The 55,187-nt window shown below is 69.5% G+C and carries 58 protein-coding genes and 2 pseudogenes (1 of these 60 running past the window's edge); 15 read left to right on the forward strand and 45 right to left on the reverse strand.

The window, feature by feature from the left end:
- Positions 1-142: 142 nt before the first annotated feature.
- From AB0K82_RS29190 to AB0K82_RS29200, 3 genes are all read right to left on the reverse strand, one after another.
- Positions 143-598 carry a DoxX family protein gene (locus tag AB0K82_RS29190; protein WP_364403056.1) on the reverse strand — a complete coding sequence of 152 codons (456 nt, stop codon included), beginning with the start codon at positions 596-598 and terminating at the stop codon, positions 143-145.
- Between the two features lie 240 nt (positions 599-838).
- A complete protein-coding gene (lysX, locus tag AB0K82_RS29195) occupies positions 839-2,326 on the reverse strand; it encodes a bifunctional lysylphosphatidylglycerol synthetase/lysine--tRNA ligase LysX (protein ID WP_364403059.1) in 1,488 nt (495 codons plus the stop codon).
- Positions 2,327-2,382: 56 nt separating this feature from the next.
- Entirely contained in the window at positions 2,383-2,814 is a 432-nt protein-coding gene (locus AB0K82_RS29200) for a MarR family transcriptional regulator (RefSeq protein ID WP_364403061.1), read from the reverse strand.
- A 60-nt stretch (positions 2,815-2,874) separates the two neighbouring features.
- Between AB0K82_RS29200 and AB0K82_RS29205 the strand changes: the two genes are divergently transcribed.
- Positions 2,875-3,234 (forward strand): VOC family protein, encoded by a 360-nt coding sequence (locus tag AB0K82_RS29205; protein ID WP_364403064.1) that lies wholly within the window; start codon positions 2,875-2,877, stop codon positions 3,232-3,234.
- 42 nt (positions 3,235-3,276) lie between these two features.
- On the opposite strand, the gene AB0K82_RS29210 is transcribed toward AB0K82_RS29205, so the two are convergent.
- Genes AB0K82_RS29210 through AB0K82_RS29220 form a run of 3 tightly spaced genes read right to left on the reverse strand, consistent with a single transcriptional unit; the run spans position 3,277 to position 6,610 of the window.
- Positions 3,277-4,068 carry a type III pantothenate kinase gene (locus tag AB0K82_RS29210; protein ID WP_364403067.1) on the reverse strand — a complete coding sequence of 264 codons (792 nt, stop codon included), beginning with the start codon at positions 4,066-4,068 and terminating at the stop codon, positions 3,277-3,279.
- Positions 4,068-4,958 (reverse strand): carboxylating nicotinate-nucleotide diphosphorylase, encoded by an 891-nt coding sequence (gene nadC / locus AB0K82_RS29215; RefSeq protein WP_364403069.1) that lies wholly within the window; start codon positions 4,956-4,958, stop codon positions 4,068-4,070. Before nadC ends, AB0K82_RS29210 begins: the two co-directional genes overlap by 1 nt.
- Positions 4,955-6,610: an L-aspartate oxidase gene (locus AB0K82_RS29220; protein WP_364403072.1), complete on the reverse strand. Its 1,656-nt coding sequence runs from the start codon at positions 6,608-6,610 to the stop codon at positions 4,955-4,957. Before AB0K82_RS29220 ends, nadC begins: the two co-directional genes overlap by 4 nt.
- 205 nt (positions 6,611-6,815) lie before the next feature.
- Here AB0K82_RS29220 and AB0K82_RS29225 point away from each other — a divergent pair, with 205 nt between their 5' ends.
- Complete coding sequence (locus AB0K82_RS29225) at positions 6,816-7,796, forward strand: LLM class flavin-dependent oxidoreductase (RefSeq protein ID WP_364403252.1); 981 nt, start codon at positions 6,816-6,818, stop codon at positions 7,794-7,796.
- On the opposite strand, the gene AB0K82_RS29230 is transcribed toward AB0K82_RS29225, so the two are convergent.
- On the reverse strand, positions 7,775-8,353 hold the full coding sequence (locus AB0K82_RS29230; protein ID WP_364403075.1) for a TetR family transcriptional regulator: 579 nt from the start codon (positions 8,351-8,353) through the stop codon (positions 7,775-7,777). The genes AB0K82_RS29225 and AB0K82_RS29230 overlap by 22 nt on opposite strands.
- Before the next feature lie 88 nt (positions 8,354-8,441).
- Between AB0K82_RS29230 and AB0K82_RS29235 the strand changes: the two genes are divergently transcribed.
- Entirely contained in the window at positions 8,442-9,497 is a 1,056-nt protein-coding gene (locus AB0K82_RS29235) for a nuclear transport factor 2 family protein (protein ID WP_364403077.1), read from the forward strand.
- A gap of 533 nt (positions 9,498-10,030) precedes the next feature.
- On the opposite strand, the gene panD is transcribed toward AB0K82_RS29235, so the two are convergent.
- From panD to AB0K82_RS29265, 6 genes are all read right to left on the reverse strand, one after another.
- Positions 10,031-10,456, reverse strand: a complete 426-nt coding sequence (gene panD / locus AB0K82_RS29240) for an aspartate 1-decarboxylase (protein WP_364403080.1) — start codon at positions 10,454-10,456, stop codon at positions 10,031-10,033.
- 5 nt (positions 10,457-10,461) lie between these two features.
- Entirely contained in the window at positions 10,462-11,328 is an 867-nt protein-coding gene (gene panC, locus AB0K82_RS29245; protein ID WP_364403083.1) for a pantoate--beta-alanine ligase, read from the reverse strand.
- Positions 11,328-12,245 (reverse strand): DUF2520 domain-containing protein, encoded by a 918-nt coding sequence (locus AB0K82_RS29250; RefSeq protein ID WP_364403085.1) that lies wholly within the window; start codon positions 12,243-12,245, stop codon positions 11,328-11,330. The genes panC and AB0K82_RS29250 overlap by 1 nt, the downstream gene beginning before the upstream one ends.
- 184 nt (positions 12,246-12,429) lie before the next feature.
- Positions 12,430-12,732: a chaplin gene (locus tag AB0K82_RS29255; RefSeq protein WP_345351904.1), complete on the reverse strand. Its 303-nt coding sequence runs from the start codon at positions 12,730-12,732 to the stop codon at positions 12,430-12,432.
- Positions 12,733-12,897: 165 nt separating this feature from the next.
- Positions 12,898-15,399: an FtsX-like permease family protein gene (locus AB0K82_RS29260; protein WP_364403088.1), complete on the reverse strand. Its 2,502-nt coding sequence runs from the start codon at positions 15,397-15,399 to the stop codon at positions 12,898-12,900.
- A 2-nt stretch (positions 15,400-15,401) separates the two neighbouring features.
- A complete protein-coding gene (locus AB0K82_RS29265; RefSeq protein ID WP_364403091.1) occupies positions 15,402-16,148 on the reverse strand; it encodes an ABC transporter ATP-binding protein in 747 nt (248 codons plus the stop codon).
- 413 nt (positions 16,149-16,561) lie between these two features.
- Between AB0K82_RS29265 and AB0K82_RS29270 the strand changes: the two genes are divergently transcribed.
- Complete coding sequence (locus AB0K82_RS29270) at positions 16,562-16,978, forward strand: hypothetical protein (protein WP_364403094.1); 417 nt, start codon at positions 16,562-16,564, stop codon at positions 16,976-16,978.
- Between the two features lie 9 nt (positions 16,979-16,987).
- On the opposite strand, the gene AB0K82_RS29275 is transcribed toward AB0K82_RS29270, so the two are convergent.
- From AB0K82_RS29275 to AB0K82_RS29315, 9 genes are all read right to left on the reverse strand, one after another.
- Positions 16,988-17,281: a helix-turn-helix transcriptional regulator gene (locus AB0K82_RS29275; RefSeq protein ID WP_364403097.1), complete on the reverse strand. Its 294-nt coding sequence runs from the start codon at positions 17,279-17,281 to the stop codon at positions 16,988-16,990.
- 746 nt (positions 17,282-18,027) lie between these two features.
- Positions 18,028-19,308, reverse strand: a complete 1,281-nt coding sequence (locus AB0K82_RS29280) for a hypothetical protein (RefSeq protein ID WP_364403100.1) — start codon at positions 19,306-19,308, stop codon at positions 18,028-18,030.
- Between the two features lie 1,479 nt (positions 19,309-20,787).
- Positions 20,788-21,477: a S26 family signal peptidase gene (locus AB0K82_RS29285; RefSeq protein ID WP_364403103.1), complete on the reverse strand. Its 690-nt coding sequence runs from the start codon at positions 21,475-21,477 to the stop codon at positions 20,788-20,790.
- Complete coding sequence (locus AB0K82_RS29290) at positions 21,474-23,354, reverse strand: ABC transporter ATP-binding protein (protein ID WP_364403106.1); 1,881 nt, start codon at positions 23,352-23,354, stop codon at positions 21,474-21,476. The genes AB0K82_RS29285 and AB0K82_RS29290 overlap by 4 nt, the downstream gene beginning before the upstream one ends.
- The gene (locus AB0K82_RS29295) at positions 23,354-23,899 is read right to left on the reverse strand and encodes a TlpA disulfide reductase family protein (RefSeq protein ID WP_364403109.1); all 546 of its coding nucleotides are present in this window, start codon (positions 23,897-23,899) and stop codon (positions 23,354-23,356) included. Before AB0K82_RS29295 ends, AB0K82_RS29290 begins: the two co-directional genes overlap by 1 nt.
- Positions 23,900-23,917: 18 nt before the next feature.
- Positions 23,918-24,475 (reverse strand): MauE/DoxX family redox-associated membrane protein, encoded by a 558-nt coding sequence (locus AB0K82_RS29300; protein ID WP_364403112.1) that lies wholly within the window; start codon positions 24,473-24,475, stop codon positions 23,918-23,920.
- 902 nt (positions 24,476-25,377) lie between these two features.
- Positions 25,378-26,187, reverse strand: a complete 810-nt coding sequence (locus tag AB0K82_RS29305) for a class I SAM-dependent methyltransferase (RefSeq protein ID WP_364403115.1) — start codon at positions 26,185-26,187, stop codon at positions 25,378-25,380.
- 93 nt (positions 26,188-26,280) lie between these two features.
- The gene (locus AB0K82_RS29310) at positions 26,281-26,601 is read right to left on the reverse strand and encodes a type I restriction-modification enzyme R subunit C-terminal domain-containing protein (RefSeq protein ID WP_364403254.1); all 321 of its coding nucleotides are present in this window, start codon (positions 26,599-26,601) and stop codon (positions 26,281-26,283) included.
- A gap of 146 nt (positions 26,602-26,747) precedes the next feature.
- The gene (locus AB0K82_RS29315; RefSeq protein ID WP_364403118.1) at positions 26,748-27,659 is read right to left on the reverse strand and encodes a helix-turn-helix transcriptional regulator; all 912 of its coding nucleotides are present in this window, start codon (positions 27,657-27,659) and stop codon (positions 26,748-26,750) included.
- A 129-nt stretch (positions 27,660-27,788) separates the two neighbouring features.
- On the opposite strand from AB0K82_RS29315, the gene AB0K82_RS29320 reads away from it, so the two are divergent.
- From AB0K82_RS29320 to AB0K82_RS29330, 3 genes are read left to right on the forward strand one after another with little or no spacing between them, the layout of a single operon-like run.
- Positions 27,789-28,286, forward strand: a complete 498-nt coding sequence (locus tag AB0K82_RS29320; RefSeq protein WP_364403121.1) for an ATP-binding protein — start codon at positions 27,789-27,791, stop codon at positions 28,284-28,286.
- Positions 28,283-28,567: a hypothetical protein gene (locus AB0K82_RS29325; RefSeq protein WP_364403124.1), complete on the forward strand. Its 285-nt coding sequence runs from the start codon at positions 28,283-28,285 to the stop codon at positions 28,565-28,567. The genes AB0K82_RS29320 and AB0K82_RS29325 overlap by 4 nt, the downstream gene beginning before the upstream one ends.
- Positions 28,564-28,782 (forward strand): hypothetical protein, encoded by a 219-nt coding sequence (locus AB0K82_RS29330; RefSeq protein ID WP_364403126.1) that lies wholly within the window; start codon positions 28,564-28,566, stop codon positions 28,780-28,782. The genes AB0K82_RS29325 and AB0K82_RS29330 overlap by 4 nt, the downstream gene beginning before the upstream one ends.
- A gap of 549 nt (positions 28,783-29,331) precedes the next feature.
- Here AB0K82_RS29330 and AB0K82_RS29335 read toward each other — a convergent pair.
- Positions 29,332-30,012, reverse strand: coding sequence for a response regulator transcription factor (locus AB0K82_RS29335; protein WP_364403129.1), 681 nt, complete (start codon positions 30,010-30,012; stop codon positions 29,332-29,334).
- Positions 30,013-30,104: 92 nt separating this feature from the next.
- On the opposite strand from AB0K82_RS29335, the gene AB0K82_RS29340 reads away from it, so the two are divergent.
- The gene (locus AB0K82_RS29340) at positions 30,105-31,295 is read left to right on the forward strand and encodes a transposase (RefSeq protein ID WP_364403132.1); all 1,191 of its coding nucleotides are present in this window, start codon (positions 30,105-30,107) and stop codon (positions 31,293-31,295) included.
- Positions 31,296-31,334: 39 nt separating this feature from the next.
- On the opposite strand, the gene AB0K82_RS29345 is transcribed toward AB0K82_RS29340, so the two are convergent.
- The gene (locus AB0K82_RS29345; protein ID WP_364403135.1) at positions 31,335-32,546 is read right to left on the reverse strand and encodes a sensor histidine kinase; all 1,212 of its coding nucleotides are present in this window, start codon (positions 32,544-32,546) and stop codon (positions 31,335-31,337) included.
- A gap of 89 nt (positions 32,547-32,635) precedes the next feature.
- Here AB0K82_RS29345 and AB0K82_RS29350 point away from each other — a divergent pair, with 89 nt between their 5' ends.
- Positions 32,636-33,643, forward strand: coding sequence for an SAM-dependent methyltransferase (locus AB0K82_RS29350; protein WP_364403138.1), 1,008 nt, complete (start codon positions 32,636-32,638; stop codon positions 33,641-33,643).
- Here the strand turns inward: AB0K82_RS29350 and AB0K82_RS29355 are convergent.
- Genes AB0K82_RS29355 through AB0K82_RS29365 form a run of 3 tightly spaced genes read right to left on the reverse strand, consistent with a single transcriptional unit; the run spans position 33,628 to position 36,760 of the window.
- Positions 33,628-34,818, reverse strand: coding sequence for a cytochrome P450 (locus tag AB0K82_RS29355; RefSeq protein WP_364403141.1), 1,191 nt, complete (start codon positions 34,816-34,818; stop codon positions 33,628-33,630). The genes AB0K82_RS29350 and AB0K82_RS29355 overlap by 16 nt on opposite strands.
- Positions 34,815-36,254, reverse strand: coding sequence for a PH domain-containing protein (locus AB0K82_RS29360; RefSeq protein ID WP_364403144.1), 1,440 nt, complete (start codon positions 36,252-36,254; stop codon positions 34,815-34,817). The genes AB0K82_RS29355 and AB0K82_RS29360 overlap by 4 nt, the downstream gene beginning before the upstream one ends.
- Entirely contained in the window at positions 36,251-36,760 is a 510-nt protein-coding gene (locus tag AB0K82_RS29365) for a PH domain-containing protein (RefSeq protein WP_364403147.1), read from the reverse strand. Before AB0K82_RS29365 ends, AB0K82_RS29360 begins: the two co-directional genes overlap by 4 nt.
- Before the next feature lie 250 nt (positions 36,761-37,010).
- Between AB0K82_RS29365 and AB0K82_RS29370 the strand changes: the two genes are divergently transcribed.
- Entirely contained in the window at positions 37,011-38,165 is a 1,155-nt protein-coding gene (locus tag AB0K82_RS29370; RefSeq protein ID WP_252802900.1) for an NADH-quinone oxidoreductase subunit D, read from the forward strand.
- Between the two features lie 7 nt (positions 38,166-38,172).
- On the opposite strand, the gene AB0K82_RS29375 is transcribed toward AB0K82_RS29370, so the two are convergent.
- The 7 genes from AB0K82_RS29375 to AB0K82_RS29405 form a co-directional block, all read right to left on the reverse strand.
- Complete coding sequence (locus AB0K82_RS29375; protein WP_364403150.1) at positions 38,173-38,496, reverse strand: helix-turn-helix transcriptional regulator; 324 nt, start codon at positions 38,494-38,496, stop codon at positions 38,173-38,175.
- On the reverse strand, positions 38,493-38,870 hold the full coding sequence (locus AB0K82_RS29380) for a type II toxin-antitoxin system RelE/ParE family toxin (RefSeq protein WP_364403153.1): 378 nt from the start codon (positions 38,868-38,870) through the stop codon (positions 38,493-38,495). The genes AB0K82_RS29375 and AB0K82_RS29380 overlap by 4 nt, the downstream gene beginning before the upstream one ends.
- A 293-nt stretch (positions 38,871-39,163) precedes the next feature.
- Complete coding sequence (locus AB0K82_RS29385; protein WP_364403156.1) at positions 39,164-39,577, reverse strand: hypothetical protein; 414 nt, start codon at positions 39,575-39,577, stop codon at positions 39,164-39,166.
- 38 nt (positions 39,578-39,615) lie between these two features.
- Positions 39,616-40,209: a DUF5666 domain-containing protein gene (locus AB0K82_RS29390; protein WP_364403159.1), complete on the reverse strand. Its 594-nt coding sequence runs from the start codon at positions 40,207-40,209 to the stop codon at positions 39,616-39,618.
- A complete protein-coding gene (locus AB0K82_RS29395; protein WP_364403162.1) occupies positions 40,202-41,464 on the reverse strand; it encodes an ABC transporter permease in 1,263 nt (420 codons plus the stop codon). Before AB0K82_RS29395 ends, AB0K82_RS29390 begins: the two co-directional genes overlap by 8 nt.
- Positions 41,461-42,207 (reverse strand): ABC transporter ATP-binding protein, encoded by a 747-nt coding sequence (locus AB0K82_RS29400; protein ID WP_364403165.1) that lies wholly within the window; start codon positions 42,205-42,207, stop codon positions 41,461-41,463. The genes AB0K82_RS29395 and AB0K82_RS29400 overlap by 4 nt, the downstream gene beginning before the upstream one ends.
- On the reverse strand, positions 42,204-43,418 hold the full coding sequence (locus AB0K82_RS29405) for an HlyD family efflux transporter periplasmic adaptor subunit (protein WP_364403168.1): 1,215 nt from the start codon (positions 43,416-43,418) through the stop codon (positions 42,204-42,206). The genes AB0K82_RS29400 and AB0K82_RS29405 overlap by 4 nt, the downstream gene beginning before the upstream one ends.
- A 179-nt stretch (positions 43,419-43,597) precedes the next feature.
- On the opposite strand from AB0K82_RS29405, the gene AB0K82_RS29410 reads away from it, so the two are divergent.
- Positions 43,598-44,770 carry an efflux RND transporter periplasmic adaptor subunit gene (locus AB0K82_RS29410; protein ID WP_364403171.1) on the forward strand — a complete coding sequence of 391 codons (1,173 nt, stop codon included), beginning with the start codon at positions 43,598-43,600 and terminating at the stop codon, positions 44,768-44,770.
- 47 nt (positions 44,771-44,817) lie between these two features.
- On the opposite strand, the gene AB0K82_RS29415 is transcribed toward AB0K82_RS29410, so the two are convergent.
- Positions 44,818-46,305 (reverse strand): hypothetical protein, encoded by a 1,488-nt coding sequence (locus AB0K82_RS29415; protein WP_364403174.1) that lies wholly within the window; start codon positions 46,303-46,305, stop codon positions 44,818-44,820.
- A gap of 487 nt (positions 46,306-46,792) precedes the next feature.
- Between AB0K82_RS29415 and AB0K82_RS29420 the strand changes: the two genes are divergently transcribed.
- Positions 46,793-47,266 carry a hypothetical protein gene (locus tag AB0K82_RS29420; RefSeq protein WP_364403177.1) on the forward strand — a complete coding sequence of 158 codons (474 nt, stop codon included), beginning with the start codon at positions 46,793-46,795 and terminating at the stop codon, positions 47,264-47,266.
- A gap of 16 nt (positions 47,267-47,282) precedes the next feature.
- Here the strand turns inward: AB0K82_RS29420 and AB0K82_RS29425 are convergent, their stop codons facing one another.
- From AB0K82_RS29425 to AB0K82_RS29435, 3 genes are all read right to left on the reverse strand, one after another.
- The gene (locus AB0K82_RS29425) at positions 47,283-47,456 is read right to left on the reverse strand and encodes a hypothetical protein (RefSeq protein WP_364403180.1); all 174 of its coding nucleotides are present in this window, start codon (positions 47,454-47,456) and stop codon (positions 47,283-47,285) included.
- Positions 47,457-47,518: 62 nt separating this feature from the next.
- On the reverse strand, positions 47,519-48,175 hold the full coding sequence (locus tag AB0K82_RS29430; RefSeq protein ID WP_364403182.1) for a MerR family transcriptional regulator: 657 nt from the start codon (positions 48,173-48,175) through the stop codon (positions 47,519-47,521).
- Positions 48,176-48,608: 433 nt separating this feature from the next.
- The gene (locus AB0K82_RS29435) at positions 48,609-48,656 is read right to left on the reverse strand and encodes a hypothetical protein (RefSeq protein WP_364403257.1); all 48 of its coding nucleotides are present in this window, start codon (positions 48,654-48,656) and stop codon (positions 48,609-48,611) included.
- Between the two features lie 154 nt (positions 48,657-48,810).
- Here AB0K82_RS29435 and AB0K82_RS29440 point away from each other — a divergent pair, with 154 nt between their 5' ends.
- On the forward strand, positions 48,811-49,227 hold the full coding sequence (locus tag AB0K82_RS29440) for a hypothetical protein (RefSeq protein WP_364403185.1): 417 nt from the start codon (positions 48,811-48,813) through the stop codon (positions 49,225-49,227).
- Positions 49,228-49,294: 67 nt separating this feature from the next.
- Here AB0K82_RS29440 and AB0K82_RS29445 read toward each other — a convergent pair.
- From AB0K82_RS29445 to AB0K82_RS29460, 4 genes and pseudogenes are all read right to left on the reverse strand, one after another.
- Positions 49,295-49,873: pseudogene (locus AB0K82_RS29445) on the reverse strand (response regulator transcription factor).
- Between the two features lie 9 nt (positions 49,874-49,882).
- Positions 49,883-50,245 (reverse strand): annotated as a pseudogene (locus AB0K82_RS29450) (histidine kinase); the annotation flags it as partial.
- A 212-nt stretch (positions 50,246-50,457) separates the two neighbouring features.
- On the reverse strand, positions 50,458-51,438 hold the full coding sequence (locus AB0K82_RS29455; RefSeq protein WP_364403188.1) for a hypothetical protein: 981 nt from the start codon (positions 51,436-51,438) through the stop codon (positions 50,458-50,460).
- The gene (locus AB0K82_RS29460) at positions 51,435-52,028 is read right to left on the reverse strand and encodes a PadR family transcriptional regulator (protein WP_364403191.1); all 594 of its coding nucleotides are present in this window, start codon (positions 52,026-52,028) and stop codon (positions 51,435-51,437) included. The genes AB0K82_RS29455 and AB0K82_RS29460 overlap by 4 nt, the downstream gene beginning before the upstream one ends.
- A gap of 30 nt (positions 52,029-52,058) precedes the next feature.
- Here AB0K82_RS29460 and AB0K82_RS29465 point away from each other — a divergent pair, with 30 nt between their 5' ends.
- On the forward strand, positions 52,059-52,397 hold the full coding sequence (locus AB0K82_RS29465; protein WP_364403194.1) for an ASCH domain-containing protein: 339 nt from the start codon (positions 52,059-52,061) through the stop codon (positions 52,395-52,397).
- 7 nt (positions 52,398-52,404) lie between these two features.
- On the opposite strand, the gene AB0K82_RS29470 is transcribed toward AB0K82_RS29465, so the two are convergent.
- Both AB0K82_RS29470 and AB0K82_RS29475 read right to left on the reverse strand, forming a co-directional pair.
- Positions 52,405-53,265 (reverse strand): haloalkane dehalogenase, encoded by an 861-nt coding sequence (locus AB0K82_RS29470; RefSeq protein ID WP_364403197.1) that lies wholly within the window; start codon positions 53,263-53,265, stop codon positions 52,405-52,407.
- 1 nt (position 53,266) lies between these two features.
- Positions 53,267-53,737, reverse strand: coding sequence for a MarR family transcriptional regulator (locus AB0K82_RS29475; RefSeq protein ID WP_364403200.1), 471 nt, complete (start codon positions 53,735-53,737; stop codon positions 53,267-53,269).
- Between AB0K82_RS29475 and AB0K82_RS29480 the strand changes: the two genes are divergently transcribed.
- On the forward strand, positions 53,736-54,770 hold the full coding sequence (locus AB0K82_RS29480) for a serine hydrolase domain-containing protein (protein ID WP_364403203.1): 1,035 nt from the start codon (positions 53,736-53,738) through the stop codon (positions 54,768-54,770). The two genes, AB0K82_RS29475 and AB0K82_RS29480, sit on opposite strands and share 2 nt — an antisense overlap.
- A 55-nt stretch (positions 54,771-54,825) precedes the next feature.
- Here the strand turns inward: AB0K82_RS29480 and AB0K82_RS29485 are convergent, their stop codons facing one another.
- Positions 54,826-55,187, reverse strand: partial view of an MFS transporter gene (locus AB0K82_RS29485; protein ID WP_364403206.1) — the final stretch only. The gene runs 1,198 nt beyond the window's last position; only the last 362 of its 1,560 coding nucleotides appear in the window; the start codon falls outside the window, past its right edge; the stop codon is at positions 54,826-54,828.

Here is a 55,187-nt window from a genome sequence, read left to right on the forward strand (position 1 = left end):
CCGGCGTCTCCTTCGGATAGACGCCCTGCCGCTCGTACACGTCCCTGAAGTTGACCCCCGCGGCGGCGAGCTCGATGACGACCTCGCCCGGGCTCCCCTCCGCACGGAGGGGAGACCGGCCACGGCCGTCGTCGATCGGTCCTCACGCCCTCGCGGCGACGTCGGGCTGGGAGTCGGCGGGACGGGCGGCGACCGCCCGGTTCGGGCGGCGGAGCACCGAGTCCAGGGCCCACACGCCGGGGCCGAAGACGGCGATCAGCAGGAACGCCCAGCTGAACATCGCGGCCGGCTCGCCGCCGTTCTGCAGCGGGATGATCCCGTTCTTGATGTGGACGGTGAAGTAGGCGTACGCCATGGAGCCGGAGGCGAGGGTCGCGGCGGGACGGGTCAGCAGCCCGACGAGGACGAGCCCGCCGCAGACCAGTTGGATCAGGGCGGCGTACCAGCCCGGCCAGGTGCCGGCCGCGATGGCGTGACCGGTGCCGCGGTTGCCGCCGAACACCCCGAAGATCGACGCTGCGCCGTGGAACACGAACAGCAGCCCGATCACGACCCGGTACAGGGACAGGACCGGACCGTGGAGCCGACGCGTACTCATGGGTGACCTCCCGGTTGACCTGAGCGCGGCCCGCGGTCGCGAAGCCGCCCGCCATTCGGTCACCGGCCCGCGGGATCGGCGGTCGAGCCGCCGATGGATGAGCACAGAATCGGCCCCGACTCACCACCTGTCAACGAGTCATCACCCTGGATAGGGTTACCCCTGCGCCGACGTGCGGATCCGTCGGTGAAATGACGCGAAAGGCAGAGCGAGCCCCCGCACGACGGGGGCTCGCGCGGGTCACTCCGGCTTGACCAGCGGGAACAGGATCGTCTCGCGGATGTTCTTGCCGGTGAAGGCCATGATCATGCGGTCGATGCCGATGCCGACACCGCCCGTGGGGGGCATGGCGTACTCCAGGGCGCGGAGGAAGTCCTCGTCGAGCTGCATGGCCTCCGCGTCACCGCCGGCGGCCAGCAGGGACTGCTCGGTCAGCCGGCGGCGCTGCTCGATCGGGTCGATGAGCTCGGAGTAGCCGGTGCCCAGCTCGGTGCCGAAGCCGATGAGGTCCCACTTCTCGGTGAGCAGCGGGTCGTCGCGGTGGGTACGGGCGAGCGGCGAGGTCTCGAGGGGGTAGTCGCGCACGAACGTCGGCTGGACGAGGGTGTGCTCCACCAGCGCCTCGAACAGCTCCTGGACCAGCTTGCCCTGCCCCCACTTGGGGTCGAACTCCAGGTCGCGCTGCTCGAAGATCTTCCGGACGTCCTCGATCGGCGTCCCGGTGGTGATCTCCTCGCCGACCGCCTCGGAGACCGCGCCGTACAGGGTGACCTGCGGCCACTCGTCGCCGGCGAGGTCGATCTCCTGGTCCTTGTGGACGACGACCGTTGTGCCGAGCGCGGCGACCACCGCGGCCTGGTACAGCTCACGGGTAAGGGTGGCGATCGTGTCGTAGTCGCCGTACGCCTCGTACGCCTCGAGCATCGTGAACTCGGGGTTGTGCGTGGAGTCCGCGCCCTCGTTGCGGAAGTTGCGGTTGATCTCGAAGACCTTCTCGATGCCCCCGACGACGAGCCGCTTGAGGTACAGCTCGATGGCGATCCGCAGGTAGAGGTCCATGTCGTACGCGTTGATGTGCGTGGCGAACGGACGTGCGGCCGCGCCGCCGTGGATCGGCTGCAGCATCGGCGTCTCGACCTCGAGGAACTCACGGCCGGTGAGGTACTCGCGGATCGCGCGGACCGTGTCGCTGCGCAGGCGGGCCATGCGCCGCGCCTCGTCGTTGACGATCAGGTCGACGTAGCGCATGCGGACCCGCTGCTCGGGGTCGGTCAGGCCGGCGTGCTTCTCCGGGAGCGGGCGCAGCGACTTGGAGGTCAGCGCGTACCGGTCGGCCATGATCGACAGCTCGCCGCGCCGGGAGGTGATCACCTCACCCTCGACGCCGACGTGGTCGCCGAGGTCGATGTCGCGCTTCCAGGACTCCAGGGCCTCCGGGCCGACGTTGGCCAGCGAGAGCATGACCTGGATGTCGCCGCTGCCGTCGCGGATCGTGGCGAAGCAGAGCTTGCCGGTGTTGCGGGCCAGGATGACGCGGCCGGTCACGCCGACCTTGTCCCCGGTCGACGCGCCCGGCTCGAGGTCGGGGTACTTCGCGCGGACCTCCGCGATCGTCGCGGTGCGCGGGAACCCCAGGGGGTAGGGGTCCACGCCCTGCTCGCGCAACCGGTCCACCTTCTCACGGCGGACCCGCATCTGCTCCGGAAGATCGTCGTACGACTCGCTCACGATGAAAAAGGCTACCGGCCCGGCGAGCCCTCCTCGGCCGTCGGGCCGCCGTGCGTTCAGCCGCCAAGGCCTTCGGCCATGCGGGTCAGGTCCGCGAGAAGCGGCTCCACGCGTTCGGGGCCGAGGACGCCGACCATGCGCCGCTCGATCTCGAAGACGTCGGCGTGGGCGCGACGAAGCCGCTCCCTGCCCTCGGCGGTCAGGCGGACGGGCAGCGCCCGCCCGTGAGCCGCCTGCGCCGGACGCTCGACGAGCCCGCCTTCCTCCAGGCCGCGCAGGACGACGTTCATCGACTGACGGCTCACGAAGGCACCTCGGGCGAGCTCGGCGTTGGACAGACCCGGTCGCTGGTCGAGCAGTTCGAGGCAGACGTACTGCGGGGTGGTCAGCCCATGCTCGCGCAGGGCGGCGTCCATGGCGCCGCGCAGCGCGGCCTGCGCCCGTTTGAGCACGTAACCCACGCTGGCGTCGAGTTCGTCTTGCGTCATGTCAACATCCTGACATACGCTCCCCATGTCAAAACTCTGACATACACCCGGGAGTCGAACATGACAGTGAGCGGACCCGACTTCGTCGCTCTTCAGGTGCGCGATGTCGCCGCGGCGGCCGCCTTCTACGAGAAGCACCTCGGCCTCCGGCGGGCGCCGGCGTCACCGCCGGGCGCGGTGGTCTTCGCCACGGAGCCGATCAGCTTCGCCGTGCGCGAGCCGCTGCCCGGCCTGGACCTGGACGCCGGGCCGGCCGGGCTCGGCGTGGCACTGTGGCTGAAGACCGACGACGCCGACAAGGCGCACGACGACCTCGCCGCGGCCGGAGTCGCGATCGTCCGGCCGCCCTCCGACAGCCCGTTCGGCCGGATGTTCGCCTTCCGCGACCTCGACGGGTACGTCGTCACGCTGCACGGCTGACCGGCCGGGCCGACCGGTCGGCGGAGGCGTGCGGCCGCCGGCTCAGCCGGAGACGCCGACGTTGCGCTCGTAGACCAGGCGCAGGCCGATGAGCGTCAGCCACGGCTCGTACACGTCGATGCTGCGGGCCTCCTCCAGGACGAGCGGGGCGAGGCCGCCGGTCGCGACGACGGTGACCTCCTCCGGGTCGTCGGCCAGTTCCTCCGACATGCGGCGTACGACGCCGTCCACCTGGCCGGCGAAGCCGTAGATGATGCCGGACTGCAGCGCCTCGACGGTGTTCTTGCCGATGACGCTGCGGGGCCGTACGAGCTCGACCTTGTGGAGCTGCGCGCCGCGCGCGGACAGCGCGTCGACCGAGATCTCGATGCCGGGGGCGATGGCGCCGCCGACGTACTCGCCCTTGGAGGAGACGGCGTCGAACGTCGTCGCGGTGCCGAAGTCGACGACGATCGCGGGGCCGCCGTGGAGGTGGCCGGCCGCCAGGCTGTTGATGATCCGGTCGGAGCCGACCTCCTTGGGGTTGTCCATCCGGATCGGCACGCCGGTCTTGACGCCGGGTTCGACGATGACGGCGGTGACGTCGCCGTAGTAGCGGCGGCACATCTCCCGCATCTCGTGCAGGACCGAGGGGACGGTGGAGCACAGCGCGATGCCGCTGATGTCGGTGTCGGCCAGCAGCGGGCTCTGCTGGACGAGGCCCTGCAGGACGACCGCGATCTCGTCCGCGGTACGCCGGGAGTCGGTGTTGATGCGCCAGTGCTCGATGACCTCCTCCCCTTCGAAGAGGCCCAGCACCGTGTGGGTGTTACCGACGTCGATCGTGAGCAGCATCAGGTCCCCGCTGTCGAGAGGTCAAGGCCGATGTCGAGCGCGCCTGCCGAATGGGTCAGCGCCCCCACCGCAAGGTAGTCGACTCCGGTCTCGGCCACAGCGCGGGCCCCGTCAATGGTGAGCCCGCCGCTGGCCTCCAGCTCGGCCCGGCCGTCGGTCAGGCGTACGGCCTCGGTCAGCTCGGCGACGCCCATGTTGTCCAGCAGGATCGAGCGCGCCCCGGCGGCCAGCGCCTCGCGCACCTGGTCGAGGGTGTCGCACTCGACCTGGACGTGCAGGCCCGGCCTGGTCACGGCGGTGAACGCGGCGGTCACCGACCCGGCGGCGGCCACGTGGTTGTCCTTGATCAGCGCGGCGTCGGCGAGGGACATGCGGTGGTTCACACCGCCGCCGAGGCGGACGGCGTACTTCTGCAGCGCGCGCAGCCCCGGCAGCGTCTTACGGGTGTCCCGGACGCGGGCCTTCGTGTGCGCGATCTCGTCCGCCCAGCGGCGGGTGAGGCTCGCGACGCCGGACAGGTGGGTGAGGAAGTTCAGCGCGGTGCGCTCCGCGCGCAGCAGCGGCACCAGCGGGCCTTCGACGGTGAGCAGGACGTCGCCGGGCGCGATCCGGGACCCGTCCTCGACGCGGATGACGACCTTCAGGTCCTCGCGGACCCGCGGGGAGTGGTCGAGGACCGCGGCGAAGACGAGCTCGGCGACGGGGAGGCCGGCGACCACTCCGGGCTGCCGGGCCACCATGTCGGCGCGGCCGGTGGCGGTCGGCGGGAAGATCGGCTCGCTGGTGACGTCCGTCTCGCCGTCCTCGGCCAGCGCCGTACGGACGAGGCCGTCCACAGCCTGGGGATCCAGTCCGGCGGCGCGCAGCCTCGTCTCGAGTTCGGTGTTCAAGAAAGCTCCCGGGGCTCGTAGGTCGTCGTGATGGTTCCGTCGGCGGCGAGGGTCGAGACCAGGTGACCGCGCCAGGTCCGGTCGGCGTCGGGGAAGTCCTCCCGCCAGTGGCTGCCCCGGGTCTCCTCACGGCGCCGGGCCGCCGCCACGATCAGGGACGCGACGGTGTGCAGGTTGGTCGCCTCCCACGCCTCGGTGCACGGCTCGTCGGTCGTACGGTCCGCGAGCGCGGCGAGCTCCCGTGCCGCACGTTCCAGTCCTGGACCGTTCCGCAGAACGCCGGCACAGGAGGTCATGATCTGCTGCACCTCCGCGCGCACGCCGGGATCCAGCAGCGCCGGCTCCCCGGCGGCCCGAGAGGCTTCCCCTGCGGCCCGAGGGGCCTCCTCGGCGGTCCGGGGGGCTTGGGCGGCGAGGTCGGCGGACAGCGCCTCGGCGATCCGCCGGCCGAAGACCAGGCCCTCGAGGAGGGAGTTCGAGGCGAGCCGGTTCGCGCCGTGCACGCCGGTGCAGGCGACCTCGCCGCAGGCGTACAGGCCCGGGACGGACGTGCGGCCCCACAGGTCCGTACGGACGCCGCCGCTGGCGTAGTGCGCGGCCGGCAGCACCGGGATCGGCTCGTTCACCGGGTCGATTCCGTGCTCCTCGCAGGCCGCGAGGATCGTCGGGAAGCGGTTCGCCCAGGTCCGCGGCCCGAGGTTCCGGCCGTCGAGGTACGCGCAGGAGGCTCCGGTCTCCCGCATCATCGTCGTGATCGCCTTGGCGACGACGTCCCGTGGGGCGAGGTCGGCCAGCGGGTGCCGCCCGGCCATGAACCGGTCGCCCCGCTCGTCGATGAGGTACGCCCCCTCGCCGCGTACGGCCTCGGAGATCAGTGGCTGCCGTCCCTTGGCGTCCGGGCCCAGCCACATGACAGTGGGGTGGAACTGCACGAACTCCAGGTCCGCCACGGCCGCCCCGGCGCGCAGCGCGAGCGCGACGCCGTCGCCGGTCGACACCTCCGGGTTCGTGGTGGCCTGGAAGACCTGGCCCAGGCCGCCGGTCGCGAGGATCACCGCGCGGGCACGGACGGCCCCGACGCCGTCCCGGCGGCCCTCCCCCATGACGTGCAGGGTCACCCCGGCGACCCGCCCCTGCTCCATCAGCAGGTCGAGCACCAGGGCGTGCTCGATGACCTCGATGCCGGAGTCCTTGAGCCTGGCCAGCAGCGCCCGGCTGACCTCGGCGCCGGTCGCGTCGCCGCCCGCGTGCGCGATGCGGCGCTTGAGGTGGCCGCCCTCGCGGGTCAGCGCGACCTGCCCGTCCTCGCTCCGGTCGAACTCGGCGCCGAGCTCGATCAGCTCGCGTACGGCGTCGGGGCCCTCGGTCACGAGCACACGTACGGCCTCGTCGTCGCAGAGGTCGACGCCGGCGGTGAGAGTGTCGCGGAGGTGCTCCTCCGGGGAGTCGTCCGGGTGCAGGGCCGCCGCGATGCCGCCCTGGGCCCACCGGGTGGACCCGTCGTCGAGCAGCGCCTTGGTGACCAGCAGCACGCGTCCGGCCGTTCGGGCCCGCAGGGCCGTCACGAGTCCGGCGACGCCGGAGCCGATCACGATGATGTCGGTGTCGATCGTCCAGCCTGGATCGGGAGCGGTGAGGCGTCGGGGGACCATGGACCCTCCTCTGGAGGCGTTCTCGTCAGATTGACTATAACTGGTCGCCCGAACTGTTCCATTCCGCCGGGGTCGTCCCTATTCGTCGCTGTTGCCGCGCTCCGCCGACGCCGCCCCATTCCCGGCAGGGAATTGTCCGGCCGCCGTCGCCGCCCGCAGGATCTGCGGTGTCCCCGAACCACGACAAGGAGACTCCGTGACCGAGATGAGCGGCGGTATGGACGTCGGCGTGCTGCTGCCGACCGGGAGCGCCCAGTGGGGCCCGGACGGCGACCCGCGCGACCTGGTCGCGTTCGGCCGCCACGCCGAACGCTCGGGCTTCTCCTCCCTCTTCGTCAACGACTCGCTGATCAGCCCCCGCGTCGAGGCGCTGACGATGCTCGCCGCGCTGGCCCCGGCGACCGACCGCGTGACGCTCGGGACCGGGGCGCTGCTGCCGTTCCTGCGCCGTCCGGTGCAGGCGGCCCAAACGATCGCGTCGGTCGACCTGCTGGCCGGTGGCCGGCTCGTCGTCGCGGTGGGCGCGGGGTTCCCGGGCCGGTTCGGCCGACCGTTCTACACGATCTCGGAGGTGCCGTGGGAGCGCCGCTTCGCGCGGCTGGACGAGACGGTCGCGCTCTGGCGCGACCTGTGGAACGGCGCGACCTCCTTCCACGGCGACATCCTCCGGTTCGACGACCTGCCGCCGGCCACCCGGCCGTTCCGGGCCGGCGGCCCGCCGATCTGGCTCGGGGGCGGCACCCCGGCCGCGCTGGCCCGCACCGGGCGGCTGTACGACGGGTGGCTGCCGTACCCGCCCGATCCGGCGGACTACGCGACCGGCCTGGAGGACGTACGGAAGGCGGCGGCCGCCGCCGGGCGCACGCCCGAGGACGTCACACCCGCCCTGTTCGTGTCCGTTCGGGTCGACAAGAGCGTGGCGCGCGGCCGCGAAGCGCTGGAGGACTACGCGCGGGCGGCGTACGGCATGCCGCTGACGGAGCTGGAGAAGATCCAGGCCGTCGTCACCGGCACCGCCGACCAGGTCCGCGAGGGCCTCGGCCGGTACAGGGCCGCGGGGGCGCGGCACCTGGTGCTCCGCCTGGGCGCGCTGGACCTGCGCGGCCAGCGGGACCAGCTCGACCGGATCGCCGATCTGCTCCCCTGGCTACGGGCGTCGGCGGATCAGACCTCGGGCGTGGCCTGACCGGCCAGTGCCTCGAAACAGGGCCGGAGCAGCCGCGTGATCTGCTCCGGCGTCGCGTCGCGGAGCGGGCCGAGCTCGATCAGGTTCCGTCCGGTGGACACGCCGAACAGGATCGCCAGGATCAGCGCGGCCCGCAGCTCGGCGTCCTCGCCCGGGATGGCGGCGCTCGCCTGCCCGACCTGCCGGGTCATCGCGGCCCGCATCCGCTCGGTGGCCTCCGGATGGGTGAACGTCGAGCGCAGCAGCGGCAGCGACGTCTGCGGGAGCTCGCCGAGCTTGACGCCGACGATGGACAGCAGCAGGTCGATGAGCCCGGCGGGGTCGCCGGGCAGTTCCTCGTCGGGCGGAACCTCGACGGCCCGGCGGAACAGCTCCTTCTTGTCGCCGAAGTACTGCATGACGAGCGCGGGGTCCACCTCGGCCGCCGCCGCGACCGCGCGGATCGTCGTCCGGTCGTAGCCGACCTCGGCGAATCGCGCGCGGGCGGCGGCGAGGATCCGCGCCTCCGTCCGCCGCCTCCGCTCCGCCCGGGTCATCGGCTGGTTCGCGTCGCGCACGGCCCGAATCTACCGGCGTTGACCGAAGATCCGATTTCGTTCTACGCTCGTTGAGTCTCAACGCGCGTTGAGCGAACGGAGGCTTGGCATGTCGGCGACCGGTCCACGGCAGGTGTTCGAGGGGTTCCGCGAGAGGGTGCTGCGCGGCGAGTGGGGCGCACCGGAGGCGCTGCGCTCCGGGGGCGTGACGATCGAGCTGCCCTGCGCGCCGCCGGGGGTGCCCCGGCGCTTCGACGACGGCGCGGAGTTCCACGCCCACACCGCGGCGAGCCGGGCGGCGCTGCCCGTACGGTTCGAGGAGTTCCGCGACGTCCGGGTGCACGAGACCGCCGATCCCGAGGTCATCGTCGTGGAGTACGCGATGGCCGGCACCGTCACGACCACCGGCCGCCCCGCCGCCGCGCCGTTCGTCCTCGTGCTGCGAGTCCGCGACGGCCGCGTCCGGCTGTGGCGCGAGTACCAGCCCGCCCTGGCCGTCGCCGAGGCCCTCGGCGCGCTGGACGCGCTGCTCGCCGCCGCCCGCGGCCTCCCGGCCCCGGCTCCGGACCCGGCACTCTCCCCCTGGTCGCCGGACGGCCCGGTGCCCGGCGCAGGCGGCGACCCGAACGGGCCGGTGGCCGGCCCGGCCGGCGACCCGAACGGCCCGATGGCCGGCCCGGCCGGCGGCCCGAACGGCCCGATGGCCAGCCCGGCCGGCGGCCCGAACGGGCCGGTGGCCGGTCCGCGCGCGGTGTACGAGCGCATCCTGCGGGCCGCGCTCGACGGGTCGGCCGACGACTACGCCGACCTGTACGACGCCGAGGCGATCCTGGAGTTCCCCTTCGCCGCGCCCGGCCTGCCGCGCTCCCTGCACGGGCAGGAGGCGATCCGGTCCCACCTGCGGGCGGCGATGGGCGGGGCGCTGCGGATCGAGGAGTTCCGCGGCGTCGTCGTGCACGAGACGGCGGACCCCGAGGTGATCGTCGCGGAGCACGCCATCGTCGGCACCGCGACCGCGAGCGGCCTGCCGTGCTCGATCGCGAACCTCGTCGTGCTCACCGTCCGCGACGGCCGGATCGTCCGCCAGCGTGACTATTTGGACGTCCTCGCGGCCGCAGCCGCGGCCGGCCGCCTGCCGGACCCGGCAGCGCGCCGACCGGCCTAGGACCTGTCCGTGGACCTTGCGGTGCTCCATGGCAGCACGGAGACCAGGCTGATCACTGCCCGATGGCGCAGGTTCGTCACCCTCGTCGGCCGAGCCGGCAAAGGGCGGCCGAGCCGGCACCCGGCGGCTCCGGTCCGCTACCCCCGGCGTACCGAATGCTCGGCGACCACAGCGCAGGCCCGGGGCAAAGCTCGCATGTCAGCACCACGAACGGGGCTTTGCCGAGCTTTCAGTACGGCCCCGCACGACGATCCCACGGAGATAACGGACGATCTCCACAGCTCACACCGGGCCGCCCGCCCTCTTTCACCGGCGTCTCCCCGGCGGGGGATTCGTTCCCCTGAGGGGACACCACCAGAAACGACGTCCCACCCGACGGGCGGACCGCTCTGCCCGGCCGGTGCCGCACGCACCCTCACCGCGCCGCACAGCCAGAGATCGATCAGCACGCGATCCTTCGAACACGGCCCTGAGCCGGGACGCCCTCGCGGCCGACCGGGTGCCGAATCCGGCACGGTGCGGACGGACCGGGGTCAGGCCGGGATGTCCTCGACCGCGTCGCCGCGGACGGTGGCGGTGTCCGGGACCGGCTCGGCCGGGTCGGCGCCCAGGTCGACGATCCGGTTGTCGCGGTCGACGTGGACGACGCGCGGCTGGAACGTCCGGGCCTCCGCGTCGGTCATGGTCCCGTAACTGATGAGGATGACCAGGTCGCCGGGGTGGACGAGGTGGGCGGCGGCGCCGTTGATGCCGATGACTCCGCTGCCGCGCGGCCCGGTGATGACGTACGTCTCCAGGCGGGCGCCGTTGGTGATGTCGACGATCTGGACCTGCTCGCCGGGCAGCAGGTCGGCGGCCTCCATGAGGTCCTCGTCGATCGTCACCGAGCCGACGTAGTGCAGGTCGGCCTGGGTGACCGTGGCGCGGTGGATCTTGGACTTGAACATGGTGCGGAACATGCGGGTCACTCCGAGGCGGAACCGAAGAGCAGGGGGACGTTGTCGATGAGGTGGGTGGTTCCGACGCGGCCCGCGACGGCGAGCACGGCCGGGCCGGTGTGGGCGTCGTCGACCTCCTGGAACGTCTCCGGGTCGACGACCACCAGATAGTCCAGCTCGAGCGGCGGGTCGGCGGCGATCGCGCCGTCGAGCACGGTCCGCGCCGCCCGTACGACCTTGGCGGGACCGTCGCCCACCGCCTCGGCGCCCGCGCGCAGCGCCATGGACAGCGACACGGCGGTGAGGCGCTCGGCCGCGGACAGGTAACGGTTGCGGCTGGACAGCGCCAGACCGTCCGTCTCCCGTACGGTCGGGGCGCCGACGACCTGGACGGGGACGTTCAGGTCGGCGACCATCCGGCGGATCATCGCGAGCTGCTGGGCGTCCTTTTCGCCGAAGACGGCGATGTCCGGGCGGACCAGGTTGAACAGCTTGAGGACGACGGTGAGCACGCCGTCGAAGTGGCCGGGGCGGCAGGCCCCTTCGACGACCGTGCCCATCGGCCCCGAGTCGACGGTGACCCGCGCGCCGAGCGCGGTCGGCGGGTACATGACGTCGACGGTCGGCGCGAAGACCAGGTCGACGCCCTCCGCCGCGCAGATCTCGATGTCTTCGGGGAGGGTCCGGGGGTACCGGTCGAGGTCCTCGTTCGGCCCGAACTGCAGCGGGTTGACGAAGATGCTCACCGCGACGACGTCGGCCAGTTCCCGGGCCCGGCGCAGCAGCGACCGGTGACCCTCGTGCAGCGCGCCCATCGTCGGGACCAGCGCCAGGGTGCCGTCGGAGGCGCGGGCGGCGGCGAGTTCCTCACGTGTGCGGGCGATGACGGGCATCAATCTCCGGTCTCCTCGGTGTCGTCTCCACGGCCGCCCGCCAGGGCGTCGAGCAGTCGCTCGGCGTCCTCCGCGCGGAGCAGCCCGGCGGCCAGCGCGCGATCGGCGGTCAGCCGGGCGAGCGCGATGTACGCGTCGTGCGCCTCGGGTGAGACGCGGGCGAGTTCGGTGACGTGCTCGGCGACCGTGCCGGCGTCGCCGCGGACGACCGGGCCGGTCAGGCCCCGGACGCCGAGCCGCAGCCCGTTGTCGAGCGCCGCGCCGAGCAGCGGTCCGAGCATCCGGCCCGGCGCCTCGACGCCGGCCCGCGTCAGCAGGTCCATCGACTCGGCGACGAGCGTGACGAGGTGGTTTGCGCCGCCCGCGAGGGCCGCGTGGTAGAGCGCGCGCCGATCCTCGGGGATCCAGACCGGCTCGCCGCCCATCTCCACGACGAGGGCCTCGGCGACGGGCCGCAGCGGCTCGGGCGAGGTCACGCCGAAGCTGATCCCGGCCAACCGGTGGACGTCGTCGGGCCGCCCGGTGAAGGTCATCACCGGATGCAGGGCGAGCGGCAGGGCTCCGGCGCGCGTGGCCGGGTCGAGGACGCGCACGCCGTACCGGCCGCTCGTGTGCGCGAGCAGCTTGCCCTCGACCTTGACGTCGGTGGCGACCAGCCCGGTGACCAGCGGCGCGAGCGCGTCGTCGGGGACGGTGAGCAGAACGAGGTCGGCGGCAGAGACGACGTCCTGGACCGGACGGAGCGGGACGCCGGGCAGCCGCTGCCGCGCGCGTTCGCGAGAGGCCTCGGAGACGCCGGCGGCGGCCACGACCGTGTGGCCGGCGAGCGTGAGCGCGTGGCCGAGGGCCGAGCCGACACGGCCGACGCCGACGATGCCGACGGCCAGCCGCCCCGGCCGGTCGTGGAAGGAGGTCATAGGTCGTTCCAGTCCTTTGCGGGTACCGGACGGTGCCGGCCCAGCCTATATCGGGCCGGGCAGCGCCCTCGCCTGCCCGTCCCCCACCGCCGGCCCACTCCGGGTGGCCGGGGCCGGGCAGCACACCGGCCCGCCCGGTGGCACTGCGGGCGGGCCGGTGAACGCTGTTACCTGTGCGACCGGGTCAGGACGAGGACCACGGGCGGTGGTAGCAGGGCGGACGGTGGTGGTGGCAGGGCGGACGGTAACCGTGCCCGCCACCGACCGAGGCGCCGCCCTTGCAGCCGGCGAGCGCACCGCCGATGACGGCGACGCTGTTACCGCAGACGTTGATCGGGGCCGTGATCGGCACCAGGACCTGGTTGCCGGACACGATGCCGCCCTCGCCGCTCGTGCCGATCTCGCCCGCGTTGGCCGGGGCGGCCAGCAGCAGCGCGCCGGTGACGGCGGCCGCCGCCACCCCGGCCGCGGTGAGTTTCTTGAGCACCTGAGTTTCCTCCCGTACTTCGGTTCGCAGCCGCCCCGAAGGTCGGCCGGTACGTACGGTAGTTATCCAGCTACTCCCAGGTAACGGTAAGCGGATCTACCTTGGCGTAATCGCATCGTTACATTAGGTGACTGCTTTGTCGCCGTCTGTCGATAACGCCCCCGCCTACTCGGCCGCCAGTGACTCGACGATCGAGGTCCGCGCGGCACGCCGGCCGGGCATGATCGCCGCGGCCACGCCGGCGATGGCCGCCAGGAGGATGAACAGGACGATCCGGCCGATCGGCAGCCCGAGCACCGCGCCGTCGACGGCGGCGGAGATCGCGGCCCAGCCGAGCGCCGTCCCCATCACCACGCCGACGAACGCGCCGATCAGCGAGATGATCAGAGCCTCCAGGGAGAGCATCCGGCGCAGCCCGCGCCGGGTCAGGCCGAGCGCCCGCAACAGCGCCGACTCCCTGGTCCGCTCCACCACCGACAGCGTGAGCGTGTTCGCGATGCCGATCAGCGAGATGGTGATCGCAAGCCCGAGCAGGGCGGCGACCAGCAGGAATACCTGGTCGAGGGCCTTCGACAACTGGTCCTTGATGTCGGCCGCGGAGCTGACCCGGACCGCCGGGTAGTCCTTCAGCGCGTCGTCCACGGCCGCCCGGGAGGCGTCCGTCGAGACCCCCTTCTTGGCGATCAGGAAGACCTCATGCGGGTCCTTCGCCCCGAACGACCGCGTGAAGTCCGACTCGTCGAGCAGGATTTCCGGGAGGATCGACTCCCCGGAGATGATCGCGGCCACGCGCAGTGTCATGGCGCCGTGCGCGGTTCGCAGCGACACCGTCCCGCCGACCCGCGGGGCGGACCCGCCGGACGCGTCCTGGCGCAGCACGACCGCGCCCGGCCGCAGGTCGGTGAGGGAGCCGGCCGCCAGCTTCGGCTTGATGTCCCGGCCGAGGTACCGCTGGGTGACGGCCCCGACGTCCTCCTTCCGCCCGTCGACCGTGGCGGACGCCGTCCGTACCTCGATGACGGCCGAGAACTCCGGCTTGCCGCGCAGGCGCGCCACCGCCGCACCCGGGATCGGCCGGTCGTCCTGGCCGGACTGGGCGCTCAGCTGGTAGTCGACCGGGTAGTGGTCGCGGAGGTTGCCGTCCGCCGTGGACCGTACGGACGCCAGCGCCACCGAGAACATCGTCATGAGCGTGACGCCCACCGTCAGCGCGACGGTGGTGACCGCGGCCCGCTTGGGATTGCGTCGCGAGTTGGCCAGGGCCAGCCGGCCGGGCACGCCGAAGATCCGCGCCGGCAGCCCGCCGACGACCCCGCTCAGCGCCCGGACGATCAGCGGGCTGAGCGCGACCACGCCGAGGAAGATGAGCGCGCCCGCCGCCACCACCATGAGGAACGGCCCCTCTCCGGGCTTGGCGGTCAGCGCGAGGACGCCCACGCCCGCCCCGGCCGCGCCGAGGAGCGCCCCGATGATGATCCGGACGATCCCGGCGCGGCCCCGCGCCCGCTCCTCCGACTGCGTCCGCAGCGCCGCGACCGGCGGCACCCGCGTCGCCGCGCGGGCCGGCATCAGCGCCGACAGCACGGTCACGGCCAGACCCACGGGGACGCCGACGAGGAACGGCGTTGGCGAGACGACCAGTGAGCCGCTCGGCATACCGTTCCCGGAGTCGAAGACGAGCGCGGCGCCGTACCCGAGCCCGATCCCGACGATGGCGCCGAGCACCGAGGCCAGCAGGCCGACCACCGCCGACTCGACCAGGACTCCCCGGAAGACCTGGCCGCGGGTCGCCCCGACGCAGCGGAGCAGCGCCATCTCCCGCGTCCGCTGGGCGATCAGGATGTTGAACGTGTTGTAGATGACGAGCGCGGCCACGAACAGCGCCACGATCGCGAACGCCAGGAAGAAGGTGGCGATGCTGTCGATGTTCAGGCCCGACGAGGCGGCGAGGCGCTTGGCGAGGCCGTGGCTGGTCACGGTCGTGTACGACGACCCGGCCGCCGCGGCGACGTCGGTGCGCAGCCGGTCGTTCGAGACGCCGGCGGCACCCTTGACGTCGATCTCGACGTAGCCGCGCTCACCGGTGAGCTGCGCGGCGACCTGCGGGGTGAACCCGACGGCGCCGCGGAAGCCGATCTCCTGGTCGACGCCCACGTCGACCAGCCCCGTGACGGTGAAGGAGCGCGCGACGCCCTTCTTGTCGAGCACCCGGATCGTGTCGCCGACCTGGTACCCCGTGTGCCCGGCGACGCCCTTCTCCAGGACGGCCTCGCCCGGACCGGACGGGGCACGGCCCTTGCTGATCGTGTAGCGGGCCAGCGGTCCGGTGGTGATCGACATCCCCACCGTGGGCATCTGGCCGTACGCCCGGCCGTTCTTGCCGATCAGCGCGGCGTCACCGCGTACGAGGCCCTGGGCCTCCTGGACCCCTTGCACGGCGCGGACCGCGCGCAGCGTCGACTCCGGGATCTTCGCGTCGTCATGGGTGAGGACGGCGACCGAGACCTTCTCGGCGGAGGCGGTGAACTGCCGGTCGAACCCGGCCTTCATCGTGTCGGTCAGCACGAACGTGCCGGCGACGAAGCCCACGCCGAGCGTGATGGCCAGGGCGGTGAGCATGAGGCGCAGCAGGTGCGCGCGGAGCCCCGCCAGTGTCGTCTTCAGCATCGTCAGGACTCCAGGCTCTTCAGCGCGTCCAGGACACCGTCCGGGGTCGGGCCGTACAGCTCGGTCATGATCCGCCCGTCGCGCAGGAACACCACCCGGTCGGCGTACGAGGCCGCCACCGGGTCGTGCGTGACCATGACGATCGTCTGGCCCATCTCCCGCACCGAGGCGCGCAGGAACGACAGGACCTCGGCCCCGGACCGGGAATCGAGGTTGCCCGTCGGCTCGTCCGCGAAGATGACCTCCGGCCGGCTGACGAGCGCGCGGGCGCAGGCGACCCGCTGCTGCTGGCCGCCGGACAGCTCGCTCGGCCGGTGCGACAGGCGCGGCCGCAGCCCCACCGTGTCGACGACCTGGTCGAACCAGCGGCGGTCCAGCTTGCGGCCCGACAGCTCCAGCGGCAGGAGGATGTTCTGCTCGGCGGTGAGCGTCGGCAGCAGGTTGAACGCCTGGAAGATGAAGCCCACCCGGTCCCGGCGCAGGTGAGTGAGCTGCTTGTCCGACAGGCGGGTGATCTCCACGTCGCCGATGCGGATCGCGCCCTCGTTCACCGTGTCCAGGCCCGCCAGGCAGTGCATGAGCGTGGACTTGCCGGAACCCGACGGGCCCATGATGGCTGTGAAGGCGCCGCGGGCGAACCCCACGCTCACCCCGTGCAGGGCCCGGACGGCGGCCTCGCCCAAGCCGTAGTCCTTGACCACGTTCTCGGCCAGGACGGCGGGCGGAGCGCCCACGGCGGTGCTTGTCACGACATACTCCTCGATCGTTTTCGGATAGCCGTGATCGAAGGTAGATTCCGGCCGCCCATCCGCCATCGGCCCTGCGGGCAGCGTTCGATCAGCTTTTCCGCTGACGTGTCAGCCGGATGTCCGACCCAGGTATTACGGCCCCGTCACCCTGCGGAATGGGAACAGTCGGCCGCGACGCCGCAGACGATGCCGGTGTCGCGGCCGACGGCTGATCCCTGGCGGGGGGCGCTCTCAAACGGTCAGGGCATCACTGCGAAATGATCACGATGGTCCACTGGGGGGGAGACTGCACGAGGTTTTCGGCTCTGTCGCACTTTCGGTGGTAGCAGAGGCGTTGTCCTATCACGCTGAGGCACGCTCAGATCGTCTGCCGTGACGGCGCCGCCGGCTATGCCGAAGCCGTGTGCCAAGCCTTGCCCGATGCCCTGCAGGGCGGTGACCGGTGGCACATCTGGCACAGTCTCGCCCAGACGGTCGGGAAGGAAGTGGCTGTTCACAGCGGCTGCTGGGCCACCGCCTCCTGGGTACGCAAAGTCGACGGCGGAAAGACCACCACCCTGCAGTGGTGGCAGCAGGTCCACGACCTGCTCGATGCGGGAGTCGGCCTGCTGGAATGCGCCCGGCGGCTGGACCTCGCTTTGAACACCGTCAAACGCTACGCGCGGATCGCCGACCCCGCCCAGATGCGGCGGGCACCGCAATGTCGGCCCGCCCTCTCATCTCGCAGGCTGTCTCGGCTGCTGCTCGGCCGTCGGAACACTCTGAGGCCTGACCAGGACCTGCCCCAGTTGACGGCGCAGGTCAAAACAACGCTCGGACTCGGAAGGTGATTTCAGCCATCAATCCTCTGCAAACCGCCCAGACGCACTACAAAGACATGTGCGTACGCCACCGCACGAACAACCGTAGAAATACATATATGCGGCAAGTCCCGCTTGAAGGCGCGACTCCAGGCCAAGTATCTCCAGGACCCGGCTCGTATGGAGTTTGACCGTATGCTCGGTGATCTCGAGATGAGCCGCGATCTGTCTTGCCGAAAACCCCTGCCCAAATAAGTTGAAGACCTGCAACTGGCGTTGCGACAATCCTTCCACGCGATTCAGCGCTTTCCTTATTCGGAGCTGGGGTTGCATTCTTCTGTCATAACCCACGCCGAGTGTCCACCTACCGTATTCAGATGCTCACACAACGACAAATAACGGCACTCAGTGGTGACAATGTTTACATGGCATAGTTAGATCGTCAACTACCAGTTGAGTATGCCGTGAACGACGGCCACAAGCGGCCCAGCGGTGCCCGCAAGGCCTCGCGGCAGCCACAGTGCGAAGGCTACTAACCAGAGTTAATGGGTGATCGCGGTCGGGTGAATGGATGGGCCGGCGGGGTGGGCGGATGCCGGTGGCATGGCCAGATACCCCCAAGGCGATGGGTTGACCGCCGTCGGCCGATACAAACGGGAACAGGTGCGGATGCAGGCTGGGCAGTGGTTCGCCGAGGGCTGGGCCAATGCCGAGGTCGCCGGTGAGTTGCGGGTCTGGGGTCCGGCAGGTGGAGAAGTGGCGGCATACCTGGTGCCGGGAGCGTGCTGGTCTGGGACACCTGGGCATCCACCACTCCAAGGCGATGGGCGAGTTCATCCACGCCCAATTCCGACCGGCTGAGGGTGATACAGCACCATCCCGGCATCATCGACGGCTGCCTATCACCCACCGGCCTGACCCCGACGACACCCCACCCGCCATCACCGATTAATGCCGGTTAGATCGCGCTGGTGCTGAACGCCCCGGATACGGTCCGGTGAGGAAGCCACGATCGCGTGTGGCGTTTCGACGCCATGGGACCCGGTAATCCCGCGAGGAGCGGCCACCTAGATCCAGGCTCAAGAGGGTTCGGATTTCCTGGCTAGTTCGGCGATCCCTAGTGCAGCGGCGAGGCATGCGAGGGGAATGACCGGCAGCACGTAACGGTGGTCAAAATCGAGTATCGCCACGGGAGCTACAAGGAGGATACTAGCGACTACCCAGGGAAACAGAGCGGAACGCGGCCGACGAAAAGCTCCGACTGCACCTGCGAACAGGATTACGGCCAGTAGCGGACCTGGCAGATAGGCTGGGTACTGGTAGTCGATCAGGAAACCTGCGTACGGATCGACGGAACACTGGCCGCGAATTGCGGAGTCGTACTTCCTGCGCGCCTCTGAGATCTGGGGTGTGTCGGGCAGCGGAGCACACCCTCGTGCGAAACCGAAGGCCGGTTGAATCCGGCGGGGATGCCGTGCAGGCGGGAAGGTAAAAGCGAGTGAGACGTCGTGGATGACATCCATCAGATAGTCGAACGGTTGGGCAGCGATGGCGTGTATAGCGAAGGATCGGGCCGTGTCGTTGTTGCTGGCCAAGCCGCCCGGTGCTTGGTTGATCGACGATTTGGGATCCCATACGTACTCTCCTGCGGCATCCTGTCGCGCGCCGTTGGGGCACAGGTATCTTTCGGTCGCTGGCGGCTTGATGACCGAGCAGTCGGCGAACGTCATGGTGCGGGCCCACAAAGCGACTCCGTCACCGTCGGCCAGACTGAATCTTCCCTCTTCCACCCGGAACCAACAGGCATACGCAGCCAGGGGAAGCAGCCCAGTCATCATCAAGGTGGCAAGTGGGCGCCACCCGACTCTTCCTACCGCCACGTACACCACCAGGACGACGAGCAACGGCAAGCCGATCGTCCGTACCAACGTGGCCGCCGCGAGAAGTAAGCCTGCGCTGACTGCGGCCCACGTCGAGAGGCTCGGTGACCATAGCGTCACGGTGACTGCGCTCATCACCAGGAAGATGAACAGTGCATCAGGCAAAATCCCCTGCTCCAAGCGCAGGAAAGATGCGTCGAACAGCACAGGTATCGTTGCGGCTATTGCGCCCCATACGGGCACTGAACGGCGACGCAGCAACGCGTACGTCATGCCGCCGATAGCCAAGCCCATCAGGTGCTGAATACCCGCAACCAGCAGAATGCTATGGAGCGGTTGCAGTACCCAAAGAAAGATAGGGTAACCACTCGGCTGGAAACCTCCAGGCTGGAATCCCGCCGAGGGCCTGAGGTGGAACGTTACGCTCAGGTAGGTAAATGAGTCGTACCAGTAGAGCCTCGGCGGGCGATAGCCCAGCATAGTGACGACTCGAAGGATGGTTGCGACGGCGAGGACTGCAACAAAGGACCTATGCGACGCCCATATCACTAGTAATGCGTTCTGGATACGAGAACGCAGCCCTCTTCGAGAGGTCTCCTCACCAGCTATCCAGTTCTCGGGACCGGCAACCTTTGTGATTTTTGTCCGCTCCTCTCATAACTTCTAGACCGGGGAAGATCAGCCGACCCCTGGCAACTCTCAGTGGCCGCCCACACTCATCCATGATGATGAGTGTGTGTGGCCATCCAAGAGCTTAACATCGGTTCGAGACATTCAAGGCCGATTTCGACGCGGGTCCGCCGGTTCACGCCTATGACGCTGCCATGTAAGGGTTATCCCAGGCTCATGCCTTAATGTGTAAGTGCGTGCCGCTATCGGAGAGATTTCGTTATCGTCTTCCTTGCGCGGCTTACGAATCGCTTGTCTCTACCGTCACGCCACCATGACAGGGGCGGGTCTACTCGCCCCGCAAGGCCTCGGCTTCCGTGACGCTGTACCTGGGCGCATGCTCAGGTGGTGGTCACAAGCCACCCCGAGAAAACGAGACCCCTGATGAGTGCACGGTGTGACGGCTCACAGATCGTGGGGATAGACCTGCACCGTCCGGTACCGGTGGCGGTAGCGGTACCGGACGGTGCAGGTGCGCATGAACGGAAGGTGACCACCTGGGCAAGGCGCATGGACCCTCTCCCCTGGGGGACACCCGGAGCGCCTGTCGACAACGCACGAATCCTGGCTCTGGCACGTATTCCATGAGGCGGCCGGTGGCGGCCGGTGCACAACGCGTTCGCGGAGCAGGTCCGGTTTGGCGCGGCCGCACATCTGTCGTTTGATCATTCTTGATGCGGTTGACGTGGCCTTCGACCTTCCCGGAGCTGTGGGGGCAGGGTGAGGCCGACGGTGACGGCGTCGTGGTCGCGGCGCAGGCCGGTCACGAAGGGGTGCAAGGTCAGGTAGGTGGTCCCACCCGGCCAGCGGCCATCCACTGTTCCAGGTGCTGGCCGCGGCGCTGGAGGGCAAGCCGACGAGGTTGGCGGGGTTGCGCATGATCCAGCCGGTGAACTGCCGGACTTTCGGTGGCACCGGTGCGGGTCCGGGTGGGATGACGCCGGACCGGAACGGGCGGACGTCGTCGCGGACGGCGGCGTAACTGCCCGATAACCCCGGTCGCGAAGTTCTTCCCCTAGGCGGACGGCGTCGGTACACCCTTGATTCCATCGCTGGCGCACGTCGTCCCGCGTGGGTGTCCAAGAGTCTGTCGCGGCGGCCGGTTCTGTCGTCGACCAGCAGTTCTTCAGCGTAGACAGCGCGGGCGAATCGCCGGACGGTGTTGCGGCTCAACTCCAGTTCGGCGGCAATGTCGCCCCGTCTGACGTGCTGGGCGAGCAGGGCATGGACGGCGGGGTGACGCTGGCGGGCGCGTTCGGCCAGCCGGCCCTGCCGGGTTGCGGGCTCAGGCTACGAACGAAGCACTACTCCAAGGACTCGTTCCACTGGAAAATATCCTATCTGCCGAGAATCGAAGCTTTTCTCGCGATTGTCCCCAAGCAGCACCAGCTTTCCCGACGGGATATAGTCCTCTGGTACATGAGCCAAAGCTGGTGCTTGATCACGGGGCACAGGGTCACCCGACACGGCGACGACTCTTTTGATCATCCAACATCGATCCGGTACTGCGCCAGCCCCGAACTTCTCTGGTATCGGTGAACTGACCCAGTTAACTTCCCTGGTTGGACTTTCCACAACGACGACCTGTCCAGGCACCAGCGTCCGCTTACGTCGCACGAGTACCCGATCGCCATCGTGATAGGTCGGCTCCATACTCACGCCAGATATAGTAACCGCAACAAATCTGCGTCCCAGGTATGCAGCGGCGGTCGAGGCGATGCTGAACGCTAAGGCCGACGATGCATAGACGAGCGTCCATCCTGAAACGGTGGTGAATAGCGCGGTCAGCGTGCACATCCAAAGCGCCACTGCGGTGATTCTGAACCCTGCCTGCAACAGCAGCAGGCTCCGCTCACGCCCCCTGAAACTCCGTGGAGCTCTTGGTCTCGGCCATGCGTGCGGTGAACCGTCCGGCTGCGAATGCAGCTGTGGATGACCAACCGCTTTCTTCACATGTCCGGGTTCCGCATTGGTGGTCATAGCTCTCCTACGAATGCTGCGTCGCCATCCGTCTTGATCTGATAGCCGGACGCCTGCAAAGTGAACAATTGTGCATACTCGCCACCAGCCGCCACGAGGGCCTCATGGTCACCTTGCTCGACAATGCGGCCGCCAGAGAGCACGACGATAAGGTCTGCCTCGCGTACAGCGCCAAGCCGGTGAGATATGAGTAGGCTCGTCTGCCCATTGCGATGCTGCCGGAGTGACGAGTGAATCTGATGCTCCGCTTCAGCATCAAGCCCAGCGGACGGTTCATCGAGAATCATAAGGTCACGCTGGGAGCGAAAGAATGCTCGCGCCAGTGCGACCCTCTGCCACTCACCACCGGATAGCACTACGCCAGCCTCCGCGTCGTTCTTTTCGGACTCCATGAGAAACATTCGAGTCAGCAGCGTATCGTATCCATGAGGAAGTCTGGAGAGCTTTTCATGTATACCTGCACGTTGCGCAGAAGTTCGCATACGCTCGCGATCTTGGAACGCGGAGAGGTCACCGAGTGCGATGTTGTCGGCAGCGGTCATATCGTAGTTCATATAATCCTGGAACACTGCTCCGATCCGCTGACGCAGCGCCGTTACGTCGACTTCAGAGATATCTATTCCATCCCACAGTATGGCGCCACGAGTGGGATCGTAGAAGCGACACAAAAGCTTAACAAGAGTCGATTTACCTGCACCGTTCAGCCCGACCAGCGCCAGCGTGCATCCGTAGGGGATCTGCAAGTTCACGCCGCGCAATATCCACGGGTGATCCGGAGAGTAACGGAACCATACATCGCGAAGCTCTATCCCCTGCCGCATCCGCGGCAACTCATGTGGGTTTGTGGTGATCGGCAGGTCGGAACTGGCAGTTGTGACCGCAATGTAATGGTCAAACATCAGCAGTGCTTGATGCGATCGCGCTACCTGCATCGCAAGCGTGGCGAGCGCACTCTGCACGCCGGCGACCGCCGCCACGAACATCGTGATGTCACCGGCTGAGAGCCGCCCCTGGTGCGCGGCGCCCACCGCCCACATCAGCCCTCCCCCAGACACCACTGCGGCCATTAGCCCAAGGACTACTTGGACGATGACCTGCCGTCGATCCACCAATCGGATCGCGGAGTCGGCCGTGCGGCGCTCGGCCAACATGCGTCCGCGAAGAAAACTTCCGAGTCCGAGAAGTCGTACTTCCTTGGCCGCGGCCACATTGGACAGGAGCTCTCTGTAAAAGAACTCACGCCGTTCCGCGGGTCCGATTTTCCAGAGCGTCCGAGCCCGCCGCCTTGACATTGAGATCTGGGCGAAAAGCGTCGGCGCCCCAGCTCCCAGCACGAGTGCAGTCATCAATGGGCTGAGTACGAGCAGTGATCCTAGAAAGCCGGTTATGGTGATCGCTGCCTGAATGACGCCTATAGAGCCTTCCATAAGTTGGGTGGAGGTAATTCCGCCGGACTGCTGCGCGAGTCGCAGCCTGTCAAGGAATTTTGGATCCTCAAAGCGCGCCAGTCCAACAAAACGATCCATCGCCGTGAAAAGGCGGACCTCTGCCTCCAATCTCACTCGACGTTCCATCTCAGAACGCAAATACTCCGTCAGATGCGGCATCGCGCCGACGACGACGCCGACTATAGAGAGACCTGCGGCCAACCTGAGCAACGCGGTCAACGGAACCCCGCGGGCTAGGTCCTCCAGAAGGAGTTTGGTAAGCCAGGCCGCTGTCACAGGCAGTGTGCCGGTCATCAATGAAAGACCGACATACAGCACTATGATGATTGGCGCAGAACGGAGCACCAACGAGCAGGCAGTGACCGCCCTCAGCGAAAGGCCTTTCGGGTACTTCAGTCGTGCCCCCTTGAGCGATTCAGCGTCGTTCATTAGGCCGGAGCGTTCAGCGGTTCCAGATCTACCTCGTTACTCGTAACAACGAGTCGGCCGCTGTGGTCCGATGCGACCATGAGCACGGTTGGAAAAGCCTTAGCATTGAATGCGGTGGCGAGCATCGAGTCGCGATCCGCGACCACCACCTGAGCCACCGGGCTCAGGGCGGCGACGAACGGAGCAGCCTCCTCAACGCCACCGACCACAGCCGCCAGGACATGGTTCCGGCCTCCAGACATCGACCGAGCATACTCCACGAATTTTGGTAGCTTCTCTTGGCACGGTGCACAGGTCGGAGAAAAGAACGCCACCAGCGTTTCGCCAGATAGTGACTCTCGATTCACTGACTCGCCGTCGACCGTGGATGTCGAGAAGTCACCGATTTCTGTTCCTACCTCAATGATGGGTGGAACGCCAGCGCTTCCCATCACCGACAACAGCTCAGTGTGTTCACGCAGGCGCTTTATTACACCGAGCGTAAGGATCAGATCGAAGGTGCAGAGCAAACCAATCAGCAGTACGGCAGCGATCAGAGCGGGCAATTTGATCTCCTTACTATTTCATCGACCTGTGCGAACTGGATTCGACGGGCCATTGATAGGAAGAAACAATCCAAGGACGTCATCGATTATGATGGCCATACCGCCCAGCAGCAGGCCGGCGAACATGGCAACTACTGCTCCACTTACGTCGACGGACCCACCCGATAGTGCGGTCAGCACGCCGACGACCACAACAGCCACCAAGCCGACGTTCCGTACGATGTGGCGAGACCCGAGAGGAATCACCGATGCGCCGAAACACCGACAAGGAGCATGTATACCTCGGCGCAAACTAAGAGAAATTCCGGCTATGAACAGTGTGAACAGAATAGCCGCGGCCGCGAATCCAATCATCGCAAATAGTTGCCCGGGGATCGCGAGCGTGACGCAGGTCGAAAATTCGGCACCTATTACCAAATAGGCCGCCAGTCGAACGAATATCGACGGTAGAATCTTCATTCCCTGCAACGACGCAACGAAGGCACCGAACGCATCTCGCCCTATCACCTTACTAACAGACGAAGCCAGGAAGACAACGCCGATCAAGCATCGAACTCCAATTGCCACGTACTGCACCAGAGAATCTCCCTCTAGGCCACGACGATGCCATGAACACGGCCGCCGGCCACCCCACTTGGGAACGGCCGAGGTCAACCCCGCCAGACGGAACGTACAACGTGGTGCCCGTATGAGAGAAGCTCACGGCAGCTACCAAAACAGGCTATTGCGACCTCTCCCCGGTTCGGTCAACTTAACTAGGGAAGTGCCGCAAGGCATCGTCTGACCACCTCAGGAGGGTGGATATGTACAGTAAGCTGGAACGACTCGGGGCAGGAATCCTCGGCCTCTTCGTGCCCAAGGTCGAGGCATCGGCCAGCGCCGCTTCGTGCGGGTGGAAGAGCTACTCCTCGTGTTGGGAGTGCGGTGGTCGTCCATGCTCGTCCTACTGCTGCAGCGGCACGGGCTGCGACCACACGAGCTCGCGATGCGGCTGATCTCCGGGTTTGGCTTCGCTTCCTTCATCGGGACGTGATAGGCGCGTACGGCTGAGATCCGACAGCTTCTCGGACGACTAAGTGGAAGTGCCTTCTGGGGGCGAGGGATTCGTCGCCTGATCGAGGCTCACCCCTGGAAGGCACCTTCCATTTTTCGCCTATTCGGCCATGCGCTACTCGGACATACGGGTCCTTCGCGTCTGACCGGGCCAGCGCTTCCGGTTTCTCAGCTTGCTGCTACTACGGCAAGGTCTGGTGCGCCTAGTAAACACGCGACCAGTCCGCTGCCGGGCCGCGCCATTCTGGCCGCGGGCCGCCGGCGGGCGGTCACCACCATGGACAAGGCCGTGATCACCGACCCGGCCCACCGGCCAGACGACATCGGCCCACGCCTCACACCACCCTGAACTCACAGCCACGACCTGTGAGCAGCATCCGAACGTTCCCTGACCCGTTGTCGAGGTCGAAAAGTACTCGGTCTGTTCAGGCGAGAGGCTTGGTGGCGCGGAGCGAGTACATCAGCGGCATCCGGGGGCGGCCCTCGGGGAGCCGGTAGGCGATGCCGTGCCGTTCTAGGACGGAGAACCGCTGCCAGAGTGTGTAGTCGTGCTCGTGCAGGAAGTCGATGCGCAGGCCGGCAGTGGTCAAGGCCGTGACGACCTCACCCAGCCCGTGGGTGAACTCGATCGATCGGGTGTGCTGGACGGGTGCCTGCGGGTCGGCGTAACTGCCCGCATCGTCGTCCCAGACCTGTGGCCCCTCGGCGAAGTAGTCGAACGTGACCGTACGGCCCTCCTCGTCATCGAGGGTGCCGGCGAAAGGGTGGAACTCTGCGAGGTAGGCGAACCCGCCTGGACGCAGCAGTGCCGCCGCGGTTCTGGCCCAGCGGTCGATGTCGGGCAGCCAGCACAGTGCACCCAGCCCCGTGTAGACGATGTCGTAGGTCTCGCCGAGGGCCGTCACCGCGTCGTACACGTCGGCCGCGACAAAACGAGCCTGCAGCCCAACCTCGTCTGCCACCCTGCAGGCGGCCTCGACGGCTTTCTCGGAGAAGTCCAGCCCGGTCACATGTGCGCCCCGCCGGGCCCAGGACAAGGTGTCGAGCCCGAAATGGCACTGCAGGTGGACCAGGCGCCGGCCGGTGACGTCTCCGACTTCGGCTAGCTCGAAGTCCCGCAGAGTCTGGCCGCCGGCCTTGAACCCGGCTAGATCGTAGAAGTCGCTGGCCAGGTGAATCGGGACTCGTTCGTCCCAGAGCGCCTTGTTGATCGTGAGGTAGTCGGGATCCGCCACAACCGCAAGCGTAATGATCACGAGTGAAGGCGGCGAACCATTCACCGGCGAATCCGGCACTCGCATGACCCCCAGGTCGGTCCACATGCGCCTTCAGCTGTCGGAGGCACCCCCGGCCTCAAGGGCCGCCGCCGAACCCGCCGCCCAGCCCGTCACCCGCCCCATCCGCGGTGCCCGGCTGGTGAAGGGCTGCTCGTACAGGTCACCGACCTCGACGACGCCGTTCTGTGCGAGCGAGTCGAAGATCAGCCCGATGAAGTCGTGCTGAGCCGGGGTCAGCGTCTTGCCCGCCTGGAAGTCGTCGAAGGCTGCTCTGGCGGCCTCTCTCTGCAGCCCGGTGATCGAACGAAGGAGCAGCCCGAAGCCCTCGGGCTGCTCGGCGAGACCGCCCAGCCGCGGCCCGCACGTACGCAGGACGCGTTCGAGGTCTCCCGTTCCTCAGCTGTCGACGGCGGCCACTTCGACGCACTCGCCAGAGTCCGTGGACCGCTCGGCCTTACGCCACTCGACGCGCGAAAGATCGACCTGGGGCATGAGCGTACGCCTCTCGGCTCGGTGGGTCATCTGCTCGCCAGTTCTTCGGCAATGAACGTCATCGTAGCCGCGGGCGACAAGGCCGCCCCGACCAGATGGCGAAACGCCCCGTGGAAGCGCTCGACCTCAGCCGCCTCCTCGATGTACAACTCACCGGCGAAGTTGTCCACGTAGGCAGCGTCCCGGTCGGCTTCGTCGGGGAACTGAAGGATCGTGAATGGGCCACGTCCAACGCCCGGATGAGCCCCGATGGAGAACGGGATCAGCTGCAGTGTCACCGAGGGCATGCGGGCGGCTTCTGCGAGGCGTTCGAGCTGACCGTACATGACCTCTAGACCCCCGACTGGGCGCCGGATCGCGGCCTCATCGATGACCGCCCACAGGCTGAGCGGGCCGGGGCCGGTGAGTATTTGCTGGCGTTGCATGCGTACGGCGACACGGTCGCTGGTCACTTGTTCAGAGACCTCATCGTGCGGGTTCTGCACCAGGGCACGGGCGTACTCTTCGGTCTGCAGCAGGCCTGGGATGACGAGCGGCTGGTAGGTCAGCAGAGTCGACGCTTCGGCTTCCAGGCCGATGTAGGTGGTGTAGGTCTCGGACAGCATCTTGCTGTAAGGCTGCCACCACCCGCGCTGACGTCCCTCGCGAGCCAAGGTGAGCAGTTCCTCATGCTGCCGGGCGTCCTTTACTCCGTAGACATCCAGCAATGCCCGCACGTCACCGATGTTCGGCCGCACCCACTGCGAATTCTCGATGAATCGCAGCTTGGCCGTTGAGAACTCCAGCCGCTCGGCAACCTGCTCCAGGGTCATGCCGGCGCTGGCGCGGAGCTGCCGTAGTTCGGCAGACAGACGTCGCCTGCGCAGGGTCGGACTGCGGCGTTCTGGCATGTCGCGATCGTAGTCACGGCCGGCGTCCGGCTCATTGAAAACAGGCATTTGTTAGCTAATCATACCACTTGAAAGATTGCCCTTGAAAGTTTGCCTTGCCGGGTCCATCCTGAGGCCACCGAACACATCCGCTAGGACTCCATGCGTCCTGGCGCAACTACAGGGAGTTGCTCTCCCGTGACACCCGATCCCGCGGTCATCGCCGACCGCTCCCCATATCCCCCAGAACCGGCGTCCGCGTCCGTCTCGCTCCACGTCCGGCGGGACGCCGTCCGTGATGCCCGGCGCTTTGTCGCCGCTGCCGTGGCCGGCCACCCCTACGACGCCTACGAGATCGCGCTGCTGGCGTCCGAGCTGACGACCAACGCCGTGCGCGCCGCCGAGGCCATGCACCCCACCTGGCCCGACGACATTCGCCCGATCGGCGTCACGCTGACCATCACCACCCGGTACGCGCACCTGGCCGTCAGCGACCCCGACGCCGAACCCCTGCCCGCTCAGCAGCACGGCGGCCTGCTCGCCGAACGCGGACGCGGTCTGACCATCGTCGACCAGCACGCCGCCGCCCGATGGGTCACCTACACCGACCACGGCAAGACCGTCCACGCCCTCATCGCCGCACCCGGCGTCATCCTCACTACCGCCGAACTCGCCGAGATCCGGGGAACCTCATGATCCGGCGACTCCTCGCCGCCCTCGGCATCCTGATCACCAGGCCCGAGCGGTCCGCGTGGCCGCCTCCGCCACGCCGGCCCGAGCCACCGGACCCCTCCCCGGCCCAGCTCGCCGAAGTCCAGAGCCTGTGCTCCCAATGGCTCGTGATGTGGTGCTGGTACCGCCGCGAATACGCCGCCATCGCCAGATTCGGCCCCGAACCAACGATCATCTACGCCCGCGACCCACGACATTTAGTGTTCCAATGCCGCGCGACCGAACTGGCGCTGGCGATCCCATGAGCCCCAATCGGGATCGTGGACCGGCCTCGGGATACGCGCACCTGCTGGAGACGTACCGGCTCGTACTCGCCCTCGTACCGGTCGTCGGGCGCGATCTGCCGCGCGGGACCGCCGAGCAGATGGAGCGCCTCCGTCTCATCGACCCGGTCACAGCCAAACAGATCGGTACCGAGAACGAGCAGCTCCACTGGAACACGGACGAGCCCCGCCGGTGATCACGGAGATCCGACCGCACCTGACCAAACACGCGGTGACGGCAGAAATCTCGCAGGACTTCGCCGTCGTGGTGGTCACTTCGCCGCCGCCGTGTCGGGATGATGACCGGTATGCCGGTCTTGGCGGGTGCATGCCGACGTCAATGTGGCCGATCGAGCCGGTCGGATGGCCCCGCGCTCGGGGCGGCCGAGCGAAAAGCTCGGCGAACGCTCGCGCCGACGGGTGGTTCGTCCAGATATAGGAGCTGGGATCGGCGGCTTTACCGAGCATTACGAACGGCTGCACCGGCGGACCGCACCCGCAGGGCGGCCCCACCACGTCGGGCGGCGGCCGGACTCGAGTCGATCGGGGGACCGGTGCCGTCGCAGTTGCCGCCTTGACGTTCGAGCGAACCGAGATTCGTCCTATTCACGCCCTTCACCCCGTCAACACCGACAGCAAAGGTTCGTGCCGCCGACGCGGAAGGACACGCTCACGAGGCGGGGGCGTGCTGAGCGCCGCCGTTCGGGCGACGCCGGGTGGCACCGTTTCGGTGCCGGGCGGCGGCGTCAGTCCGCGCCGCTGCGGACGAGGCCGGTCTCGTAGGCGAAGACCACCGCCTGGACGCGGTCGCGCAGCTCCAGTTTCATGAGGACGCGTCCGACGTGGGTCTTGACGGTCGCCTCGGAGACGTACAGGCGGCTCGCGATCTCGCCGTTGGACAGGCCCTTGGCCACGAGGTTGAGGACCTCGCGCTCGCGGGCCGTCAGGGTGTCCAGCCGGGCGTCCGGCACCGGCTCCTCGGCCGGCAGGTGGGGCACGAACTTGTCGATCAGGCGCCGCGTGGTGCTGGGCGCGACGACCGCGTCGCCGGAGCAGACCGCGTGGATCGCCTCGATCAGCTGCGTCGGCCCGGCGTCCTTCAGCAGGAACCCGGCCGCCCCGGCCTTCAGCGCCGCGAAGGCGTACTCGTCCAGGTCGAAGGTGGTCAGAATGATGACCTTCGGGGCGGCCGGCAGCGCGCAGATCCGCCGGGTGGCCTCGATGCCGTCCATGCGCGGCATCCGCACGTCCATCAGGACCACGTCGGCCGGGGTCTGCCGGACCACCCGCAGGGCCTGCTCACCGTCGCCGGCCTCACCGGCGACCTCCAGGCCCGGCTGCGCGTCGAGGACCATGCGGAAGCCCGCGCGTACGAGCTCCTGGTCGTCGACGAGCAGGACCCGGATCGGTGCCGTCTCATCCGTCATCGGCTGCGCGGTATGGAGACTCCGGCCTGGCTGCCACAGTCTCCACACCGCTCCCTCCTCAGAATGTCAGTGGTGGTGGTTAGCGTGCGGGCATGCGGTTCCGGCTTGCGCCCACGCCCGCCCAAGAGCAGGCGCTGCTGGACCACTGCTCGCACGCCCGATATGTGTGGAATCTCGCTGTCGAGCAGCACCAGCACTGGCGGCCGGGCCGGGCGAGCGCGCCGGGCTATGTCGAGCAGTGCCGCCAGTTGACCGAGGCCAGGAAAGAGTTCTCCTGGCTGGCAGCGGGCTCGCAGACGGTCCAGCAGCAAGCGCTGCGGGACTTCGCCCAAGCCATGGCGAACTTCTTCGCCGGGACGCACCGGCGGCCTACCTGGCGCAAAGCGGGCATCCATGAGGGATTTCGAATCGTGGGGCGGCGTGGCAGCCAGTGGGAGGTGCGGCGGCTGTCCCGCAAGACGGGACAGGTGTGGATCCCGAAGGTGGGCTGGGTGCGGTTCCGCTGGTCCCGCCAAATACCCGATTTGGCCAAGTCGTTCCGGGTGAACCGGGACCGGGCAGGACGCTGGCACGTGTCCTTCGCGGTGATCCCGCCCCCCATCGACGGCCCCGGCACAGGCGAGGTCGTCGGCATCGATCGCGGAGTGGCCGTCTCCGCCGCTCTGTCCACCGGCGAAAAGTTGTCCGTACCCGGCCTGTGCAAGACCGAGGCCACGCGCCTGCGGCGCCTGCAACGCAGGCTCGCGCGCGCCAAGCGCGGGTCGAACCGCCGGACGCGAGTCAAGACCGCGATCGCCCGAATAAAGGCGCGTGAGACCGACCGGCGCAAGGACTGGGTGGAGCAGACCTCCACATACCTGGCCCGCCGCTACGACCTCATCCGGGTCGAAGACCTGAAAATCAAGAACATGGTGCGGTCCGCGCGCGGCACCCTCACCACGCCGGGGACGAACGTGCGGGCCAAAGCCGGACTCAACCGTTCCATCCACGCGGCCGGCTGGGGCCTGCTGGTCACCCGTCTGGAACAGAAGGCCCCGGGCCGGGTCGAAAAGATCGACCCCGCGTACACCTCCCAGACCTGTCATGCCTGTGGGCATTGCGCTGCGGAGAGCCGTGAGAGCCAAGCGGTCTTTCGCTGTCGCGCCTGCGGACACGTCGATCACGCGGATGCGAACGCGGCCAAGAACATCGCCGTCGGACGGACGGTGACAGCGCGAGGAGCCCTCCAGCCACCAGGCGGGGCTATGAGCCGCGAACCTCAACCTGTTCCCTCCTCCGAGTAGAGCGGGCTGAAATCCCCCGCCGCCAGGCGAGGGAGGACGTCAAGCCGCACTCGTCTCCGCTCGTCGGGCCTCGGTCGCCGGGAGGCGGGCGAAGACCTCCCATCCGCCGCCGGGCCGTGGCCCGGTGCGCACCGACCCGCCGTACAGGGCGGCGCGCTCGCTCATGCCGACCAGCCCGTGGCCCTGTCCGTCGCCGGGGGCGGCCGCGCCCCGGCCGTCGTCGCGGATGCGGATCTCCACCGCGTCATCACCGTAGTGGAGGTTCACCTCCGCCGTGGCCGCGGGTCCGGCGTGCTTGCGGGTGTTCGTCAGCGCCTCCTGGACGATGCGGTACACCGTGAGCTGCAGCGCGGTGGGCAGCTCCGACGGCACCCCTTCGACCGTGAGGCCGACCGGCAGCCCCGCCGAGCGGATCTGGTCGACGAGCTCGGCGAGCTGCTCGACGCCGGGCTGCGGCGCGTACGGGCCGGCGTCGCCGCCCTCGCGGAGCACGCCGAGCATGCGCCGCATCTCGGTGAGCGCCTGCCGCCCGGTCGCGCCGATCGTCTCCATCGCCCGCTTCGCCCGGGCCGGGTCGATGTCCACCATGTACGACGCGCCGTCGGCCTGGACCACCATCACGCTCACGCTGTGCGCGATGACGTCGTGCATCTCCCGGGCGATCCGCGCCCGCTCGCCGGCCGCCGCGACCTGCATGTGGGCGTCGCGTTCGCGTTCCAGACGCTTCGCGCGCTCCTCCAGCTCGGCGGTGTACTTGCGCCTCGTGCTGACGTAGAGCCCCCACACCCAGATCGCCCCGGTGAAGATCGTGAAGGGGATCAGCGTGCTCCACTTCTGGCCGGCGTCCTGATCCACCCACCAGCGCCACACGGCGAGCGCGGCGCCGAGCTCCACGACGGCGGCCGCCATGATCGACCAGATGAACGCGTATTCGGCCGCGATCAGGTACAGCATGACGAACAGGTTGAGGTCCACCGGCGAGACCTGGATGTTGAACGCCCACTGCACGAACGCGACACAGGCGATGAACGCGAACACCGCACGCGGCCACCGGCGGCGCCAGATCATCGGGACGCACATCGCGGCGACGAGGGCGAGGTAGGCGTACCAGGCGATGGGGCGCTGGTACAAGATGTGCGGGTCGGTGAACGTCTCGATGACGCTCAGCGAGATGCCGAGGATCGGCAGCGCCCACAGGAGGTCGACGAGCCGGGGATGACGCCGAAGCCAGGCGAAGACACGGGCGAACACCGCATCAGCGTACGTTCGGCCGCCTCGGCGCGCGTCCGTCCTGAGTCGGACCCGCGTCCACCGCGAGGCGCACGCGGTACGGTCAAGAGGTGGGTCAGGTCGGGTGGCGGGCGGCGATGCAGCAGGCGCTGTACGGGCCCGAGGGCTTCTACACGCGGGGCGAGCGGCCCGCCGCGCACTTTCGTACCTCGGTGCACGCCTCACACCGGTTCGCCCTGGCCCTGGCGCGGCTGATCGTCGAGGTCGACACGGCCCTGGGCCACCCCGCCCGGTTCGACCTCGTCGACGTGGGCGCCGGCTGCGGGGAGCTGCTGGCCGAGATCCTGCCCGTGACGAGCCTGGCCGGGCGGCTGCGGCCGATCGCCGTGGAGGTCGCCCCGCGACCCGAGGCGCTGAGCGGGTCGATCGAGTGGCGGGCCGCGCCGCCCGACGAGATCACCGGGCTGGTCATCGCCAACGAGTGGCTGGACAACGTGCCGATCGACGTGGTCGAGCTGACCGACGCGGGGCCTCGCCTGGTCGTCGTCGACCCGCGCACCGGGGCGGAGATCCCGGGCCCCGCGCCCGCCGCGGAGGACGCCGAATGGCTCGAACGCTGGTGGCCGCTGCGCGAGCTCGGCGACCGTGCCGAGATCGGCCGGCACCGCTGCGCGGCCTGGGCGTCGGTCCTGCAGCGGCTGCGCGGCGGCGTGGCGCTGGCCGTCGACTACGCGCACGAGCGGGATCACCGTCCGCCGTACGGCACGCTGACCGGCTACCGCGACGGCCGCTGCGTCTCCCCGGTGCCCGACGGCTCCTGCGACATCACCGCGCACGTCGCCCTGGACGCCTGCGCCGAGGCCGGCCGGCGCGCCGGGGCGACCGCCACCCTGCTGACCACCCAGCGCGCCGCGCTGCGCGCGCTCGGGCTACGCGGCGAGCGGCCGGCGCTCGACCTGGCCCGCTCGGACCCGCGCGGCTACCTCCAGGCGCTGCGCGCCGCCGGCGAGGACGCCGAGCTGATCGACCCGTCCGGGCTGGGCAGCTTCGGCTGGCTGGTGCAGACCGTCGGGGTCGACGTGCCCGCCGTCCTGGGCAAGGGTCAGACCGCCACCTGAAGCGACCGCAGCCCGCGCAGGACGTAGCCCGGCTTCCACTCGGGGTCCGCCTTGACGGTCAGTCCGGGCGCGAGCCGCAGGAACGCGCGGAACGACTCGGCCAGCTCCACCCGCGCCAGCGGCGCGCCCAGGCAGAAGTGGATCCCGGCGCTGAACGCCAGGTGCGGATTGGGCGTACGGGACAGGTCGAGCACGTCCGGGTCCGCGAAGACCTCGGGGTCCCGGCAGGCCGAGGCGAACTGCAGGGCGACCTCGGCGCCGCGCGGGATCGGCACCCCGCCGACCTCGATGTCCTCCAGCACCCAGCGCTCGAACAGCGGCAGCGGCGTGTCGTAGCGCAGCAGCTCCTCCACCGCCGTGGGGATCAGCTCGTGGTCGGCGCGCAGCCGCTCCAGCTCGCCGGGGTTGCGGAACAGCGCCCACCAGGAGTTGCCGGTGGCGTTCACGGTCGCCTCGTGCCCGGCGTTGAGCAGCAGGGCGCAGGTCCCGATCAGCTCGCCCTCGGTGAGCCCCTCGACCTGGCACAGCGCGCTGATGAGGTCGTCGCGCGGGTCCGTACGGCGGGCGCGGGACAGGTCGCGCAGGTAGTCGGAGAACTCGATCGAGGAGCGCACCGCGGCGTCCTGGATCTCCTTGGACGGGTTGAGCTGGTACATCCCGCACATGTCCGCAGACCAGGGCCGCAGCAGGTGCCGATCGGCCTCGGGGACGCCGAGCATCTCGGCGATCACGGTGACCGGCAGGGGCTCGGCGACCTCGGCGATCACGTCCCCGCCGCCCCGCTCGACCAGGCCCCCGACGAGTCCCTCGGCCAGCGCCCGGATCCGGGGCCGCAGGTCCTCGACCATCCGCGGTGTGAACGCCTTCGACACCAGCCGCCGCAGGCGGGTGTGGTCCGGCGGCTCCATGTCGAGCATGCCCGCGTCGTTCAGGTCCCAGAACGGCTTCAGGAACTCCGGCTGCGGCTCGCGGCCGAACTCCTCGTCGGTGGCGACGTGGTGGTACGTACGGCCGAGCCGCCGGTCCCGCAGCAGCGCGTTGACGTCGGCGTACCGGGAGATGACCCACTGGTTCGTCGGCTCGTGGAAGAAGACCGGGGACTCGCGGCGCAGGCGGGCGAGCGCGGGGTACGGGTCGGCGACGAAGGCCGGCGACCCGGGGGCGTAATCGTTCATCTTGCCCAACGTTCGGTGCGGATGTCGGTCGCGCGCGCCCGGTGCGCCCGCCCGGCCGCCGACTCGACGATCGCGCGGGCCTCCCCGAGCTCGCGATCCTCCGCGGCGACCTGGACCGGTCCAGGTGGCGCGTCGATGTGAACGGTACCCAGCCCCAGCAAACGCTGCAGCGGGCCGGCGGTGAGGCGGACGCTCTGCGCCCGCGCGTGGGCGATGACGTCGAGGCGCCGGCACACCCGGCCCCGGCGGGTGACGAACAGCGAGTCGTCGGTGCCGGCCTCCCCCTTGCGGAACGGCGCGAGCCAGGACCGGGGCGTCGGCAGCAGCGGAACCGCCTCGGCGTTCGTGCCCGGGAAGACCAGGCCGACCATCTGCAGCGCGACGTGCCGGGGCGCGACCGGCAGCAACACCGACGACAGCGCCTGCCGCTCCCCCACGTAGCCGGCGACCGTGACGTCGATGCGCGCCCAGCCGGTACCGCGCCACAGCAGCGGCTCGACGACCCGGACGGCCTGCACCCGGCCGGGCGGCACCGTCTGCATCCGGGTCTCCATCAGGCCGTACCGCAGTCGCAGGCCGTCCGGCGACAGGGCGGCCGTGAAGTTGGTGTGCATGACCAGCGGCGCGATCACACCTCGGGCCAGGCCCAGCAGCACCGGCAGCGCGGCCGCCAGCACGCCGAGCTCCCCGAAGGCGACCCCGAACGCCAGCAGCGCCACGAACAGCACCAGCGCCCCGATGACCGGCAGCTTCATCAGCTGCGAGCCCAGCAGCGCCCCGAAGCCCACCCGCCAGTAGGGGCGTTCGGGCGCCTCGGGCGTGTGGCCCGGCAGCCCGGCGGCCCGGGCCAGCAGCTCGGCCCGCAACTGCTCGGCCATCGGCCGCCCGAGATAGCGGAACTTCGTCTCGGCCTGGTCGCCGCCGGCCAGCTCCACCCGCACCTCGGCGAGCCCGAACACGCGGGACACCAGCGGCCGTACGACGTCCACGGCCTGCATGTGCGCCAGCGGGATCCGGCGGTTGCGGCGGCGCAGGATGCCGGTCTCGACGACCAGGTCGTCCCCGGCGATCCAGAACTTCAGCGACCACCAGATCCAGAACCCGATGGCCGCGGCCACGACGCTCGCCGGCAGCATGACGAGGAGGAAGCGGGCGAGGACCGCCGGGGTGAGGACCAGGGCGAGGCCGCCGGAGGTCTGGGTGAGCAGCAGCGAGTAGCCGCCGAGCACGAACGCGATGACGACGACCCCGACCGCGTTGATCACCGCTGTGGCCATGTGCAGCCGGTGCACCCCGTGGGAGAAGTGCACGGGCGGCTTGGGCGGCGGGCCGTACATCGGCGGCGGACCGTACCCTGGCGCGTACATCGGCGGGGTGAAGTGCGGGCGCGGCGGGGGCCCGTACGGCGGCCGCCCCGGCCCGTAGGGACCGTTCACAGCCCGATCGACCTCGCTTCGCCCTTCTGCGCGAGCCGGTCCCGCAGGATCGCGGCGTCGCGGGCGGGCAGCCCGGGGATGCGCGCGTCGGTGGCCGCCGCCGCGGTGTGCAGGCGTACGGTCGCCACGCCCAGCCACTGTTCGAGCAGCCCGGCGGTGACGTCGACGTACTGCATGCGCCCGTACGGCACGACGACGAGGTGCCGGACGAAGAAGCCGTGCGTCACCAGCAGGTCGTCGGCGCGCTCGGCGAAGCCCCAGGACCGGTAGCTCAGCTCGGCGACGACCCAGCTCACCGCGCAGGCGACCAGGACCAGGGCGAGCCAGATCAGGCCGCCGGCGAGGCCGCGGGTACGGGACAGCACGAACGCGCCGACGATCGTGACCGGCAGCGCCCACAGCAGCACGGCGATGCGCCGGTGCCAGGTCAGCTTGGGCGAGACCCGCACCCACGCCATGCCGCTCGGCGGGTCGAACGCCTGCTCCGCCCGCGCTCCGATGGGCACGGCCGAGGGCATCGACGGCCCGCTCGGGACGGGTGGCGGAGGCGGCGGCGGGCCCTGCCGCGGGCCGGGCGCCGCGCCGGGCGGCAGGATGTTCGGACTGCCCGGCGGCATGTCCTGCGCCGCATGCGGATTCGGATACTGATCGCCAGCATTCATGTCGGGAGTAAGTCAACCCCAACCGGGCCGCGTTCCGCGAGACCTCGCATGGCAGGATGGATGATCTGAGCGAGAGCGAGAGGCGAGCGCGGCAGTGAGCACCGAGCGGATCGTGGGCGTGGGCGCGGGGACCAAGGACCTCGCCACCGAGGACATGACGCTCAACATCGGGCCGCAGCATCCCTCGACGCACGGCGTGCTGCGCCTGCGGATCACCCTGGACGGCGAGCGGATCACCGCCGCCGAGCCGATCATCGGGTACATGCACCGGGGCGCGGAGAAGCTCTTCGAGGTCCGCGACTACCGGCAGATCATCGTGCTGGCCAACCGGCACGACTGGCTGTCGGCGTTCGCCAGCGAGCTGGGCGTCGTCCTGGCGGTCGAGCGGATGCTGGGCATGGAGGTGCCGGTCCGCGCGGTGTGGGCGCGCACCCTCCTGGCCGAGCTGAACCGCGTGCTCAACCACCTGATGTTCCTCGGCTCGTACCCCCTGGAGGTCGGCGCGATCACCCCGATCTTCTACTCCTTCCGCGAGCGCGAGCAGGTGCAGCGCGTCATGGAGGAGATCTCCGGGGGCCGGCTGCACTACATGTTCAACCGGGTCGGCGGCCTGAAGGAGGAACTGCCCGCCGGCTGGCTCGGGCGCGTCACCGACGCCGTCGCCGCCGTGCGCCACGGTGTCGGCGACATCGACCGGCTCATCCGGGGCAACGAGATCTTCCGGGCCCGCACCCGCGGCGTCGGCGTGCTGACCCGCGAGCAGATCGAGCAGTACGGCGTGTCAGGGCCGATCGCCCGCGCCTCCGGCGTCGACTTCGACCTGCGACGCGACGAGCCGTACCTCGCGTACGGCGAGCTGCAGGACGTGCTCCGCGTGGTGACCCGGACCGAGGGCGACTGCCTGGCGCGGTTCGAGTGCCTCCTCGACCAGGTGCACGCCTCACTCGATCTGGCCGACGCCTGCGTGGCCCGCCTCAAGGAGCTGCCGCCCGGTCCGATCAACGTACGGCTGCCGAAGGTGCTGAAGGTGCCGGAGGGTCACACGTACGCCTGGACGGAGAACCCCCTCGGCATCAACGGCTACTACCTCGTCTCCCACGGCGAGAAGACCCCGTGGCGGCTGAAGCTCCGGTCGGCGTCCTTCAACAACATCCAGGTACTCCGCGAGATGCTCCCCGGCCACCTCGTCGCCGACATGATCGCCATCCTGGGCTCGATGTTCTTCGTCGTCGGCGACATCGACAAGTAACCCGCCGCTAAGCGACGACGAGCCACTCGTCACCGAAGTTGGCGACGATCTTCAGCTTCCCGCCGAGTGCCTCGACGTAGCGGGTCAGCACCTCGGTCCCGACATCGGTGACCCGCCCGTTCTCGATCTGGCTGACGCGGCCGGGCGAGACCCCCATGATCTCGGCGACCTGCGCCTGAGTCATGCCCCGACGTTTGCGCGCCTCCGCGAGATGATGGCCCCGGACTGCGGCCATCATCTCTTCCCCCAGCGCAGCGATCCGCTCTGAACTGGCGGCAGTTTGACCGTGCTTCGTGTCCCTCCACCGCTTCACGCCGTCCACCAGGCTCACCCTTCCCTCATCCGATCGCCGAGGTAGCGCTCATAGGGCTGTTCGGCCACCGGGATGTTCTCCGCATACCACCGTGACCACTTGCCTGCTTTGTCACCGGCGACCAGCAGAACCGCCGATCTCCAGGGATCGAAGATGAACAACACGCGCAGCTCACTGGAAGCCGCCGAACCCGGCCTCAACTCCTTGAGGTTGTGGAGCTTCGATCCTTCGATCCGGTCCACCAGGGGACGCCCAAGAGACGGCCCGTGGAGTTCCAGTTGATTGATCGCCGCTAGCACTAAATCGTACGAGCGAGGGTCGATGACCTCTAGGTCATCGAGCCACTCGAGCACCTCATCAGTGAGGTAGATCTCCCAGCCCACCAGCAGCATCCGTTCCCGACTTTAGCTATACCTAAACACGCAGGGCAACCCTTCGCCCTCTTCGATGATTACTTATAGCATCTGATCAAATACTTAAGGTGAGATAGTAGCTGACGAGTGGGGCTGTGCCGTTCTGGTCGCCACCGGGTCCATCGGGGGCAAGCGCGGGGCCGAGCCGTCCGGGCCCGGGTCCTGCTCGTGGTCGTCGCCGGGGCGAAAGAAAGCAAGGCCGGGCGGCCGTGCCCATGATGGCCGCCCGGCCGGTCGTTACCCGGTCATGCGCCCGGGTGGTCGTCGGTCGGTCAGCCGGCGGGTGGGGCGGCGCCGTTCTGGCCACCCGGGCCGCCGGGGGCGGCGGTGGGGCGGAGGGAGGCGCAGGCCTTGAGGGCCTTCTGCTGGGCGGCGGACATCGTGGGCATGCCGCTCGGGCGGCCCGACGGACGGGCGGTGGGCCTGCCGGACGGTCTGCCGCTGGGGGCGCCCCCGCCCGGCCCGCCGCCGGGGCCCCGGCTGGGCATCGTCACGCCCTGTTTCTCCATGCACTGCCGGTAGGCGGTCATGGCACTGGAGTTCGGGCCGCCGCCCTGACCGGCCTGCTGCCCGCCGCTCTGCGCCGAGGTCTTGTCGCCGCCGCCCCCGCAGGCGGCGCTGAGGAGCAGGGTCCCGGCGACGGCGGTGCCGCCGAGCAGTCGGACGGTCAGTTGCCTAGTACGCATGTGATCTTCTCCTTCGAGAGAGAGGTTCCGCGGAGCCGTCAGCCGCCGGACGAGGCGCCCTGGACGGATGTCGCGGTGAGGGTGCCGTCCGCGGCCTGGGAGCCCTGGACGGTGACGGTGGTGCCGGTCTTCAGGGCGGAGGCCGAGCCGCTCCGCAGCACGCGGACCTTGGTCTTGTCCGTCACCTTGACCTGCACGACGCCGTTCGCGGTCTTGACGTAGATGGTCTTGCCGGTGACCTTCTGGACGGTGCCGGTCGTCCCCGGGCTCGCGCCGTCACCGGGCGCGACCCCGCCGGGCATCCCGCCGCCGAAGGTTCCGCGGCCGCCGCCCGGCATCGTGCCGCCCGTCGCCGCGCGCGTGCCCTGGGCCGTGGTGCTGGTGTGGTTCCCGAAGTGCCGGTCGACCTGGGCGCCCGCCCCGAAACCGGCGGCCAGCAGCGCGCCGGCGCCCAGGTAGGCGGTCAGGCCGAGTCTCCTGCGGGCCTTGGGAGCCTTGGCGAGTTCGCTCTCCAGGTCGCCGTCGAACGGCGAGGCGGAGAGCACGTCGTCCCGGGTCACCGAGGCGTCGGGCTCCTCATGCGGCGTCCACGTTCTGCGGCCGGTCACGTCGATCTCCTCCGGGTCACTCATGGCGCAGGGCCTCGATCGGGCGCAGCTTGGCCGCGCGGTTGGCCGGGTAGCTGCCGAAGAACAGCCCGATCGCGACGGACACGCCCAGTGCCAGCGCGATCGAGGAGGGCACGATCACCGGCTTGACGCCGACGACCTCGAAGAGGCTGCCGACGACGCCGACCAGCACGCCGAGCACGCCGCCGACGAGGCTGAGCACGGTCGCCTCCGCGATGAACTGGCCGAGGATCGCCCCCTTCGGCGCTCCGATGGCCTTGCGGATGCCGATCTCCCGGGTCCGTTCGGTGACGGTGACGAGCATGATGTTGGTGATCCCGATGCCGCCGACCAGCAGGCTGATGGCCGCGACCGCGCCGAGCAGCACGGTAAAGGTCTTGCTGGAGGCGCTGACCGCCGACTGCAGGCTGGCCTGGTTCATGATCTGGAAGTCGGCGGTGTTGGACCCGGAGATGTCGTGCCGCTGGTTCAGGATGTCGGTGACCTCGCTCTGGGCCCGGTCGGTGACCTTGGAGCTCTTGGCCTCCACGACGATGGAGCCGAGGCCGCCGAACCCGGTGATGTTCTGCTGCACCGTGGTGAGCGGGCCGATCGCGACGTCGTCGGCGTCCTGCATGCCGGACGAGCCGGACTCCTTCAGCACGCCGACGACCGTGAAGGGCGTGCCGCCCACGTTGACCTGCTTGTTCAGCGGGTCGACGGTGCCGAACAGGTCCTCGGCGACCGTCTGGCCGATCACCAGGACCTTCCGGCCGCTCGTCACGTCGTCGTCGGTGAAGGCCGCGCCGCGCGCGACCTCCTTGTTCGCCGCGCTGAAGTAGGCGGGACAGGTCCCGACGAACTGGCTGATCGAGTGGCTCGTCCCCTCGTACGTCGTCGTCACGGACGAGGACGTCACCACCGGCGACGCGCTCTTGACCGAGGGGGCGTTCACCGGGTCGACGAGCGCCTTGGCGTCGTCGACGGTGAGGTCGTGCGCCTGGGTCCGGGGGCCGTTGGACTGCTGGCGGTTCCGCATGCCGCCGAAGCCGCCGAAGCCGCCTCCCCCGCCGCCAGAGGTCGACTTCGAGACGGTGAGGGAGTTGGCGCCGAGCCGGGAGATGTTGTTCTTGATCTGCTCGGAGGAGCCGTTGCCGACCGCCACCAGCATGATCACGGCGCCGACGCCGATGAGGATGCCGAGCATGGTCAGCGCGCTGCGCATCTTGTTGGCGGTCAGGCCGCGCAGGGCGAACCGCAGGATCTCCCAGGGGCTCACCGGGCGCCCTCCGGAACGGAGGCGGCGGCGGGCGGCGGACCGTCCACCGGGGCCTGCCGGCGGTCCTCGATGATCTCGCCGTCGACCAGCCGGATCACCCGCTTGGCGCGGGCGGCGACCTCGTCCTCATGCGTGATCAGCACGATGGTGCGCCCCGACAGGCTGAGCTGGTCGAGGATGCCGAGTACGTCCGCGGTGGAGCGGGTGTCCAGGTTGCCGGTCGGCTCATCGGCGAGCAGCAGCGCCGGCGCGGTGACGAGGGCGCGGGCGACGGCGACGCGCTGCTGCTGACCGCCGGACAGCTCGTTCGGCTCGTGGTCCATGCGGTCGGCGAGCCCGACCTGCCGGAGCGCGGCCCGGGCCCGCTTCCGGCGCTCCGCCGGCTTCACGCCGCCGTAGGCCAGCGGCAGTTCGACGTTGGCCAGCGCGGACATCCGCGGGATCAGGTTGAACGACTGGAAGATGAAGCCGATCCTGCGGTTGCGCAGGATCGACAGCCGGCGTTCGTCGAGCACGCCGACGTCGGTCCCGTCCAGCAGGTACCGGCCACCGCTCGGCACGTCGAGACAGCCGAGGATGTTCATGAGCGTCGACTTGCCGGACCCGGACGCCCCCATGATGGCGACGTAGTCGCCGCGCTCCACGCGGAGGGACACGCCGCGCAGGGCGTGCACGGCGGTGTCGCCCTGGCCGTACACCTTGGTCAGCGCGCGGACGTCGAGGACCGCGGGTTCGGGCGTCACGGCCGGCCTCCCCCGGGAGCGCCGCCGCCGGGCGCGCCACCGCCGCCGATGCCACCGCCGAACCCGCCGCCGGCCCTGCCGAAGCCGCTGGAGCCGCTCGTGCTGGTCGTCGTGGTGGTGATCACGACCTGGTCGCCCTCGTTCAGCCCGGACTTGATCTCGGTGCCCTGGTTGCCCTTGACGCCGGTCTGCACCGGCTTGATGACCTGCTTGCCGTTCTGCAGGACGGTGACCGTGCTCTGCCCGCCGGCGGTGCGGACGGCGGCCGCCGGGACGTACAGGACGTTCTGCGCGGTGGCCGTGGTCACCTGCACGGTCGCGGTCTGGCCGATCCGCACCGAGCTCGGGATCGAGGTCAGAGTGATGGTCGCGCCGTACTGCACGACGTTGTTGCTGGTCGTCGGCGACATGTCGATCTGGGTGACCTTGCCGGTGGCGGTCACGCCGCTGAGCGCGTCGAAGGAGACGGTGGCCTTCTGGCCGGTCTTCAGCTTGATCGCGTCGGCCTCGGTGAACTCCCCGGTGACCATGAGCTTCTTCGGGTCGGCCAGCTCGATGAACCCGCTCCCGGACGAGCTGGACGAACTGCTCGTGCTCGACGACCCGGACGAGCCGTTGGACCCGCCGCCGTTCCCGGACGGACCGTTCGAGGAGCCCTGTGAGCTGGAACCGGAGCCGGCGGAGGAGCCCGAGCCGGAGGACGAGCCGCCGACCGTGCCGTTGACGGCGACGACCGTGCCGGCGAACGGCGCCCGCAGCTCGGTCCCCGCCAGCGCGCGGACGGCCTGGTTGTAGGCGTTCTTCGCCGAGACGTACGAGGAGTAGCCGGAGGCGGTGGAGGTGTCGCCGTCCTCGGCCGCGGTGAGGTTCGCCTTGGCCGAGGTGAGGTTCTCCTGGGCGGAGGTCGTGTCGAGCCGGGCCAGCAGTTCGCCCTTGGAGACCTTGTCACCCGCCTGGACATAGATCTTGGCGACCGTGCCGGAGGTCGTGAACGACAGCGAACGGCTCCTGGCGCTCTCCACCGATCCCGAGGCCGAAACCGACGAGACGACGGTGCCGCGCGTGACCCGGGACGTACGGCTGAGGGCGGACGCGCCGGCCGAATCGTCTCCGCCGGTCAGCGAGAGATATCCGACGCCGATGCCGGTGACCAACAACACGCCCAGCGCGCCGTTGATCACGAGGGATCTGCGTCCGAGTAGACGTTTCACCTGGCACAAGCTGGCGGAGAAAGGTTGGATTACCCTAATTCAAAAATGAAAATACGATGAGAGACCGTCCCCAGGAAACTCTCATTCAAGGCCCAGATTCGTTTCATCCGGGCACGTCATCATGGCGCGCCATGAGATTTCGGGTGTCCGCGCCGAATTTCCGGCGGAAACGTACCCAGGTGGCGACCGGCGTAATCGGCGTCGCCCTGATCGGCGCGGTGACGACCGTCGCCGTCGGCACCGGCGGTGGGAGCGGGGCGGCACCGACGTACGCGACGGTGGCCGAGGGCGCGGTGACCGCCACGGCGGGCGCGGCGGGGAACGTCACGAGCGCCGACAGCCGCGACCTGGCGTTCAGCACGTCCGGCACGGTGCAGAGGGTGTACGTCAAGGTCGGCGCGAAGGTGCGGGCGGGCGCCCGCCTGGCACGCGTCGACCAGACCGAGGCGCTGGAGAGTGTCGCGGCGGCCCGCGCCGCACTGGCCGCCGCCGAGGCCGCCGAGTCCTCCGGGAGCGGCACGACGAGCTCCGGCGCGGCCGCGGCGACGACCACGGACCGCGCGACCATCGCCCTGGCCGCCTACCGGCCGACGGCTTCGCCGACCCCGACGCCCTCGGCGAAGACGAGCACACCGAGTTCGACGAAACGCCCGTCGACCCGGCCGAGCACCCCGCAGAACACGCGAACGTCGAGAGCTCCGGCCTCCGGGAACTCCTCCGGCGGTGGTACGCCCCAGGGCGGCACGACCTCGGCGGCGCAGCTCGAGGCACGGGTCATCCAGGCCAAGAACACCCTCACCCAGGCGGAGCGCGCGCTGGCCGGAACGGTCATCAAGGCGCCGATCGACGGCACCGTCCTCGCCGTGAACGGCCACGCCGGCGACACGGCCTCGGCGTCGAGCACGTTCATCACCATCGGGGACCTGAACGAACTGCAGTTGCAGGCGACGTTCTCCCAGAACGACGTGGCGCACATCCGCGTCGGCCAGGAAGCCAAGATCACCCTCAGCACGGACAGCACGAAGACCTACGCCGGGTCGGTCACGCACGTCGACACCAACGCGACGACCAGCGACCAGCTCGTCAAGTACGGCGTGATGATCGCCTTCGACGACGTGCCGTCCAAGGTGCTGATCGGCCAGTCCGGAACCGTGTCGGTCACCACGGCGTCCGCGGCGGACGTGCTCCACGTGCCCTCATCGGCCGTACGGACCGCGGCGAACGGCACCTCCACCGTCCGGGTGCGGCAGGGCGACCGCACCGTCACCCGTACCGTCAAGGTCGGCGTCCGCGGCGACACGTACGTCGAGATCACCTCGGGCCTGTCGAAGGGCGAGCGCGTGGTGACGTGAACCACTGGTGAACGAACCGCGCGCGAAGGCGCGGCCGCCCGTGCCGCTCAGCCGGCCACCCGGTAGGCGCGCGAGACGGTCTCGGTCACCTGGTTCCCCGCGCTGTCGACGGCCGTCGCCCGCAGGTCGACGTAGCCCGGCTCGGCCGGATTGGTCACGGACACCGTCCCGTTCACGACCGGGAGGGTCTGCCAGGTCTTGGACCCGTCCGTGGACGCCTCGACCGTCAGCGTCGTGACCGCGTGCGCGGTCGCGCCGGGGTTGGTCACGACGCGGACCGGGATCTCGGTGGTGGAGCCGGGCGCGGCGGCGTTCCGGTCGTCGAGGCCGCGCGGCGCGAACCGTACGGTGCTGAGCGGCAGCACGGTCTTCTTCGACGTCCGCGCCGACTTGAAGATCCAGCTCACCTGGACGCGGTCGGACAGCGTCGCCTCGGCGGCGTCGCGGGTGGCCGTCACGTCGAGGTGGTAGGTCGTCGCCGACTTCCCGAGGGTGACGTCCGGTTCGTACGCGTCGAGCCCGAGCGCCTTGGTGCCGGCCCGGAGCTTCACGTTCGCGATGGTGAACTGGTCGGATCCCCAGTTGCCGGGAGCGTCGGACAGCAGGTTGACGGGTGTGTAGTGCAACTGGTCGCCCGTCCGGTAACCACCGGGTGCGGCGGGCCCGAACACCGCGGCGTTCCAGGTCTCGGCGGGCGCCGTGCCCTTGGCGTACGTCCGGGTGGCCAGGGTGACGTTGCCGAACAGCGGGTGGGACGAGGACTCGTACCACAACTCCCGCTTGCAGGCCGCCCCCGGCTGGACGTACTCGGTGAGGGTCGCGGGCGCGTCCAACCACATCTCGTCGTCACCACCCCAGGCGGTGCCCCGGCAGCGCGGGTTCACCTTCATCCCGTCGCCGAAGGACCGGTAGGTGACCTTGACCTCCGCGAGGTCGGCCTTGGTGACGTGCTGGGTGACGCCGGCGGGGATGCCCCCGGCGTAGGAGGTACCGAGGCGGTACAGCACGCCGGACCCGGTCCAGGTGCTGCCCTGGGCGAACGTCACCCCGGAGCGCTTGACCGGCACCGCGTACAGCCGCCCGGGAACGTCGTCGGTGGTGAAGTCCATCGCCCCGTGCCGTACGTGCACGCGGATCCGGCCCTGCGCGGACGGGTCGCCGACCGACAGGTCGATCGGCTTCCCGCTCTTGGCGCTGAGCGTGACGTGGTCGTGGCCCTTGGACAGTTTGTACGTGGTCAGGACCACGGTGTTCTCGGGCGACTCCCCCGGCTCGTTCCGCGCGAGCGTCGCGTAGATCTCGTACGTCCGCTTGTCCGGCAGCTTCGCCACGGCGTTGTCGCGGCCCATCACCGGCCAGGACTTCTTGGCCGCCGGGTCGTAGATCTGCGCGGTGATCCAGGGCACCTTCCCGGCCCGGCTCAGCCCCTTGATCGTGAGGTACCGCCAGGTCGTCGCCGAGGCGGTCGCGGGCAGCGAGCCGAGGACAAGAACACCGGCGACCCCGGTGATGAGCGCACGTCTCCCCAACCCCATGGCCACCCTCCGCCACACCACCAGAATGAAGATCACAAACCTTACATTCCGGGCACCGCACGCACACCGGTTGGCCGAACCAGGCCAGCGGAAATCCGCTTCGCACGCCTCTTGATGGCAGTCTGAGCGATTTGTCCGCCGTCAGAGCCACCGCGCGAGCGAGCCGAAGGCTCGGTAATCGCGCCCGCACGGGGGGACGAATGCCACGAATCACCGCTGGTCAACGGCTTTACCGAGCGTTTCGCACGCCCACGAGCACCGTCACGGTCCCCGCGCGTTCGCCGCCGCGTTCGGTGGCGAGCGAGCCGAAGGCTCGGCAATCGCCTCCATGCTGGCGGACGAATGCCAGATATCACCGCTGATCGACAGTCTTCACCGAGCGTTTCGCAAGCCCCGCCCCGGACGGAGGCGTGGTATCGGCCCCGTGCGCTCTCCGGCGAAGCGCATAGGCCTCCTCGCCTCGCTCGTGAGGAAGTACGTTCGGATCATGGTGCACTTCTGGCGCGTTCCGGCCATAACACACTTCGCGCCGGCAATGGGCTGGTTGGCGCTGCTCGTCTTCGCGCTCCCCGCGTTCGGATACCTCCTGGTGATGCTCTTAGCGCGGCCGCCACCCCCGGCCATCTTCGCCGCCCCGTACGGGCTCTTCGCCGTCGCGTGGTACCTGGCCGCGTTCCTGGTGATGACGCCGCTCTGGGGGTTGCCGCCGCTCTGGCGCGCCGCCGTCGCCGCCGTGATCGCCCATCTGGTCGCGCTGGTGGCGCCGGTCTCCTCCGGAATGGCGCGGTATCCCCTGTACGTCATCCGTTGCGGCCACCTGCCGGTGGTGGGGACGACGTTCGCCGCCGCCTACTCGTACACGGTCCCCGCCAGCCGGGAGTACATGGTGACGCCCTTCCACGAACATTTCTTCTGTTCCAGCGAGGAGGCCGCTGCCGCAGGGTTCCACGAATTCCCCTGACGAGCCTCCCGCCGGCTCAGGCGGATCGGTGGAGGTCGGCCCGGACCTCGCCCGCGAGCTCGTGGATCTTCTTTTCGGTCTCCCGCAGTCTCGCCTCGGCCTGGGCGGTCCGCTCGGCGGCACGGCGCTCCCGCCGCGTCGGCTTACGATGCGTCCGGACCTTCGGCTTCGAGCGGGTGAACAGTCCCATCACACTCACTCCTTCGGCTGTGCCGCGCTGGTGCCGCCAGGAGATTCCCCGTATCGAGCCGTTCATTCCGTTCGCGAGTCACCCGACGCGGGGCCTAGAAGCCGGGCCGAGATGTTCTCCTGGGCCAGGAGGCGGAGCGCGGTGATGAGCCTCTCCCCCAAGATCGTCCCGACGACGACGCTCTCGGCGATGCGGTCGGGATCCGGGCGGGAGGCGACCGCCGCGACCTCGCGCTCGGCGAGTCGTTCGACGGCGTCCGCGTAGGAGTCCAGGTCGGCGGCCAGGTCACCCTGGCCGAGCGCGTGCAGGACGGCGATCGTCTCGGCCAGCGTCGCGATGGCGGGTGCGTCCGGCTCGATCGCCCAGCCCCTCTTCTCTATCAACTCACGGACCTGGACCTCGGCGCGGGTGTCATGGTCCTCGGTGGACTGCCGTGGCGGGGCGAGGGCACGGTGCACGGCCCCGATTCGGTGGTGCAGGGCCTCATCGCCGGCGTCGAGCGACTCCAGCACCTCCTTCACGCGCACCACCGGAAGACCGGCCAGATCGATGAGGGCGCGGATCAGCCGGAGCCTGCGCAGGTGCCCGTCGGCGTAGTCCGCCTGGTTGGGGCTGGTCAGCTCGCCGGGCGGCAGCAACCCCTCCCGCAGGTAGAACTTGATCGTCGGCACCGAGACGCCCGATCGCCGGCTCAACTCCCCGATACGCATCCTTGCCATCCTCTCCAACTTTATGGATAGTATCACTACCCATATAGCGGATAGTATGACTATCCACTCTGATTGGAGGGATCGTGGTCTACCTAGTCCTCGGCGGTTCCCTGCTGGGCTTTCGTCTCCTCGGTGCGCTCGGTGTGCGACGGTTCGCGAGCTGGCCCGTCAGCGCGGCGCACGCGCTGGCGGTCATGCTCGTCGTCACGGCGAGCGCGCACTTCGTCCCGGCGAGCGTGACCGTGATGCCGAACCACGCCGACATGGTCCGCATGGTGCCGCCGTTCGTCCCGTTCGCCGACGCGATGGTGTACCTGACCGGCGTCCTCGAACTGCTCGGCGCGGTCGGCCTGGTGGTCACCGCCACGCGGTGGGCGGCCGGGATCGGGCTGGCCGCGCTGTTCATCCTGCTGCTCCCGGCCAACATCTACGCGTCCGTCGATCACGTGCCCTTCCACGGCGGCGAGGCGACTCCGCTGTGGCAGCGGATCCCCGAACAGGCGCTCTACGTCGCGGTCGCCGTCTGGGTGGTCCGGGCGTCCGACGGCGCGGCGATCCGGCGTCTCGCGCGCCGGCTCCGCGTCGGTCCCGCCAAGCCCGCCTCCGTGTCCCGATAGCCCCTCTCCCCACAAAAGGACTTCGCCATGAAGACCCTGGCCCTCAGCACCGAGTCCCGGATGATCGCCGGGGCCGTGCTCCTCACGATCGTCACCATCGAGTTCGGCGGCTGGTTCATGACCCGGATCGCGCGCGGCGGCGTGCCGATGACCGACTTCCAGCGCGCCTTCGCGCGCGCCGGACACGGCCACGCCGGCGTCCTCGTGCTGCTCAGCCTGATCGGCCTGCTCTACGCGGACGCCACCGGCCTGACCGGCGTACTGCTGTGGACCGCCCGGCTGGGCGTACCGGTGGCCGCCATCCTGATGTCCGGCGGGTTCTTCGCCGCCTCCGCCGGCCGAGGCGCCACCGCGCCGAACCGGTTCGTCTGGATCCTGTGGATCGGCGCGCTGTCCCTCGCGGCGGGCGTGCTCAGCCTCGGCCTCGGCCTGCTGACGGCGTGACCGCTTGATGCAGTGATCATTGGCGGTCGCTGCTCATAGGGCGCGGTGATCGCCAGTGATCTCGTCTTCAGGAGCCGAGGTAGCGGAGGACCGCGAGGATCCGGCGGCTGTAGCCCCCCTCGCTGGGCAGGCGGAGCTTGTCGAAGATGGCGTTGACGTGTTTCTCGACCGCGCTCTGGGAGACGTAGAGCTGCGCGGCGATCGACGCGTTCGTGTGGCCCTGCGCCATAGTCCCGCTCGCGGGGGGTCAGCCGGCTGAGCGGGTCGACGTGGGTCGTACGCGCGAGCAGTTGCCGGACGACCTCCGGGTCGAACGCCGCGCCGCCCGCGCCCACGCGCTCCAGCGCGTCCAGGAACTCCTGGACCTGGGCGACCCGGTCTTTCAGCAGGAACCCGACGCCCTGGGTGTCGGACGACAGCAACTCGGTGGCGTAACGCTTCTCGACGTACTGGAGAGCACCAGCACGCCGACGCCGGGGTGTCTCCGTCGAATCTCCAGAGCGGCGCGCAGCCCCTCATCGGTGTGGGTCGGCGGCATCCGTACGTCCACGACGGTGACCTCCGGCAGGTCGGCGTCCACCGCGGCGAGCAGTGCCTCCGCGTCGGCGGTGGCGGCGACGACCTCGTGTCCCTCCTCTGCCAGCAGATCGCAGGCGACCCGTACGGGTACGGGCGAGCGTTCGGCGACGGTGGCGAGGGCCTCGGCCAGACCGAGTTCGTCCAGTGCCGCCGGGTAGACGCGCCACGCCACCTCGCGCAGTTCCTCCACGGCGCGCTGCGCCTCCTCGTGGGCCTGCCGGTAGAGGTCGTCCGAGCCGTTGCGGCGGGCCCGGCCCAGGAGCATGGCCAGGGCGACGAGGCGCTGCTGCAGGCCGTCGTGCAGGTCCCGCTCGATGCGGCGGCGTTCGGCGTCGACGGCCTCGACGATCCCGGCGCGGCTGGCGGCCAGCTCGGCGATCCGGCGCCGCATGAGCTCCCGGTCGTCGGGGCCGAGGAGGCGGCGGGCGAGGCGGCGCTCGACGGTGACGACCGCGGCCAGTCCGGCCAGGTCGAGAAAGAGCAGCACCGCGCCGACCGTCACGAAGTACGCGATGATCGGCGCCGTCGGGGCCATCCCGCCGGCCGGCTCCACCGCGGTGCTCATCTCGATCATGCCGACGACGCTAGGGACCGTACGAGCGTGGCGTAATGCGGGCGGCCGCCCGGCCGGGGTGCGGAAAACCGCAGGGTCTATCCGCCGAACCGCGCGATGACCTCCCGGTACACGTCGAAGGCCGGCTTCGGCCGGTAGTCGTCCGTCAGCAGGCCGAAGCGGTGGAACAACCCCGGAGCCGCGCTGTCGGCGTCGCGCAGGGCGAAGTGCGTGTAGGCGCGGACGTTGTGCGTGGTCCGGCACTCGGCGATCGCCCGGACCGTCGTCTCCAGAACCTCCGCCTGCCGCTCGGGGGTGCGATCCGGGCCGGTGGGCCAGCCGTTCTCGGTGATGTGCAGCGGAACCTCCGGGGCGATGCCCGCGGACGTGAGGCGCTCGGCCCGGTGCATCCCGACCAGGCCGGTGATGGCGTCGTGCAGCCGGTCCGGGGCGATGGGCTGGAAGACGTCGGGGAAGAAGTCGAGGCCGACGTAGCCGAGGGCGTCGATGAACTCCTTGCCGCCCAGGCCGGTGAGCGAGGCGATGAAGTCGGCGCCGGGTCCGAACAGCGGCGTGGTGTTGAAGCCCACTCGAAGATGGTCGAAGCCCTGCCGGCCGGCCTCGTCGGCGCCGGCGAGCACCCCTTCGATCACGGCCTCTCGCACGCGTGGGTAGTGACCGTCGAGGGTGGGGTTCCCCGGGACGTTCGGCTCCTCGGTGATCTGCAGGGTCGCGGTCCGGTGGCCGTGGCGGCGGACCAGGTCGCGAACGAAATCGACATATCCGGCGACGTCTCCGCTGTGGGACTGGTACTGGGCGACCAGGTCCAGGACACGCCCGTCTCCCGCGTACCGCTCGACCCGTTCGGGGGCCTGCGTCACCTCGCGCCGGTCGTCGGCGTCGACGAACGAGATATAGCCCCGCACCAGGAACGTCCCGCCATCGGGCCGTAGCCGGTCGAGAGCGGCCCGGATCCGCTCGGGATCGTCCGCCGGCCCGGTGGCCAGGCCGCCGCTGTCGTCACCCGTGACGCCCCCGGGATAGATCCCGAACAGCAGAGGGTCGGACACGTTCGTCATCGTTCTCCTTCGTGGTCACGGCGCCCGGGCCACAGCAGGGCCCCGTCGGCGATCTCTTCGGCGGTGGCCTCGACCCAGGCCAGCTCGCTGCGCGCCATGTGCAGCGCGTACTCGACCTCGATCACGTACAGGCGCGGCACCTGCGCCGACCGCAGCGCGTCGGTCAGGGCCTGTTCGTCGTCCGCGATCGTGGTCCGGAGCCGGTCGGCCCGCTCCCGCAACGCCGCGCGGGCCCCGTCCGGGCCGAGAGCCCCGAGGTAGGCGACGGCGGTGAGGAAGACGGGGAACTCCCGCCGCGGGTTGCGGATCTGCTCGTCGACCCGCTCGACGAAGACGGCACGGCCCCTCTCGGTCAGCTCGTACACCGTCCGGGCCGGCCGGTTCCCCTCCTGAACGCGCTCGCGCGGCGTGATCCAGCCCTCGCGTTCCATTGCGGCCACCACGTCGTACAGCGATCCGCGGTTGATCCGGACGCTGGCGTCCTTGCCGCGATCGCGGAGCACGGACGCCATCTCGTACGGATGCATGGGCCGCTCCATCAGCAGCCCCATCACCGCCAGTCCCAGCGGGTTGTCGACACTCCGCGCCATAGTCGCCTCCTGATATCAGAAACCGACTATATGCCTTCCTGCGGTTCTCCGCGGGCCGCCGTCCCGTCCCTGCGCTTCCACCGTGACTACCTCGACGCGGTACGGACGGGCACGAAGGTCACCACGATCCGGTTCCGGGACCCGGGGACGACCGGGCCGGTGAACCTGGTGTTCGAACCGGACGAGGAGGTCACGCTGCCGGGCCTGATCACCGAGGTCGTCGGCAAACGCGTCGCCGAGCTGACCGACGCCGACGCCGTCGCGGACGGCTTCCGCGAGCTCGCCGAGCTGCAGGACCGGCTCCGATACCACTACCCGGAGATCAAGCCGACCGACGAGATCGCGATCGTCCACTTCCGGCTGAGGTGACGGGCTCCTAGCGCAGGCCGTGGCGGTCCGCCCAGTCGGAGACGGCGGCGGCGATCTCCTCCGGGCGGTCCTCCGGGGCATGGTGGCCGGACTTGCCGCAGGCGACCGTCTCCAGGGCTGCGATGTTGGCCGCGCACCAGGCGGCCATCTCGTCGCTGATGAGCAGCGTCGGCGAACCCTCGAAGGTCATGAGCAGCTTCGGGACGTCCGGGCTGGTCGCCAGCCACTCGTCGTACGCCTCGATGCGGGCGACCAGCTCGGCCGGCTCACCGCCGAGCGGCATCTGGCGGGCCCAGGCGAGGATCGGGCGGCGGCTCTCCGGGGTCGGGTACGGGGCGAGGTAGGTGGCCAGGTCCTCGTCGGAGACCGGGGTGAGGACGCCGCCGGTGAATGCCTGGCGGACGAAGAGGTTCTGTTCGAGGACCAGCTCCTCGCCTGCCCCGGGGGTGCGGATGGTCTCGGAGCGCTTGCGGGCCTGGGGTGACAGGTCCTCCCAGGCCATCGGCTTGACGATGGTCTCGCAGAAGGCCAGGCCGAGGACGCGGTCGGGATGCCGGGCCGCTCGGTCGAAGGCGAGCGCGCCGCCCCAGTCGTGGCCGACCAGGACGACACGGTCCAGCCCGAGGGCGTCGAACCAGGCGTCGAGGTACCGGGCGTGGTCGGCGAAGGCATAGGGGATGTCGGGCTTGCCGGAGCGGCCCATACCGATCAGGTCGGGGGCCAGCAGGCGGCCCGGCCCCACGGCGCGCATCACGTCGCGCCACAGGTGGGACGAGCCCGGATTGCCGTGCAGGAAGACGAAGACCGTCCCGTCACCCCCCGTGTCCTCGTAGTGCATGGTCGAGTCGAGCACCCGGATCTCTGGCATGTCAGGAGTCCTTTCGCGGCAGGTCGAGGGGGGCGTCCAGGAGGACGGTCAGGTCGCGGACGAACGCCGCGGCGCGCGGGTCGTCCTGGCCGCCGAGCGGGGCCAGGAGCCGGTCGAGCAGCTCCTGGACCAGGCTCAGGGCCGGCCGTACGACCTCGCGCCCCCGGTCGGTGAGGGCGAGACGTACGGCGCGGGTGTCGGCGAGGTCGCGGGTGCGCTCGATGAGGCCGTCGGCCTCCAGCGTCCGGGCGAGCTTCGAGACGTACAGCGCCTCCAGGCCGGTGTGGTCGGCCAGCTCACGCTGACTGGGCCGTCGCCCGGCACTCTCGATGCCGTACAACGAGGCCAGCAGCACGTACTGCGCGTGCGTCAGATTCAGCGGCGCCAGCGTGCGGTCGACCGCGACGCGCCACTTGTTCGCCAACCGCCAGACCAGGTAGCCCGGCGTCGGCACCATCGGTGTCCCGCTCATGGCAAACAATATACATGTCTACTATGTACATGGCTACTGTCTTCCTCCATCGGTCGCGCGACGGAGCGGCGACGTCAAGACGGGCGAACCCGTCCCCGAGAACGGGAGGTTCCGCATCGGCAGCGCCTCCAAGGTCTTCACCGCGTCGGTGATCCTGCAACTCGTCGCCGAACACCGGATCGGCCTCGACCGGCCCGTCCAGCACTACCTGCCCGGCCTCCTGCCCGCGTCGTATCCGCCGATCACCGTCCGGCAGGTTCTCAACCACACCAGTGGCCTGCCCGGCACCGACATCGACTCGGGCGACGCGAAGTGGTTCGTCGAACACCGCTTCGACAGCTGGACGCCGCAGGAGCTCATCGCCGACGCCGTGACCCACCCGCTGGAATTCCCGCCGGGCACCGAGCAGCGGTGCAACGGGACGAACTACTTCATCGCCGGCCTGCTGATCGAGCGGGTCACCGGGCGGACGTACGCCGAGGAGGTACGGCGGCGGATCATCACGCCGCTGCGGCTGCGCGACACGTACGTCCTCGACCGGCACGATCCGCGGCTGCCCGGGCCGCACGCCCACGGGTACGTCGCGGTGACCGACGGGGGCGTGACCACGCTGCACGACGTGTCCGAGCAGAGCCCGTACCCGTGGGCCGAAGGCGGCATCATCTCCAGCGCCGGCGACCTGACCCGCCTCATCGAGGCGCTGTTCGGGGGCCGCGTCGTGCCGCCCGCGGAGCTGAAGGCGATGTTCACCCTTCCCGACGTGCCGTACGCCGACCGCCGCAACTGCAACATCGGCCCGTACGCCGGACGGGCCTGCTTCAGCGTGGGCCTGATGCGGACCGTACTGCCGAACGGCATCACGGTCTGGGGGAAGACCGGCGCTCGACCGGGTTACACGACCGGGATCGCCGCCACCCGCGACCGGCGCCGCATCGTCGTCTACTCGCTCAACCCGACCGGTAACAAGGACGGCTCGGAGTCGCCGTACATCAGCAGGATCGCGGCCGCGACCTTCGACCCGGACCTCGCCTAGCTAGGGCCTGTCTCAAAGCCCCGCTGTCCCGGGGAGACCGGCCGCGACACTCACGTCAAGGTCGGCCGGCGCGTCTCCGGCGTGCCGTGGAACGCTCGACGGAACGGGTGGTCGTGAGCAGGGTCAGGGCGAGAATGGCGCTGCCGCAGGCGGTGACGAGCCAGTAGGCGGGACGTGCGGCTGCGACGAAGCCCGCGTAGGTGCCGTGGTGGAGGCCGGTTGCGAGGAGGGCGCCGAGGACGGCGACGCCGAGAGCCTGGCCGAACTGACGGGAGGTGGAGATGACGGCGGCGGCCACGCCGGCCTGTTCCCGGGGCATGCCGGCCATGGCGGCGTTGGTGATCGGCGTGTTGGCCAGGCCCACGCCGATCCCGATCAGGCAGTAGGCGGGGAAGAGCAGGGCGTCACGGGTCTCGG

It is taken from the genome of Actinoallomurus sp. NPDC052274 (assembly GCF_040679475.1).
Classification (GTDB): Bacteria; Actinomycetota; Actinomycetes; order Streptosporangiales; family Streptosporangiaceae; genus Actinoallomurus; species Actinoallomurus liliacearum.

Excerpts from the sequence above, each read along its gene's own strand:
- AB0K82_RS29440 (WP_364403185.1), top strand. The coding sequence starts at position 48,811 with ATGAAGACCCTGGCCCTCAGCACCGAGTCCCGGATGATCGCCGGGGCC.
- AB0K82_RS29235 (WP_364403077.1), top strand. The coding sequence starts at position 8,442 with ATGTCGGCGACCGGTCCACGGCAGGTGTTCGAGGGGTTCCGCGAGAGG.
- AB0K82_RS29285 (WP_364403103.1), bottom strand. The coding sequence starts at position 21,477 with ATGACCACCAATGCGGAACCCGGACATGTGAAGAAAGCGGTTGGTCAT.
- AB0K82_RS29210 (WP_364403067.1), bottom strand. The coding sequence starts at position 4,068 with ATGCTGCTCACGATCGACGTCGGTAACACCCACACGGTGCTGGGCCTC.
- AB0K82_RS29280 (WP_364403100.1), bottom strand. The coding sequence starts at position 19,308 with ATGCTGGGCTATCGCCCGCCGAGGCTCTACTGGTACGACTCATTTACC.
- AB0K82_RS29225 (WP_364403252.1), top strand. The coding sequence starts at position 6,816 with ATGAGCGGCGGTATGGACGTCGGCGTGCTGCTGCCGACCGGGAGCGCC.
- AB0K82_RS29480 (WP_364403203.1), top strand. The coding sequence starts at position 53,736 with ATGGCAAACAATATACATGTCTACTATGTACATGGCTACTGTCTTCCT.
- AB0K82_RS29420 (WP_364403177.1), top strand. The coding sequence starts at position 46,793 with ATGGTGCACTTCTGGCGCGTTCCGGCCATAACACACTTCGCGCCGGCA.
- AB0K82_RS29380 (WP_364403153.1), bottom strand. The coding sequence starts at position 38,870 with ATGCTGCTGGTGGGCTGGGAGATCTACCTCACTGATGAGGTGCTCGAG.
- AB0K82_RS29330 (WP_364403126.1), top strand. The coding sequence starts at position 28,564 with ATGAGCCCCAATCGGGATCGTGGACCGGCCTCGGGATACGCGCACCTG.
- AB0K82_RS29425 (WP_364403180.1), bottom strand. The coding sequence starts at position 47,456 with ATGGGACTGTTCACCCGCTCGAAGCCGAAGGTCCGGACGCATCGTAAG.
- AB0K82_RS29465 (WP_364403194.1), top strand. The coding sequence starts at position 52,059 with ATGCCTTCCTGCGGTTCTCCGCGGGCCGCCGTCCCGTCCCTGCGCTTC.
- AB0K82_RS29455 (WP_364403188.1), bottom strand. The coding sequence starts at position 51,438 with ATGACGAACGTGTCCGACCCTCTGCTGTTCGGGATCTATCCCGGGGGC.
- AB0K82_RS29200 (WP_364403061.1), bottom strand. The coding sequence starts at position 2,814 with ATGACGCAAGACGAACTCGACGCCAGCGTGGGTTACGTGCTCAAACGG.
- AB0K82_RS29260 (WP_364403088.1), bottom strand. The coding sequence starts at position 15,399 with ATGCTGAAGACGACACTGGCGGGGCTCCGCGCGCACCTGCTGCGCCTC.
- AB0K82_RS29325 (WP_364403124.1), top strand. The coding sequence starts at position 28,283 with ATGATCCGGCGACTCCTCGCCGCCCTCGGCATCCTGATCACCAGGCCC.
- AB0K82_RS29475 (WP_364403200.1), bottom strand. The coding sequence starts at position 53,737 with ATGAGCGGGACACCGATGGTGCCGACGCCGGGCTACCTGGTCTGGCGG.
- AB0K82_RS29205 (WP_364403064.1), top strand. The coding sequence starts at position 2,875 with ATGACAGTGAGCGGACCCGACTTCGTCGCTCTTCAGGTGCGCGATGTC.
- AB0K82_RS29385 (WP_364403156.1), bottom strand. The coding sequence starts at position 39,577 with ATGCGTACTAGGCAACTGACCGTCCGACTGCTCGGCGGCACCGCCGTC.
- panD (WP_364403080.1), bottom strand. The coding sequence starts at position 10,456 with ATGTTCCGCACCATGTTCAAGTCCAAGATCCACCGCGCCACGGTCACC.
- AB0K82_RS29460 (WP_364403191.1), bottom strand. The coding sequence starts at position 52,028 with ATGGCGCGGAGTGTCGACAACCCGCTGGGACTGGCGGTGATGGGGCTG.
- AB0K82_RS29430 (WP_364403182.1), bottom strand. The coding sequence starts at position 48,175 with ATGGCAAGGATGCGTATCGGGGAGTTGAGCCGGCGATCGGGCGTCTCG.
- AB0K82_RS29335 (WP_364403129.1), bottom strand. The coding sequence starts at position 30,012 with ATGACGGATGAGACGGCACCGATCCGGGTCCTGCTCGTCGACGACCAG.
- AB0K82_RS29275 (WP_364403097.1), bottom strand. The coding sequence starts at position 17,281 with ATGCAACCCCAGCTCCGAATAAGGAAAGCGCTGAATCGCGTGGAAGGA.
- AB0K82_RS29220 (WP_364403072.1), bottom strand. The coding sequence starts at position 6,610 with ATGGTCCCCCGACGCCTCACCGCTCCCGATCCAGGCTGGACGATCGAC.
- AB0K82_RS29290 (WP_364403106.1), bottom strand. The coding sequence starts at position 23,354 with ATGAACGACGCTGAATCGCTCAAGGGGGCACGACTGAAGTACCCGAAA.
- AB0K82_RS29315 (WP_364403118.1), bottom strand. The coding sequence starts at position 27,659 with ATGCCTGTTTTCAATGAGCCGGACGCCGGCCGTGACTACGATCGCGAC.
- AB0K82_RS29250 (WP_364403085.1), bottom strand. The coding sequence starts at position 12,245 with ATGACCTCCTTCCACGACCGGCCGGGGCGGCTGGCCGTCGGCATCGTC.
- AB0K82_RS29355 (WP_364403141.1), bottom strand. The coding sequence starts at position 34,818 with ATGAACGATTACGCCCCCGGGTCGCCGGCCTTCGTCGCCGACCCGTAC.
- AB0K82_RS29190 (WP_364403056.1), bottom strand. The coding sequence starts at position 598 with ATGAGTACGCGTCGGCTCCACGGTCCGGTCCTGTCCCTGTACCGGGTC.
- AB0K82_RS29415 (WP_364403174.1), bottom strand. The coding sequence starts at position 46,305 with ATGGGGTTGGGGAGACGTGCGCTCATCACCGGGGTCGCCGGTGTTCTT.
- AB0K82_RS29390 (WP_364403159.1), bottom strand. The coding sequence starts at position 40,209 with ATGAGTGACCCGGAGGAGATCGACGTGACCGGCCGCAGAACGTGGACG.
- AB0K82_RS29340 (WP_364403132.1), top strand. The coding sequence starts at position 30,105 with ATGCGGTTCCGGCTTGCGCCCACGCCCGCCCAAGAGCAGGCGCTGCTG.
- AB0K82_RS29470 (WP_364403197.1), bottom strand. The coding sequence starts at position 53,265 with ATGCCAGAGATCCGGGTGCTCGACTCGACCATGCACTACGAGGACACG.
- panC (WP_364403083.1), bottom strand. The coding sequence starts at position 11,328 with ATGCCCGTCATCGCCCGCACACGTGAGGAACTCGCCGCCGCCCGCGCC.